This window comes from Streptomyces sp. RPT161, from assembly GCF_027533845.1.
Taxonomy (GTDB): Bacteria; Actinomycetota; Actinomycetes; order Streptomycetales; family Streptomycetaceae; genus Streptantibioticus_A; species Streptantibioticus_A silvisoli_A.
Map to the genome: position 1 here is coordinate 112501 of NZ_JAPZVN010000009.1, position 55924 is coordinate 168424.

Consider the following 55924-nt stretch of genomic DNA (forward strand, 5'->3'; position numbering starts at 1 on the left):
GGTACGGAGCACCGGCCCCGACGCGCCAACCGGTTCCGGGCCGCCCGGCACGGTGGCGATCACTGTGGAGACGCCGAGTCGGTGCGCCGCGCGGATCACCAGGTCGCGTGGGTTGAGCAGTACGGCGGTGCACCGTGCCGGGTCACTGTGCGGGTTCTGGTGAGGTGGTGGGCCTTGGGGTGTTGGCGGGGTGGGTGTTCGCGACATGGTGGGCACGATCTTTCGGTAGGAGGAGGCAGGCTGCCGCGGCGCCGACGGACAGCCCGATGATCACCAGCCAGACCCCGCTGCCGCCGCGCAGCGTCTGCAGGAGGAAGCCGCCCATGCTGGCGCCCAGCAGGCTGCCGAAGGCACCGGCCGCGGCCATGGTGCCGAGCGCACGCCCGGTACCGCGCGTCGAACTCGCCTTGATCGCCTGTTCGTCGAGGCTGGGTCCTACCAGCATCTCGGCGGCCGTGACCGGCAGTACGAAGGCCAGCAGCGAGAACCAGCCGGCCCGCGGAATGAGCACCGCGTAGGCGCAGCCGAACGCGAGGAACCCGATGGCCAGCAGCGTACGGGTGGCGGTGCGGCGGAAGACGTGCCGCAGCAGTGTGTACTGGCACAGCACCACCAGCGCGCCGTTGATGGTGAAAACCACGGAGATCGCGGCGGTGCTGCCGGTCATGGCGTGCGCGGTGATCGGCATGACCACGTTGAGCTGGCTGTAGATCGCCCAGTAGGCGACGCCGACCAGGCACAGCGGTATCCACTGCCAGCGCGCCCAACCCGGCGCGTCCGGTGCGGCATCCCGCGCCGCCGCAGGGCGCGGCCGAGGTCGCGCCGTGAGCGGCCGGAACGCCAGGCGCAGGCCGAGCACCAGGTGCGAGAGCACACAGGCGCCGAGGATGAACGGGAAACCGAACGGGTACACGGCGGCGCCGAGCGCCGGTCCGAGGACCACGCCGATGTTCACGAACGTGGCGCGCAGCGCCAGCATGGTGCGTGGTTCGACGCTGTCCTCGGACACCAGCAGCGTCTTGATCGACAGGCCCAGCATCGACCCGCCGACGCCGAGGGTGACGATGCCCGCCACGATCGGCGTCAGCCGGGTACCGCCGCCGAGGGCGAGCAGCAGATATCCGGCGATCCGCAGCGCGAACCCGGCCATCATCACCCGTCGCGCGCCACACCGGTCCACCAGCATCCCGCACAGCAGCGAGAAGCCCTGGTTGGAGAAGGCGAGCAGGCCCACCAGGAATCCCGTGCGGCTGGCCGAGATGCCCTGCGCGGTGAGCTGGATGGCCAGCAGCGGCAGGAACATGAACGTCGTCAGGCCGGTGAACAGCACGGCGATCAGCAGTGTGCGTCCGGTCGGCGACGTCTGGCGCCACGCCTTCACGGCCTTCGCCCTTCACGTTGCGGCGCCTCGCGCAGGTTCGCCAGCAGCCAGTCCTCCACTTCGAACAGCCGCTGTTCCACCTGAAGGGTGTCGGCGCCCTCCACGATCGCGAAGCACAGGTGGGAGGTGCTGTTCTGCGCTGTGGCGCCGGGTGGGAGTTTGTCGTTCACCTGGTAGTGCCGCACCCACGCGAACGGCGGTTGCGGCGGCGCCCCGACCGGGCGGCCCGGCGGCACGATGGCGACCGAGCCGTGCAGTGTGTTCGGCGGTGTGCTGGGCGCCGGGTCGACGGGCAGCCCGCAGGACAGCCGCAGCCAGGTGGTGAGCAGGTCGAGTCCATAGGTGGCGCGGGTGAGGGCGGGGATACGGGAGCCGCCGACCCGCGAGGCGATCTCGCACAGCAGCAGCTCGTCGTCCAGCGTGTGGAACACCTCAAGGTGGTAGGCACCGGTCGCCGGGGTGTCGAAGACGTCCAGCACGCTGTCCAGGAACTCCTCCAGCCGCTTGGCGAGCTTGTCCTGCGGGTGCAGTTGCAGCGAGCCGTTGTTCTGCCCGGACAGCACGCCGAGGCAGTTGCGCAGATAGCGGGAGGAGGCGACGAACCGGTAGCCGTCGGCCAGGACCGCGTCGACGTGGTAGATGTCGCCCTCGACGTACTCCTCGGCCATGAGGTCGTCGCGCCAGTGCCGACGGCTGAAGGCGACCAGTTCTTCCTCGTCGCGCAGCACCACGATGTCGCGTGAGCCACCCTGCTTCACGGGCTTGACGACGACGGGGTACCCGTTGTCGTCGATGAAGTCGGTGAGATCGGTGATCGTCGCCAGCCGGGCGAAGCGCGGGGTGGCGACGGCGCGTTCGGCGACCTGCTTCATGACCACTTTGTCGCGGAACGACAACGCGCTCACCGGTGACTGGCCCGGGATGTCGAGGTCCGCGCGGATGCGGGCGGCCCGTTCCAGGTCGTACTCGTTGTCGGTGATCAGGTGGCTGAACCGCTCCTCCTTCGCCAACTGACGGATGCGCAGTTCGGCGTAGGGTACGAACTCGCAGTCCGGCACGTACTCGTACCGCGCGAACCGCCCGGTGTCGGCCAGCTCGTGGTGGCTGAAGACATGGAGTCGGTCGGCCAGTTCGGGGAGCATGGCGGCATAGTCGTTCAACGGACCGTAGTTGATGACCGCGACGTTGGCCATTTGGCGTACTTCCTTCACACTATGAGGCCAGTAGTTCCAGTTCCGGCAGGTTGTCCCGCACGCTGAACGACCGTCTGGCCCAGTTCGTGGTGCACCAGGGACCGGCGATGTCGGCCAGATCGGAAATCACGGCCGGGCGGTAGCCCGGGTCCGCGACGAGCGGTCCGTCGAGCGGGTACACCTTGTCGACGTAGCGGTGTCCGGGGTCGGCCGCGATGAACACTATGGGCCCACCGGTGGGTTCCACGGAACGGTGATAACGCGCCACCTGCCAGCCCGCGCCGGCGGACAGCCCGGCGAACACACCTGTGGTGGACAGCAGATGACGGCATCCGGCCGCGGCGACATCGAAGTCCAGCCAGTGGATGTCGTCGTAGGCGCTGTAGTCGATGTTGTCGAAGCGGATTCCGCTGCCGATGCCCGCGATGATGAACCCGTCGAGCGGAACGGATTCCGCGCCGAACGACCGGCTGCCGAACGGCTGGATGCCGGCCACCCGTACATCGCCGCCGGCGGCCCGTAGATAGCGGCTCATCGCGCCGGTCGAGGCACCGGTGCCGACCCCGCCGACCAGGGTGAGATCCGCCGAACCGAGTTCGCCGATCAGCGAGTTGGCCACCTTCTCGTATCCGACGTAGTGCACGTCGTCGTGGTACTGCCGCATCCAGTACGCGTCCGGGTGCTCGTTGAGATAGGCGTGGACGCGCCGGACCCGGGTTTCCTGGTCGTGCTTGAGGCTTTCCGAGGGCGGCACCTGGTCAAAGGTCGCGCCGAGGTACTTCAGCTGTGTCCTGATCGCCGTGTCCACCGCGACGGAGGCGAAGATATGGCATTTCAGGCCGAGTTCCCGGCAGACCAGTGCGAGTGCGTGACCGTAGATTCCGCTGGAGCTGTCCACCAGCGTCTGCCCGGGGCGGATCACCCCGCGGGCCAGCAGGTCCTTTACCGCCGCATAGACCGAGGTGACCTTCATGACCTCGAAACGGAGGACGTAGATTCGGTCGTCCAACTCGATCAGGTCCGGTTCCGCGAGTTTCTCCGCGAACGTTCTGTACACTTCGAAATCCTTTCCGGATAAGTCGCGTTCAGCTGCGCCCGCGGCGATCGGAGGAGGAACTGGGAGGGTGACGGGCAGGCCCGGCAGACGCGTGGTGCCGAGGTACGGCCGAGAACCTAGGAGCGGGTCGGCTGGCACGTCAAGAATCCATGTCAAGTCCGGAGTTGGAACGTTGGACCTGACAGGCTTCCGGGTGCCGCGTGGACAGCGTCGGCGCTCACGCAAAGGATGGTCGGCCATGGTGAGCCTGTCTTCTACCCATTCTCGCCGCCCGGCGCATTCAGCTGCGCCCCGGCTATCCGAATTCCAGCAGCCGGTACATGACACCGTCATGGAACGCGCCCGGCTACATCCGGACCACACCGCCGTGATATGCGGGGACGACACCGTTTCCTATCGGGAACTCGCCGGCATCGCCCTCGACGTTGCCAGTGAGCTGAACTCAGACGAGGCATACGCCGATTGCCGTAGAATCGGGATAGAGGCGTACCGTACGGCCGCGACTGCGGCCATCGCGCTCGGTGTCGCCTTGTCCGGCCGGTCGTTTGTCTTCCTCAATCCGGAATCCCCGGAGAACACTTCGCGGCACATCCGGTCGTCGGCCGGAGTCTCGGTGGTCGCCGATCCCACCAGCGGCGGGTTCCGAAAGCTGCCCGACGCCGGCACCGCCGCCCCCGCCAGGCCTTCCCCGGCGGACGAGGCGTATGTGCTCTACACCTCCGGCAGCAGCGGCAGGCCCAAGGGCGTGTCGGTCTCCCAGCGCAATCTGGCGGACTCCACCGCCGCTCGGCTCGCGGTGTACGAGAGCTTCGGTACCCCGACCTTCCTGCTGCTGTCGCCCTTCTACTTCGACTCGTCGGTGGCGGGCGTCTGGGGCACCCTCGCGGCGGGCGGCACACTGGTGGTCGCCCGTGAGGACGAGCGACGAGATCCGGCGGCACTCGTCGGGCTCATCGCACGGCACGGGGTCACCCACACGCTGACGGTACCGAGCTTCTACGCCGAGCTGCTGCACACCGTCTTCCAGGACGGTCAACTCGCCGCCGGCCTCGCATCGTTGCGGCTGGTGATCTGCGCTGGCGAGTCGCTGCCGCAGGGCGTCATCGAACAGCACTTCTCGCTGCTGCCCAAGGTCACGCTGGGCAACGAGTACGGCCCGACCGAGTGCACCGTCTGGGCCACCTACCGGCTGTACGAGCGTCCCGGCGCCTCCGGCATCGGCTTCCCGATCCCCGGCACGTCGATCCATCTGCTGGACGACCGGCTGCGCGAGGTACCGCCCGGCGAGGTGGGCCAGATCGCCATCTCCGGCCGCGGTGTGACCACTGGCTACGTCGGCGCCGAGCAGGAGACGCGGACGAGGTTCACCGACATCGAGGTGGCACCCGGCAGGACCGTGCGGGCCTATCTGACCGGCGACCTCGGCCGCTGGTCGGCGGCGCACGGGCTGCAGTTCGCGGGCCGGCTGGACAACGAGGTGAAGATCCGCGGCGTACGGGTGAACATCGAAGCCATCGAGGAGACGCTGGCCGCGCACCCCGGCGTACGGGCCGCCGCCGTGGCGCACGACTCCGAGACCTCCACCTGCTACGCGTTCGTCGTCAGGGACGCTGACGCCCCGGTCGACGCCGCCTCCGTACGCCACCGGGTGGCGTCGGAGCTGGACACCGCGGTGGTCCCGGACCGGGTGGTGTTCGTGGAACGACTGCCGCGCACCGCACACGACAAGATCGACCGGTCCGCGCTACTGGCCTCGGTGCGCCGCGCCGGGGCGGAACCCGCCGACCAGGACGCGGACGGACTCACCGCCCAGATCACCCGGGCTTGGGAGGAGGTCCTGGGCGTGTCGGTGAACGAGGCCGAGCCCGGCAACTTCTTCGAGCTCGGCGGCAACTCCCTGTCCGTACTGAGGCTTTCCCGCGCGCTGGGCAGGATCGCCGGTCGCCCGGTCGCGGTCAAGCAGGTGTACCGCTGCGGCACGATCCCCCAGCAGGTGGAACTGCTGTCCAGCCTCTGAACCGCCCGACACGACCCACAACACCACCGCACCGATGGGTACTTGCCATGACCGAACCCACCTCCATCCGAAGGTTCGCTGCCCGATCCGACACCGAGCAATCCGTGTTGTGCTTCCCGCACGCCGGTGGCTGTGCGTCCTTCTTCCGGTCCTGGCAGTCACTGCTGCCTTCGGCGCGGGTGTGCGCGGTGCAGTACCCGGGCCGGGAGGAGCGCATCGCCGAGCCGACGGCGGGCAGTCTGCTGGAACTCGCCCAATCCGTCGCCGAGGAGATACTGGCCGACTCGGCGCGCTACTCGGTGCTGTTCGGGCACAGCATGGGCGCGTACGTCGCCTTCGAGGTCGCCCACCATCTGCTGCTGGCCGGGGCCGCCGTGCCGACCCTGGTGGTCTCCTCGGCCGCCGCACCCGCGCTACGGCCTCCTGTCCCGTTCGAGAGCTCCGACGAGGTGCTGGCGTACCTCGAGCGCTATGAGCCGTTGAGCGACGAGATCCGGCAGGACCCGGAACTGCTCGATCTGATCCTCGACTACATCAAGGACGATCTGCGCCTGGTCGCGGAGTACCGGGAGCACATCGGAAAGCGGATCGACGCGCGGCTGGTGGCCGTGGTCGGCGCGGACGACGTGCCGGAGATCCGGTCCCGGTTCACCGCGTGGCAGCAGCACACCGAAGCCGAGTTCGTCCCGGTGGTGAACCCGGGCGGGCACTTCTACCTGCGTACCGATCCCCCGGTCCGGCTGATTCGCGCCGAGTTGGGTCGGTGCCTCGCCACGGTCGGCACGAGCACCTGATGGGAAACGACATGAGGCACGACATCAGTCGCCTGGTGGACGGCGCGACATACCGGTCCGGCAACCCCTTCGCGTTGTGGCGGTGGATGCGGGAGAACGCACCGGTGGTCTGGCACGAGCCCGGAGCGTTTCCCGGGTTCTGGTCACTGACCCGGTTCGCCGAGGTGAAGGAGGTGCTGCGGGACGCCGAGACGTTCAGCTCGTCATCGGGCATCCTGCTGCGGCCCCTGGCCCAGGGCGTGGACCCCGGCAGCGACCGTACCCTCGCGCTCTCCGACGCGCCCCGGCACACCGTGCTGCGCGGTGCGATCGCGGGCTGGTTCGCGCCGCGGAACCTGCGGCTGCTGACCGACTCCCTCAACTCGGCCGCGCACTCCATCGTGCGCGACGCCGTGCGCGCCTCGCGGATCGACTTCGTCACCGAAGTCGCCGCGAAGCTACCGCTGGAGGTCGTGTGCGCCTTTCTCGGCATCCCCGACGAGGACCGCCCCTCCATCGTGGAGTGGTCGACCGACGCGTTCTGCGCCGGCACCGCCGAGGAACGCAGCATCGCCCATCTGCAAATCCTCGACTACTTCGGCGACTTGGCGGAAAGGCGGCGCTCCCGCCCCGGCGAGGACCTGGTGAGCGTGCTCGCGGGGGTTCGGTTCGAGAACACGTACCTGCCCCTCGAAGAGGTGGTGCTCAACTGCGACAACCTGCTGGTGGGCGGCACCGAGAACGTACGGTTGGCGATGTCCGGCGGCATGCTCGCGCTGCTGGAGCGGCCCGGCCAATGGGCGCTGCTGCGCGAGGACTTCGAGGGGGCGGTGGACACCGCGGTCGAGGAGATACTGCGCTGGACGTCGAGTGCCACACACATCCTGCGGCGCGCACGGCGTGATGTGGTGCTCGGCGGCCAGCGGATCCGCCGCGGGGACCTGGTGGTGTGCTGGCTGACGTCGGCGAACCGCGACCCGGCGCAGTTCGCCGATCCCGATGTCTTCGACGTGCGCCGCACCCCCAACCGCCATCTGGCGCTGGGCGCGGGACCGCACTACTGCGTGGGAACGCGGTTGGCGAAGCTCGAAATAGCGGCAGTTCTGCGGGAGTTCTTGGCGCAGGTGGACCAGGTGCTGCCGGACGGGGAGCCCGAGCACTTGGACTCCATCGTGGTCAACGGCCTGCGCAGGCTACCGCTGCGGCTCACGGCGTCCGCCCTCTCCCGCCCCAGGGGCATGGCAGGTGCGCGGGGGTGACTCCTGGGACGGGAGACGGCAGTTGCTCAGCCGTGAGGCGGCTCAGCGGTCGGCGGCCGAGCGGCGTCGGGCCGCCAGCACCAGGCCCGCGCCCGCGGTGAGAGCTACGGCGCCGCCGCCGAGCGCCCACGGGGTGGCGGGGTTGGCACCGGTGGCGGCGAGCTCGGCGCCGGTGCCGGTGCCGTTGTCGTCGGTGGAGGAAGTCGGGGTGGTGCCCGCGGTGCCGGTGTCCGCCGTGGCGCTGCCCTTGTGTGCGGCGGGCGTCACTTCGGACTTGGTGTCACTCTCGGTCGTCGCCTTCTTGCCGTGGTCCTTCGGCTTCGTGGGCTTGCTGCCATGGCCGGTGGAGGGAAGCGTGCCATCCTCGGTCGACGGCTTCTTGCCGGCGGGCAGTACGGTGAACTCGTAGTGGTTCGACGACTTGTAGCCGCCGGTGTCGTTTTCAGCCACAGGCATCACAGTGGCGAGGAGCGAACCGTGCCCGGCCGCGGTGCCCGGTGCGAAGCGCAGTCGCAGTTCGATGGTCAGTACATCGCCGACGGCGAGCTGGTACAGGTGGTCGGACTTGCCTTCGGCATGGAAGTGGACGTCGAAGTAGTCGCTCTGCGGGAACTTCTCCGCGTCGCGCCACACCCCGTCCGGCTCCCGGAACTGCAGGTGGAAGTCGTCCATCTTGACGCCCTTGGCCATCGGCAGCACCACCAGGCCGTTGAAGCCCCGGCCGTGACGGTTGTCGACGGTGAGCTTCAACTCCGACCATCCACCACCGGCCTTGTACGTCGAGGGGCCGCTGATGGCGACGGTGGTGCCCTGCATGAGCCAGCCGTGGCCGTCGGTGTCCATGCCGTCGCCGGACGGCTTGCCGTCGGCGGCGGCGCCGTCGGTCGGCTTGGCCGGGTCCGGTGCGGTGCTGGTGGAGGGGTTGGCCTCGTGGTCCGCGTTGTCCGCCGGGGTGTTCGTCCGCGCGCCCTGGTCCGGGACGGACACTCCCGGCGCCTTGACGTCGGCGGCAGCGGCCGTGGAGGAGAGGAAAGCGGCCGGGGCTATCGCAGCGGTAACCACAGCCGCCGCGAACCGGTGCAACTTCATCTGGAAGCGACCCCTATTCAGGCAGACATCGAGTTTCACAGCAACTTCACAGGAATCGTATTACGTGCTCAATGTCCCCCTCTGCCCGGGTGGTCGGCTGGGATGGACCGTTGGACGGTGTCGGGTTGAAGCGTGAGGCGGCCGTCGAGGACCCGGGCTACCCGGTCGGCCGCGGCCAGATGGGATTGGTCATGGGTGACCAGGACCGTCGCGGTGGCCCGCTGCCGACTGAGACCGGCTATCAACTCGACAACGGCGGCGCCGCGTTGCTGGTCCAAGGCGCTGGTGGGTTCGTCGACCAGGAGTACGGCAGGGTCGTTCATCAGGGCGCGGGCGATGTTCACCCGCTGGCGCTGACCGCCGGAGAGTTGGTGCGGACGGCGGTCGGCTTCGGCGGCCAGGCCCACGGCATCGAGGAGTTCCAGCGCCCGGGAACGGGCGCGCCGCGCATGTCGCCCACCCAACAGGGCCATCACCTGCAGTTGTTCGGCGGCGGTCAGCGAAGGCAGCAGGTTCGCGTGCTGGAAGACCATGCCGACGGTGCTGCGGCGTAGGGCCGCCAACTGGGACCGCTTCATGCCGGAGGTGTCGGTTCCGGCGATCACGACACGGCCGCTGTCCGGAGTGATCAGGGTCGCGGCGACCGCCAGCAGACTCGACTTGCCGGAACCGGACGGGCCGACGACCGCTGTCAACGTACCTGGCGGCGCGGACAGGCTGACGCGGTCCACGGCGGTCAGTCGGCTGGCGCCGTCCGGGAAGGTCAGTGTGACGTCGGTCAGTTGCAGGCTCATCGGGCGCTCCCCAAAGCGGTCAGCGGATCAACGGAGGTGATGCGACGTATGGCCAGGCCGGCGCCGAGCACGCCCAGGGCGATCGTGCTGAGGGCCGGTATCAGAACCGTTCCGTCCCCAAGGACGAACGGCACACCGCTGCCGGTCACAGCGGTGCCGAGGGCAGCGGCCAGGGCAGAGCCCGCCCCGGCCCCGAGTACGAGCAGGACCAGTGCCTGGCTCAACGCGTCACGCAGCAGATACCCAGTGGATGCGCCGAGCGCCTTGAGCACGGCGATGTCACCACTGCGCTGGATGGTCCAGACGGTGAAGAAGGCGCCGATGACCAGGGCGGAGATAACGAGCAGGAAGCCGCGCATGAGTTGCAGCGAGCCGTTCTCCGCCGTGTAGGAACCGATCGCGGACAGCGCCTCGTCGATGGTGACGGTCCTGGTGCCCGCCGCGGCGTCGGCAGCGGACAGGTGGGCGCCCTTGGTGGTGGACAAGGCGATCACCGTGGCGAACTCGCCGCCGTCACCTGACGCACCGGCCAGCCGCTGCCAGTCCGACAGGCTCGTCCACACCACGGGCGTGTGGCTGTACATCGCGGTGCCCGAGACGGCCGCGACCGACATCCGCCGGCCGGACAGCATGACGGTGTCCCCCGCGCGCACACCCAGTACGTCGGCGGCCTTGGCCGACAGCACCACGCGCCCGTCCCCGACCGCGGCGCGCCCGGGGGCCAGCCGTGAGCCCGGCCGGATGCCGAACGCGGAGAGCGACGTGCTCGTGGTGCCCGCCTCGGCCTTGACCATCGATATGCCCAGCGGGTCAGCGGCCGTGACCCCCGGCTCCTTCGCCCACAGCCGCCAGGTCGGCTCCCGCAGCCGCGAATCGGTGAACGACACACCGCTGCCCTTGGCCGGCGCGGCGAAGGCAAGGTGGTCAGCGGGCAGCGAGGTGATCGCGGAGGTGTTCTCCCTGCCCAGCCCGGTGGTCAGCCCGGACAGCAGCCCGACGAGCAGCGTGATCAGTGTGATGACGGTACCCATGAGGGCGAACCTGCCCTTGGCAAACCTCAGATCGCGCCAGGCGACAAACACCGTGACCCGCCTCCCTCGACATCCCGGACCCGTTGTCCGGCAGCTGTCCCAACGGTCCCGGGAAGCGCGCTCGCGGGCATCGTGCGTCCGGGTCGTTCCCCGAAACCAATGGATTGACCTGCGCTTACACCTTTTGGTTGATGTCCGGCCGGTGCGGGCGTTCTAGCCTTGAGGGATCGTGACCACTCACTCCCTGATCCCTGCCCTGCGGCTGCTGCGCGCCTGCCTGCACCTCATGGTGTTCGGGCTGCTCGTCCTGTCCGCCGCCCGGACGGCGGTGGACCACCGTCCCGATGCCGGTGCCGTCGTCACGACGGCGGTCGTGTTCGGCGTGGTGTACGGCGCGGGTGCCGCGCTGCCCCGTGTCCGTACGTCCAGCGGTGCGGCCCTGGCGTGGCTGGCGGGGGTCGTGGTGGTGTGGGCGGTGCTGCTGGCGCTGACCCCCGACGGGGTGTGGCTCGCCTTCCCGCTGTACTTCCTCCAGCTCCATCTGCTGCCCACCCGCCCTGCGCTGGCCGCCGTGGCCGCCACCACGGCCGCCGCCATCGCCGGTTTCGGATGGCACTCCGGCACTCTCAGCCCGGGCACCGTGGTGGGGCCCGTCCTGGGCGCGGCCGTCGCGGTCGCCACGGTCCTGGGCTACCAGGCGCTCTACCGGGAGAGTGAGCGACGCCGTCGCCTGATCGGGGAACTCATGACGGCCCGCAGCGACCTGGCCGACGCCCAGCACACCGCTGGTGTCCTGGCGGAGCGCGAGCGGCTGGCCCGGGAGATCCACGACACCCTCGCCCAGGGCCTGTCCAGCATCCAGCTGCTGCTGCGCACCGCCGAGCGCGTTTTGCCGGACCAGCCGGAAACGGCGCTCGGGCATGTACGGCACGCCCGCCGCACCGCGACCGACAACCTTGCTGAGGCCCGCCGCTTCGTCCGTGCGCTGACCCCGCCCGATCTGGAGACGGGCTCGCTACCGGGTGCCCTGGAGCGGCTGTGCGCCACCACCGGGGAGTCCTCCGGGCTGGCCGTGACGTTCCATCTGTCCGGAGAGGCGGAGGCACTGCCCACGCCTTTGGAGGTGGCGCTGCTGCGCATCGCCCAGTCCGCGCTGGCCAACACGGTCCAGCACGCCGCCGCCACCCGTGCGGAGGTGACCTTGAGCTACATGGGCAGCGAGATCGCCCTTGACGTCATCGACGACGGCCGCGGATTCACGCCCGGCCCGCAGCCTCCTCCGGGTGCGGATCCGGCCGCCGAAGGCAGTTTCGGCCTCGCCGCGATGCGGTCCCGGGTCCGTGCGCTGCACGGGACCCTCGCCGTGGAGTCGGCGCCCGGCCAGGGCACGGCGGTCGCCGTCACCCTCCCCGTCCGCACAGGGCCCACCGACGTCCATGGACGAGTCACCGCATGACCGCCATCCGACTGCTGCTCGCCGACGACCACCCCGTGGTGCGGGCCGGGCTGCGCGCCCTGCTGGAAACCGAACCGGACTTCAGCGTCGTCGCCGATGTCGCCACCCCCGATGAGGCGGTGGAGTTGGCGGCCAGGCTCGCGGTCGACGTGGTGCTGATGGACCTGCAGTTCGCCGGCCGCATGCTCGGCGCGCGGGCCACCGCCGCGATCACCTCAAGAGACGGCGCCCCACGAGTGCTCGTACTGACCACGTACGACACCGACGCGGACATCCTGGCCGCGATCGAAGCCGGAGCCACCGGCTACCTGCTCAAGGACGCCCCGCCCGAGGAACTGGCGGCAGCCGTGCGCACGGCGGCGGCCGGCAGGTCCGCGTTGGCGCCCGCCGTGGCACTACGGCTGATGGACCGGGTGCGCGAACCATCCACGGCGCTGTCACGACGTGAGACGGAGGTTCTGCAGCTGGTCGCGGAGGGCCTGTCCAACGACCAGATCAGCAAACGGCTGTTCCTCAGCCAAGCCACCGTCAAGTCCCACCTGGCACACATCTACACCAAACTCGGCGTCGACTCGCGCACGGCCGCTGTGGCGACGGCCACCGCGCAGGGCATCATCCGCCGCTGACCCGAAACCGTCGGGATGCAACCGCCGGTGGCCGCCGTGCAGTCTCCGTCCTGGAAGCACACGGAACCGTTGGACTACGGAGTGGGATGGCAGAGCACGATGTTCGGAGCAGGATCGCACACGACGCAAGACGGTTGCGAGCGACCGCCGTCTACGTGACGGCACTTCTGCTGACCGCATGGTGGCTCAAGGGCCAACCAGCGGCGGAACAGGCCCGGTTCATGCGGCACAACAGCAGCAACGTGCATCACATGGAGGTCGGCAAGTGGTGGACCCTGTTCACCAGCGGCCTGGTGGTCGACGGAGTGCCCGTGCTGGTCGGCGTCGCGGCCGTGGCCGCAGTGCTGGGTACCGCGGAGTGGCGGTGGGGTCGGGCGCGGGCGGTCGGGGTCTTCGTCTACGGGCACCTCACCGCGACACTGCTCACCGAGGGCGCGCTGTGGCTGATGCGGCTGGCCCACATGCCCGGAATCACCACCCGCGCGCGTGACGTCGGCATCAGCTACGGGCTGGTCACCACGGGGGCGTGTCTGCTCGCGCTCGCCGGGGGACCGCTGCGCCGGTACGGTCTGCCGCTGCTCGCCGTGGTACTGACCGCCGCGTGGCTGTACGACCAGCAACTCGCCGACGCCGGGCACCTGATATCGCTCGCCCTCGGCTGTCTCGCCGCACACAGCCGGTGGCTGCGCCCGGCCCCCGAGGAAGCCCGGTCTCCCGAATCCGTCGCGCTGCCCGCGCTCAACGCGTGAGCGCGCGAGCCGCTTGTACGGACGACCGCGAGGCTTGGTGACCCGCAGTCCTCTTCCAGTGCCGTCCACCGGTGAGGCGTTGGTGGAGATACGGCACATCGGTCGCAATTTCGGCGAGTTGAGGTACGCGCACCAGTGGTCGGCCGGCGCTGTGCACGGTTACGACGCGGTGGGCGTCGTGGTGCGCGCCGCATCCGACGGTTGGGGGCCGCCCGAAGGCACGCGTCGGGCTGGGAATGGCTCCCTACGCGTGGGCGGAGCTGGTAGCGGTCAGCCCTGCCTGGCTCGGCGCCGTTCCCGAGGGCGTGGATCCGGCCGACGCCGCCACGCTGGGGGCCACCGAAGTCACCGCGCTGCGGGTTCTGCGTAATCGTTCCCTGCTAGCGGGCTACGTCCTGGTCACTAGCCCGATGAGTCCTCAACGTGGTGTCTTGGCGCGGTTTCGGTGGGCCTCTTGCTTCGCGCGGTTGCCGCAGATCGCCATGGTGCACCACCGGCGAGCGCGGCCCCGGGTGCGGTCGGCGAACACCAGTGTGCAGGTCGGCCCCTGGCAGGCTTTGATGTTCGTGAAGTCCTCCTGGCTGACGACTGCCGACAGCGCCTGTCCGATCGGCAGCAGCAGCGACTCCGGTGTCCGCCATCGGCGCTCTGTGCGCAGTTCCAGACCATTCGAGCCTTCAGGCCCGCCGGCCACGACCTGCACGAACTGCTCATCGCGTGCGAGCAGTTGATTGAGCGGCTCCAAGTCGCGTACGGCCTCGGACGGGACCGGCCGCCCCTTCCACTCATTGACGAACCCCCGGAACCATTCCCGAAGGCTTCTCGCCTGGGCAGCGACGTGGTCCATCTCCCCTGGCATGGCCTCTGCTCGCAGCTTCTCGAGCACCTCGGCCGACACCAGCTCCGCCTGTTCCAGCCATACCAAAAGGCCGTCACCGTCGGCGATCCAGTCGACCTGGGTGCCGGCCGGAGTGGCGACCGAGTTCAGGAAGTCCAGGCCGACGGCGTCGGCGATGAACATGGCCGACGGCCGGTGGTCGGACACGGAACACGCTCCATAGGTCGGCGTCAGCTTCGTCTCGACGAGAGTAACCAGTCTGGCGACTCTTGACAAGTTACGAACCACCTGCATAACGTTCAAAACGTCGCTAAGGCGGTTAGGTATCAAGCATCGAAGCGGCCTTTCCGGAGGACCGCATGATCACCCCCGAGACCCAGCGATTCACGGCCGAGAGGATGTCGGCCCGCCAGTTGTCGAAGCCCGTCGACCACACTCCGATGGTCACCGCCCCCGATGCCGCCGTGGGCACCGTCCTGAACGCTGCCCGCAGCGTGTCGACGACCTAGAAGCCCGAGTGATCACGCCAGGCAAGTAACCGTCCAAGAGGTACAAATCTAGTTACGCAGTCAAGGGAGAATCACCATGACGTCCATCGCCTACCGCTCGGCAGACGTCGACGGCCTGAGCATCTTCTACCGCGAGGCCGGCCCGGCCGATGCCCCCACCCTGCTGCTCCTGCACGGCTTCCCGAGCGCGAGCCACATGTTTCGCGACCTCATCCCCCGCTTGGCCGGACGGTTCCACCTCGTGGCCCCCGACCTGCCCGGTTTCGGCCAGTCCGACATGCCGCCGCGCGACGACTTCGACTACACCTTCGAGCACATCGCGGGCGTCATTGATCGCTTCACCGAGGTGATCGGCCTGGAGCGCTTTGCGCTCTACGTCTTCGACTACGGCGCGCCGACGGGTTTCCGGATCACGGCCAAGCACCCGGAGCGGATCACCGCGATCATCTCGCAGAACGGCAACGCCTACGAGGAAGGCCTGAGCAAGGGCTGGAACCCGATCCGGGCCTACTGGCGGGACCGGTCGCAGGCCAACCGCGACGCGCTGCGCGGCTTCCTGTCGCCTGACACCACCCGCTGGCAGTACACGTACGGCACAGCCGATCCGACTGCGGTCTCTCCGGACGGCATGACGCTTGACGACGCGTACCTGGCGCGGCCCGGGGCCGACGAGATTCAACTGGATCTCTTCGGCGACTACCACACCAACATCGCCCTCTACCCGGCCTTCCACGAGTACTTCCGGCAGCACCAACCACCGTTCCTGGCCGTATGGGGCCGCAACGACCCCTATTTCCTGCCCGCCGGCGCCGAGGCGTTCAAGCGCGACCTCCCCGACGCCGTCGTCCGCCTCCTCGACACCGGCCACTTCGCCCTGGAGACCCACGCCGAGGAGATCGCGACAGCCATCGACGAGTTCCTGGCCTGAGGACTCGTGCCACTGGGCGACCGCTGCCGCTCTTCACGGCGCGGCTGTCCCTGCCAGGCCATGCCACCGTCAACGCTGCAACCTCGCCAGCGCCTCAGTAAGGCGCTGGCGACAGCGGCGTGGTCCCCGACCCGCCTGAGGCAACTGCGACGTCGCCGCGGCCGACGGCCATCCACAGGACGGCCGACTCGATGGTGCGTCGCACGATGAGGTCGGCCAGCAAGTCCGGCAATCTCCTGTGCTTGGCCTGGCGGGTGAGCGCTTCAGTTGGCGGACGCGAGCACCTGAGTTGGTGGCCACAGCCAGCGTGAGGCGAGGACGGAGACGACGGCTCCGACCAGTACCAGGCCCGCCCGTACCGCGGCCGTGTACCAGGGAGTAGGCCGGTCGAAGTCGGTGAGAAGGAGCAGCAGAAGGGGGAAAGCCAGGCACCAGTAGAGGTAGTTGGCGGGTCTGAGGGCGTAGGCGAGTGTGCTTGTGGCGGCGACGATGGCCGTGACTGGCCAGGGGCCGGGGTGGGTCAACAGAACCAGTGCGGCGGCGATGCCGCCGAGGGTGTTGCCGACGATGCGCTGGCGCGCCTTGGCCTGGGTGGCTTCGGGCGTGGGGCGCAGGGAGAGCAGGATTCCGGTGATGAGCCAGTGGCCTTGGCCGGAGAGTCGGTGCACGGCTGCCATGGTCGCCGATGCTGTTGCCAGGAGCAGCGCGAGGCGGGCGGCGTGGAGCCAGTCCTGCCGGGTGCGTGCCGGTGCCCGCGGCGGGGGTGCGGGACGGGTGGTCGAATCCCGTCGGGGTAGGAGGGGCAGAAGGAGTACGGCGCCCCACAGACTTCCGGCGAGCTGGGGCAGGGCGGGGATGCCAAAGCCTTCCAGCGGGCCGGAGATGCCGACCAGCACCGTGGCCAGGCCGAGTGTGTTGCCCACGCGTGGCAGCACCGCACCCGCCGCGGCGGCCACGGCGATCGCTGGCACCAAGGCCCAGACGCGGGCGTCGACCAGGAAGGAGTACAGCCCTGCCAGGGTGATCGCCACCGTCCGCGCACCGAGTCGGCGAGCACGTTCTCCGAGGTTCGCCTTCTGCGGCAGGGGCATGACCACCAGCAGCGCCGGAAGGGTCAGCGAAGCGCCCGCCTTGGGGTGTCCGATCACCGTGCCGACCACCAAAGGGGCCGCAAGCGCGATCCCCGCCGCGACTCCCGCGGGCCAGTCCGCCGACGCCTGCGCCCGCCAGTCCACACCGACCAGAGCCTTCAGCCGCGCCCGGCAGGACGGCGGATCACCACGGTCGGCACACACTCGCTGCCGCTCGCGGCCCCCATCCGACCCGAATCCGCTCCGACTCCGGTTCACGCCAGCAGCCTGACGTGAGCACCCGAGCGGTGAGGCCGAACTGCGCTGTCTACGGCGTGTCACCGACGCACTCCGACACGGCACCGTCCGTCCGGGCCGCGAGCCAGGCCGGAATCCGCCGCTTGGGCCGAACAGCGTGCGTCCCACGCCTACCGCGAGACCCTCGTACGGTGTCTCCACCAGGTGACCGTCGATGGCTCGCTCGCGTACGTGGAGGACTTGACGCCGAGCAGGGTGCACGGCCGCTTCAGGTGGTCTACGTCCCAGGTTGGCCCCTCCCTTCGCGATCGGGTCGGGCAAGCTACTCGGCGACGTACGGCCATGCTGTCAGCGGGACGGCGGGGCTGATGCCGTCGGCATGGCTTCGGGGGCGGGAGGGCCGCCGAGGCCGGTCTCCCTCATATGCGGTCGACCGTCTCGTCGAGCGTGCTGTCAGCGCCGATCACGGTCTCCATGCCGCCGGGCAGTAGATCGCGCGACCGGTACCAGGCGCGCATCTCCGCCTCGCCGTACTCGTCTCGCTGCGGCTTGGTGGTATGGCGGCGCAGCGTCTCGGCGAACGGGATGTCGAGGTAGTAGTGGTGGGTGTGGCCGCGGTGGTCCTGGGCGAGTTGCCCGAGCATCTCGCCGTAGTGGGCCGCGTAGAGGATGCCTTCGAGGAGGACGTGGTAGCCGGCGTCGAGTGCGTAGCGGGCCACCGTGTCGATGAGGCCGATGTTGGCGCCGCCCGGGCGATCACGTTCGCGTAGGACCACTCGGCGCAGGTTGTCCTGGCCGACCAAGGCGAGTCCGCGGCCGAAGCGGTTGCGGATCTCGGCGGCGACGGTCGACTTCCCCGATGCGGAGTTGCCACGTACGACAACCAGTCGGGTGTCCCGGGTACCCACCATCATTCGGACCACGCTAACGGTGCCACGGCTGAGCCTCCACGAGGGAGCGCGCGTCTTCGAACCGCACAAGAGGGCCTACTGGGCAACGAAAAATCCTGCAAGCGGCTTGCGTAAGGTGCGGTAATCTTGCGGGCATGACGCGTCGACTTGCTGATGTCGCGAAGAAGGTCGGGGTCAGTGAGGCAACCGTGAGTCGGGTGCTCAATGGCAAGCCCGGGGTTTCGGAGGCCACACGGGCCGCGGTGCTGACCGCACTGGACGTGCTGGGGTACGAGCGGCCCACACAACTGCGCGGCGAGCGGGCGCGGTTGGTGGGCCTTGTGCTGCCCGAGCTGCAGAACCCGATCTTCCCCGCGTTCGCCGAGGTGATGGGTGGCGCGCTCGCACAGCAGGGCCTGACGCCGGTGCTGTGCACGCAGACCGCCGGCGGCGTGTCCGAGGCGGACTACGTTGAGCTGCTGCTGCAACACCACGTGTCGGGCGTGGTGTTCGCGGGCGGTCTCTACGCGCAGGCCGACGCCCGGCACGACCACTACCGGCTGCTCGCTGACCGCAACCTGCCGGTTGTACTGATCAACGCGACCATAGGCGGCCTCGGTTTCCCGCAGGTCTGCTGTGACGACGCGGTCGCCGTGCAGCAGGCGTGGCGTCATCTGGTGTCGCTCGGGCACGAGCGGATCGGTCTGGTACTCGGCCCGCACGACCACGTCCCGTCGAGCCGCAAGCTCGCCGCCGCGTGGGAGGCGGCCGGCCGCAGTGGACCCGAACTGCGCGACGAGTATGTGGAGCACACCATGTTCTCGCAGGCGGGCGGCCAGGCGGCGGTCGGGCGGCTGCTGGACCGCGGGGTGACCGGGGTGATCTGCGCCAGTGACGTCCTGGCGCTGGGCGTGATACGGGGGGTGCGCCGACGCGGGCTCGACGTGCCGGGTGACGTCTCCGTCGTGGGGTACGACGACTCGGCGTTCATGAACTGCGCCGACCCGCCGCTGGCCACCGTGCGCCAGCCGATCGAGGCGATGGGCCGGGCCGCCGTACAGCTGCTCACCTCGCAGATCGCGGGAAAGGTGGTCACCGGCGACGAGTTGCTGTTCGAACCGGAGCTGGTGGTACGCGGTTCGACCGCCCCGGCCCGATAGGCGAGGGGCCACCACCTGGCGGCCGGATGGCGGTGGGCGGCCGCGTGCCGTCCGCGGTCGCCCACCGTCCCTCCATGACGCCGCGCGGCGTCAGCTGTTCATGAGGCGTATGCCTCCAGCTCCGACAACTGACCCGCTGGCCAGGCCGTGTTGGCGGTGAAGGTCAGCCGCAGGTACCGGATGCTCGTACCGGACGGCAGTGTGACGGACGCCGTGTTGCCCGAGGCGGGATCGAAGCGGTAGCCCGTGGAGCCCAGGATCGGGCGATAGGTGGAGCCGTCGGTGCTGCCGAGGACCGACAGCGTCTGGGTGCGGGCGCCCCACGCGGGGTTGGGCGGCAACTTCGCCACCAGCCGTCCCACAGTCTGGGCGGAGCCGAGATCGACGGTGAAGGACTGCGGGAAGGCGTTGTTGGTGCTCTCCCAGTAGGTGTCGGCGTCGCCGTCCACTGCGTTGGAGGCCACGTAGTTCTGCTGGTGGCCGGTGTCGAAGGCCGCCTTGTGCAGTGCGAGGTTGCCGTTGCCACCCGGGTTGCCGCCGCCCGGGGTCGGCCAGGTCGAGCAGTCGTTCCAGGTGCTGCTCCAGCCGGAGTTGCCGCCGCCGTCGACCACGGTGAAGGTACCGCTGCCGCTCGGGTAGGGGCAGTTGTAGACACCGGCCGCACCCACGTTGGCGGCGGTGACGTTGCTGAAGGTCACCGAGCCCTGGGTCTCGTCCTGCACGACGACCGTGCCGGTGTTCCGCACCGATGCGCCGTTGATCGCGGTGTTGGTGACCGGATAGCCATGGCCGCCGCCGGAGACGATCTCGAAGGCACTGTAGGGGCTGTCCTTGATCACGGTGTTGGTGATGTTGACCGGGCTGGAGATGGCGTAGTCGTAGGAGTCGACGCGCAGGGCGCCCATCGGATGGTTCCAGTTGGGGTTGAGCGCACCGCCGCGCTCGATGGTGTTGTCGGCGACCGTGATGGTCCCGGAGAGCGGGAAGAACGGGTTGCCGTAGTCGAACCGCTGGTTGGAGATGGCGATGCCGCTGCCCAGTGCGTTGGTGTCGGAGACGTAGTTGCCCTGCACGGTGAGGTTGTCGCCGCCGTACAGGGCGATGCCGTTGGCGAGGTTGGGTTGGATGACGGTGTTGTCGAGGAAGCTGTCACCGGTGTCTGCGGCGTGCAGGGACCACATCGCCAGTCCGTCGTCGCCGGTGTTGCGGATGTAGTTGTTCTTGACGGTGGAGTTCGCGGCGGTGCCGTTGAGGTTGATGCCGTCCGCCGTGGTGTCGAGGATGCGGTTGTCGGCGATGGTCAGGTCGCTGTTGGTGCCCATCAGCCACAGCCCGACCTTCTCGTGTTGGATCCACAGCCCGGAGACCACGGAGCCGGTGCCGAGACTGCCGTTGACGAAGTTGTCCGGTGAACCGTCGTTGCGGGTGGTCACCTCACCGAAGACGGCGAAGTCCTCCAGCTTGATGTTCCCCTGTGCGTTGGCGTTGTCGATGATGTGGGTGCCGTGGAGTACGGAGTACCAGTCGCCCGCGCCCTGGATGGTGAGGTTGTCGACCGGCAGCGGCGAGGTGATGGTGAAGATGCCCTGCGGGATCCAGACCGACTTGCCCTGTGCCTTGGCGTCCGAGATGGCCTTGGTGACCGCGCTGGTCGAGTCGGCCTGACCGGACGGGTCGGCGCCCTCGTCGGTGATCGACACGGAGTTGCCCGGCCGCGCGGCGGGGGCGGCCACCTGCTCGAAGTCGGCCAGGTCGACGGTGTACGGGCCGCCGGTGGAGTCGGAGTCCACCTGTAGCCGCACCTTCGCGCCGACCTGGAGGTCCTGGCCGAGCAGCATGCGGGAGTCGTCGAAGAAGTGGTGTGTCTTCGAGCCTTGGATGTTGCCCGTGTTGACGTACGAGTACTTCGACGTCACCGGGAGTGGATGGGACAGCCGGGTGCCGTTGACGTAGACCGCCAGCGAACCCGCGTTGCCCTGCGGCAGGTTGTAGGAGACGTCGACCGCGTTGGCCGGCGCGGTCAGGGTGAACTCCACGTACTGGCCCTGGCCGGAGAGTCGGACCGCCTTGCGGCCGGAGGCCTCCGAGGCCACGGTGCCCTGGGTGTAGTCCGGGCCGACGACGGTGCCGTTGGTCGCGGCGTTCTCGGCCTCGTAGGTGGTGAACGGGACGGTGGCGCCCCGTCCGCCGGTGGCGTCGGCGGGAGTTGTCCGGGCGGGTGCCGCCCAACCGGGGGCGGCCAGCGCGAACACGGCGGCGCAGACGGCCGCCACGGCGGCCAGTTGTCGTCTGACGGTGTGCGGGTGGGTGTCCATGCCAGGTGCTGCACCTCTTCATTTCCTGGCGGGATTCGCGCGGCGGACCCCGCTTCCGGCTTCACAGCGTGCAGTTGACGAGCGGGGCCACCATAGGAGCGCCATCGCAAGCCAGCAATAGCCCTGTCAAAAGTTTGCGATGCCCGCGCAACATATTGCGGTCACGTGCTCGGCTCTGTACGTTGAGCCACCCCAGGCGCCGACGTTCGGGGAGGACGGGCAGATGTCGGTCCGCAGGAAGACGATCCGCTACCGGAAGCTGTTGGCCGCGACCCTGGTCGCCGGTATCGGCCTGACCGGTGCGGCATGTTCGGACAACGGCACGGGCGGCACGGGAGGCGGCGGCGACGCCAACGCCTCGGCCCCGCTCGACCCGAAGACAAAGGTGACCATCACCATCGACTGCATGCCGCCGGCCACCAAGAAACCGGAGTTGAAGGAGTGGAACGAGGACGTCGCCGCGTTCCACAGGAGCTATCCGAACGTCACGGTGGAAGGTAGGTCCACCACCGGTCAGTGCGAGGACCCGGCCGCCTTCGCCGCCCAACTCAAGGGCGGCACCGAACCCGACGTTTTCTACACGTACTTCACGGACCTCCCGCAGGTCCTCGACGCGGGCCAGGCCGCCGACGTCACGCCGTACGTGACCGCCAGGACCGTGCCCACACTCGGTGATATCGACCCCACGGTGCTGAACGCCCTCAAGGACGGCGGCAAGCTCTACGCCCTGCCGACCAGCGACTACACGATGGGCGTCCTGATCAATCGCAGACTGTTCCAACAGGCCGGACTCAACCCCGACCAGCCGCCGACCACTTGGGCCGAGGTGCGCGCCGACGCCAGGGCGATCGCCAAGCTGGGAAACGGCATCGCCGGGTACGGCGAGTACAGCGCGGGCAACAACGGCGGCTGGCACTTCACGGCCGAGATGTACGGACTCGGCGGCAACGTCGTCAACTCCACAGGTACCAAAGCCGACGTCGACAACGCCGCGGGGCGACAGATCCTGCAGACCCTGCACGAGATGCGCTGGACCGACGACAGCATGGGCCAGACGCAGCTGCTCAAGTGGGGTGATCTGCAAAAGGAGATGGTGGCCGGCAAGCTCGGCATGTTCCTCGCCGCACCGGACGACATCACCTACATGGTCGAGACCCTCGGCGGTCACTACGAGGACTACGGCATGGGCCCCATGCCCGGTGGCCACGCCACGCTGTTCGGCGGCAACGACTACATGTTCAAGAAGACGGACAGCCCCGACCAGATCAAGGCCGGGATCGCCTGGCTGAACTTCAAGACGCTCACCATGGGCAAGGGCCAGTTCGACTACGCCCGCACCAAGGCGGACGGTCTGCCGGTCGGATTGCCGCAGCCGGAGTTCTACACCGGAGCGACCAAGCGGCAGGACGACAGGCTCAAGGCGGCGAGCGCGACCATGCCGGTGGACAACTTCAGGCCGTTCGTGGACCATCCGGTCCCCGGAAGGGCGGAGCCGCCGAACGCACAGCAGATCTACAAGGTGCTGGACAACGCGATGTCCGGGGTGCTGACCGACCGCAACGCCAACGCCGACTCGCTGCTGTCCACCGCCCAGTCGCAGATCGACCAGATCCTGGCGAACGGTCAATGAACCGCGCGCCGTTCACCACCATCTCCCGTGACCCCTCGCCGGACGGGCCCGCCAGCACCGCTGCCAGGGCCCGACGCAAGTGCGACGCCCCGGACGGCATGGGCGGCCAGCGGGACCGCGCCGGGCTCGCCCGGTGGGTGCGCCGCAACCTGACGGCGCACGGCTTCCTCATCGGCTCGGTGCTCTGCTTCGCCTTCTTCTCGTGGTATCCGATGGTCCGCGAGGTCATCCTTGCCTTCCAGAAGACCAGGCGGGGCCGCACCACCTGGACCGGCTGGCGCAACCTCCAGCAGATCGTCCACGACCCGGCGTTCTGGCAGGCATGGCGCCACACCTTGGAGTTCACCGCACTCGCGCTACTGCTTGGATTCCTGGCCCCGTTCCTGGTCGCGATCGTCCTCAACGAGTTCCGCCACGGCCAGGGCTATCTGCGGGCGCTGGTCTACCTGCCGGTGATGCTGCCGCCGGTCGCCTCCGTGCTGCTGTTCAAGTACTTCTACGATCCGGGGTACGGCCTGTTCAACAACGTCCTGCACACGCTGCACCTGCCGACCTCGCAGTGGCTGCAGTCGACACACACCGCACTGCTGTCCGTGGTGATCGCATCGACCTGGATGAACATGGGCAGCGCCACCCTGATCTATCTGGCAGCACTCCAGGGCATTCCGGGTGAGCTGTACGAGGCCGCGGAGCTGGACGGCGCGGGGCTACTGCGCAGGATCTGGCACGTGACCATCCCGCAGACCCGGCTGGTGCTGTCACTGATGCTGCTGATGCAGGTCATCGCGACCATGCAGGTGTTCACCGAGCCGTACCTGCTCACCGGCGGCGCGGGACCGCAGGGGTCCACCACCACCGTCGTCTACCTGATCTACCAGTACGCCTTCAACTTCAACAACTACGGCGCCGCCGCCGCACTCGGCCTGGTCCTGCTCGTGGTCCTCGCCGCCTTCTCCGGTGTGTACGTACGCATCACCCGCCGCGGCGACGACTAGGTGACGAAACAGGGAACAGGAGAGTGGGCATGGCAGCCCCCGGCACCCGCTCCAGAACGCTGATCTCACCCGCCCAACTGAACCGGCCGCGTGGCAAAGCGCTCTACTGGACCGTATTCGTTGTAGTCGTCGTTGCCTTCACCCTGGTCTTCCTCGGCCCGCTGTACTGGATGGTCACCGGCGGGCTGAAGACCACTCACGAGGTGGTGCAGAGCCCGCCGACGCTCTTTCCGCGACAGCCGCGACCGGGCAACTACGCCAAGGCCTGGGGCGATCTCGGTCTGGCCCGGCTGCTGCTCAACACCGTCGTCTACGCGTTCGGGGCGCTCGCCTTCCAACTGGTCCTCGACGTGGCCGCCGCGTACTCGCTCTCCAAACTACGGCCGGTGCTCGGCAACCTGGTGCTCGGCATGATGCTGGCCACGTTGATGGTTCCGGCGACCGTACTCGTCGTACCGCAGTACCTGACGGTGCTCGACCTGCCGATCATCCACCAGAACCTGCTCAACACACCGTGGGCCATCTGGCTGCCCTCGGTCACCAACGCCTTCACCATCTTCCTGCTCAAGCGGTTCTTCGACTCGATCCCCGGCGAACTGCTGGACGCCGCCGCCATCGACGGCGCGGGTCCGCTGCGCACACTGCGGTCGGTCGTGCTGCCGATGTCCCGACCGATCCTCGCCGTGGTGTCGATCTTCGCGGTGGTCAACGTCTGGAAGGACTTCCTCTGGCCGCTGCTCACCGAGCCCGACCCCGGCCGACGCACCGTCAACGTCGGCATCTACGCGCTGTCCACCGGCGTGACGGAGAACGAGGTGATCGCCGCACTGACCATAGCCTCAGTCCCGACCCTCGTGCTCTTCCTGCTCTTCCAGCGCAACATCATGTCCGGTCTGACCGCCGGCAGCCTCAAGGGCTGACCGCGCCCCCCGCCCGCCCGAAAGGACGCCTCCGTGGCAGCCAACCCCCGGACCGACGCCGACTCCAGCTGGTGGCGCGGTGCCGTGATCTACCAGGTCTACCCGCGCAGCTTCGCCGACGGCGACGGAGACGGGACCGGAGACCTCGCGGGTTTCCGTGCCAAGCTGTCCTACCTCGGCGAACTCGGTGTCGACGCCCTGTGGTTCACTCCCTGGTACCCCTCCCCCATGGCCGACGGCGGCTACGACGTGGCCGACTACCGGGACATCGACCCCCGCTTCGGCACCCTGGCCGAAGCCGAGAAGCTCATCGGCGAGGCGCTCGATCTGGGTATCCGCACCATCGTCGACATCGTCCCCAACCACGTCTCGGCCGCCCATCCGTGGTTCCGCGAGGCGCTGGCGGCCGACCCCGGCAGCCCGGCCAGGGAGCGCTTCTGGTTCCGACCGGGCCGCGGCGAACGCGGCGAACTGCCGCCGAACAACTGGCGGTCCCAGTTCGGCGGACCGGCCTGGACCCGCGTCACCGAAGCGGACGGCAGGCAGGGCGAGTGGTTCCTCCACCTCTTCGACTCCCGCCAGCCGGACCTCAACTGGGACCATCCGCAGGTACGGCGGGAGCACGAGGACGTACTGCGCTTCTGGTTCAACCGCGGTGTGGCCGGCGTGCGCATCGACTCGGCCGCGTTGGTCAGCAAGGATCCCGCACTGCCCGACCTGCCGGAATCCGGCGAACCGCTTCCGCACCCGTACGTGGACCGCGACGAGCTGCACCAGATCTACCGCTCCTGGCGCGCGATCGCCGACTCCTACCCGGGCGGCCGGATCCTGGTCGGTGAGGTATGGATGCCGGACTTCGAGCGGTTCGCCCGCTACCTGCGACCTGACGAGCTGCACACCGCCTTCAACTTCGACTTCCTGTCCTGTCCTTGGGACGCCGACCGGCTCAGGGCCTCGATCGACACCACCCTGCACGCACACCGGCCGGTGGCCGCGCCGCCCACCTGGGTGCTCAGCAACCACGACGTGACCCGTACGGTGACCCGCTACGGCCGGGTCGACACAGGGTTCGACTTCGCCACCAAGGCGCACGGGACGCCCACCGACCTTGCTCTGGGCACCCGGCGAGCCCGAGCGGCGGCGCTGCTCACCCTCGCCCTGCCCGGCTCGGTCTACCTCTACCAGGGCGAGGAGCTCGGCCTGCCGGAGGTGGAGGACATCCCGGCTGACCGCCGCCAGGACCCCATGTACCTGCGCACCGGCGGCGCCGACCCCGGCCGGGACGGTTGCCGCGTTCCGCTTCCGTGGAGCGGCACGGTGCCGCCCTACGGGTTCAGCCCCCCGGGCAGTGCCGCCGAGCCATGGCTGCCGCAGCCCACCGACTGGGCGGCCCGCACGGTGACGGCGCAGCAGGGTGACCCGGCCTCCATGCTGGAGTTGTACCGCGTGGCTCTCCGGCTGCGCCGCGCCGAACCCGGGCTCGGCGACGGGCCGATGCGCTGGCTGCCGGGCCCGGGTGAGGTGTTGGCGTTCCAGCGCGGTCCGGACTTCACCTGTCTGGTCAACCTCTCCGGCGAGCCCGTACCACTGCCCGACCACACCGAAGTACTGCTCGCCAGCAGCCCGCTCAGCGACGGCATGCTGCCGACCGACACCGCGATCTGGCTTCGCGCCACCAGTCGTTGACGCTACGTCAGGTTGTTGGGTTGTCCTGCTGAGCTGGAGCGTTGGCCGGCAGGGGGCGTCAGGTGGGTCGGGCGGCGCAGAGTCAGCACTGCCAGTAGTCGCGCTGCGGCAGTTGGACCCATGTGTCGGGTGGCCCGACGACAGCGCGCGCGTCGGTCAGGCGCAATCCCGCCCAGGCGCACGAGTAGGCCACCGCGTTGCACTGGTAGAGGTAGGAGGCGAGCACTTCCTCAGGTGTGTCGTCCAGGTACGGACCGCCGCCCGGGTGGAGGTCATAGCCTTCGATGACCCCGTCGCGGGCGATGGCGCCCTGGTTGCCGCTCTTGGGGTTGGCGTACAGGCCGTAGCAGGCGGTGCCGACGGACAGCCGGGTCAGCACGCCCGGCATCTGCGGCGCGTACCCCCACGGCTGGGTGACGACGCAGCCGCCCGGCACGGTCGTCACGCCGACGATCCGCAGGCCCTGGTCCTCGTCGTACTCGTACGGGTTCTCCAGCAGTGCGTCCAGTTCCGAGCCTCCCGCCCGCGTCGCCTCCAAGCGGCGTATCGCCTCCTCGGCGTCGATACCGGCCACGCACGCCAGGCCCGTGCCCTCGTAGTAGATGCTTCCCAGCGCCGCGACGAGCCGTCTGCCCTCCTGTGCCACCGCGCGCTCCGTCTCCGTCAGCCCGCGCTCCCCCTCCGGCACGGTGAACAGGTCGGGGGTCGGTCCGGCAAGGCTGAGCCGCCCCGTCGACCAGCCACCGATCAGGGGCCGCCAGGGGTCCGCTCCGGCGGCGACGAGGGCCCGCGCGTTGTCCGGTCGGTTGGCCAGAACCGCTTCCCATAACGCGGTCGCGCCGTTCTCGAGCGCGTCCACGTCCGCAACGCGGCGAGCCAGTTCCGCGACGACCTCCGGTGAGCCGAACGCTGCTGCCCGATGCAGGGGCCGCCCCCCGCTCCACGCCTCCGGATCGGCGCCCTGACCGAGTCGCCGCCGGATGCCGTCGTGATCCTGCCAGTCCTCCCAACTCACGCCTGCCCAGCCGTCGTTCGGACGTGTCATCGTGCCCCTCCAGCGCCGATCCGGGCGGCCACCGCACCGCCCTACACGCACACCATCGCAGATGGGTCTGACAACGCCCCGCTCTCGATACCTCAACCTCATTTGCCTAAGGGCTTTAGGTAGATGCATAATCGGTTACGGCGAATGGGAGATAGGTATGGCACGCGTAGGGCTCACTACGGAACGTCTCGTCCGGGCGGGAGCGGACTTGGCCGACGAGGTCGGTTTCGACCAGGTGACCGTCTCAGCGCTGGCCAGGCGGTTCGACGTCAAGGTCGCGAGCCTGTACTCGCACGTGAAGAACTCCCAGGATCTCAAGACCAAGATCGCCCTGCTCGCCCTGGAGGAACTCGCCGACCGGGCCGCTGACGCCCTGGCCGGCCGGGCCGGCAAGGACGCGCTGACCGCCTTCGCGAACGTCTACCGCGACTACGCCCGGGAACATCCCGGGCGGTACGCCGCAGCCCAGTTCAGGCTCGACCCGGAGGCGGCGGCCGCCAGCGCCGGGGGCAGGCACGCACAGATGACGCGGGCGATCCTGCGCGGTTACGACCTGACGGAGCCGGACCAGACGCACGCGGTCCGGTTGCTGGGCAGCGTCTTCCACGGCTACGTCAGCCTGGAGCTGGGGGGAAGCTTCAGTCACAGCGCTCCCGGCACGCAGGAAACCTGGTCACGGATCCTGGACGCCCTCGACGCCACGCTTCGCAACTGGCCCGCGCCCTGACCCGGCGCCCCGGCACCAGCCGACGGCCGTCGCCCGGCCTGCCGGCGCGAGTCCGGACCATCCGGCCTACCGGCCGACTCGAACCATCACAGAATCTCGACCGACAGGCTGAGGCAATGAGCATCAAGCACGACTGGATCACCACGCCCATCACCACGGACCTCCTGCGCGGCGCCCTCGACCTGGAGCGCACCGCCCACGGTGTGCTGCCGCACCGGCTGCCCGCCTGGGCCCGCGCCCAGTGCGCCGACGGACAACTCGCCCTGGTGGAAACCCAGCCCTCCGGCGTACGGCTGGTCTTCCGCACCCGGGCCACCGCCATCGAGCTGGACACGCTGCCGACCAAGCGGGTCTACGTGGGTGTCCCGCCGCGCCCGGACGGCGTGTACGACCTGCTCGTCGACGGCCGCCTGGCCGGCCAGGCCAGCGTGACCGGTGGCAACACCCTGACCATCGACATGGCCACCGGGACCGCCGAGCACCAGCCCGGCCCGCCCGGCAACCTGCGCTTCACCGGCCTTCCCGACGGCGTCAAGGACATCGAGATCTGGCTGCCGCACAACGAGACCACCGAACTCCTCGCCCTGCGCACCGACGCCCCCGTCGAGCCCGCACCGGACCGGGGCCGCAAGGTGTGGCTGCACCACGGCAGTTCGATCAGCCACGGATCCGACGCGGCCAGCCCCACCACCACCTGGCCCGCACTCGCCGCCGCCATCAGCGGCGTGGAACTGATCAATCTCGGTCTGGGCGGCAGCGCCCTGCTCGACCCGTTCACCGCCCGCACGATGCGGGACACCCCCGCCGACGTGATCAGCCTCAAGATCGGCATCAACCTGGTCAACGCCGACCTGATGCGCCTGCGTGCCTTCACCCCCGCCGTCCACGGATTCCTCGACACCATCCGCGAAGGCCACCCCACCACGCCGCTACTGGTCGTCTCCCCCATCCTGTGCCCCATCCACGAGGACACACCGGGCCCCAGCGCCCCGGACTTCACCACTCTCAGCACCGGGCAACTGCGGTTCCGGGCCACGGGCGATCCTGCGGAGCGCGCCAGCGGGAAGTTGACGCTCACCGTCATCCGGGACGAGCTGGCCCGCATCGTGGCGCAGCGGGCGGCCGAGGACCCGAACCTTCACCACCTTGACGGCCGCGAACTCTACGGTGCGGCCGACTCCGCCGAGCTTCCCCTACCCGACGGGCTCCACCCGGACGCCGCCACCCACCGCCGCATCGGCGAACGCTTCGCCAAGCTGGTCTTCACAGGCGACGGCCCGTTCACGAACCGCAGCGCCTGACTCCGGGTTCTGGTTCATGAGCGCGCTTCCTTGAACGCCGTGACGAGTTCTGCCGTGGCGACGATGGCATGGGCGAAGGTGGGGCCGTTCAGCTCATGCGCCGCGTGCATCATCTCGGGGAGGAAGGCCGCGGTGGCGTCGCGGACCAACGTCACGTGGTAGCCGAGCTCCATCGCGAAACGGCCGGTGGACTCGACGCAGGTGTTCGCCAACACGCCGACGATCACCACATGGCTGATGCCGTGCTGCTTGAGCTGGAAGTCCAGGTCCGTGTTGGCGAACCCACTCTGCGCCCAGTGCTCGTGGACGACGACGTCGCCCGCCCGCGGCTGGAAGTCGGGGTGGAACTCCCCGCCCCAGGTGCCCCGGGCGAAGGAGTGCCGCTCCTGGATGTTCCGCTGGGTCGGGTTCGGGTGGGACCAGGTCTCGTAGTCGCCCGGCTCCCAGCGGCGGTGCGGGACGAACACCACTTGTACGCCGGTTTCGCGGGCGGCGGCGACCACGGATCGCAGGTTGTCCAGCAGGCCGACGTCCTTCGCTACGGATTCCAGGCGCGGCCAGAGCTTGCCGCCCTCGGCGACGAAGTCGTTGTAGGGATCGACCAGCAGAACCGCCGTGCGGCGGGAGTCGTAGGTCTCGGTCACGTTTTCTCCTCAGATCCGGGCGGTGGGCCGGTGGCGCCACAGCCGTTCGGAGCTCGATCCCCACGCTAGGAGAGCGTCGACAAAAACGCAGCTCAGGCCGCAGTTGGACGGCAGCCACCAGCGACGTCGGGGGCTACTGGTTGCCCGGTGACTCCCGACGCCAGGTGGCGCTCAGCATGCCGAGCAGTGCCAGACTCCCGGCGCTGGTACTTCCTGGTGCCACGTGGCAGGTCAATTCCGGGGTGGCTGCGGTGAGTTCGCGTGCAAGAACGTGCAAGTACGGTCTCGTGCGGGTCGAGACCGTACGCCTGACGCAGGACCGCGACGGTGACTTCGGCCGCCGCGTCCCAACTCCCGCAGAAGTGGCGGCCGCGGCCCGACCACAGCTGGTGCCGCCGGGCCTGACTCCTAGCGGACGCGGTCCGCGGGGAGTACGGCAGCTGTCCGCTCGTTGAGACGGTTCTGGGCGTTGCGGTCGTGGGGGCAGCGTGGGCGCAGGTTGATGCGTTCGCTCAGCAGACTGCGGGCCAGGTCGTGGTGTCCGGCGTGCAGGGCTGCCTCGAACAGGGTCCTTTGCAGGGCGTCCCGTTGGGCGTGGCTGCCGCCGAAGCTGTGGAAGCGGTACCGCAGGGGCAGCAGCAGGTCGACCGCGTCGCGGTACCGTCCCTGCCCGTAGGCCACGAGCGCGCGGCTCACCGGCAGTCCGATCTCCGAGGTCATCAGGACGTTGGAAACGCCCGCACTGCCGCCGGCGTCGCGCAGCCAGGCTTCGCGGTCGCGGATGAGCCGCTCGGCCTCGGCGATGCGGTCGGCACCGACGTAGGCCATGACGGCGTGGACGTCGTTGAAGGCGTAGTAGGCGCCGTCATGTCGGCGTGCCCAGCCGTCGGCCAGCGTGGACCAGCGGTGACCGGTGTCGACGCCCGCCAGGTACAGCCGCCACAGCAGCGACGCCGCGTCCAGGAGTTCCATCGCCAGCCCGGCCGAACCCTCGTTGTGCACGGCGGCGTCGTAGACGGCCAGCACCTTGTCCGTACGGCCGGTCTCCATAACGTACAGGGCGTAGTGCCACCAGTTGTGCACCTTGAGGGAGTTGCCGTCGGCCCAGTCGTCGGTTCGGGCATCGAAGTAGCGGATGCCGTCCTCGTAGCGGCCCTGCATCTCGTAGGCGTGCACCACGGCGTGGATGCCCCACACGTCACGTGCGTTGCGTTCCACCGCCTCGATGCCCGTGCGTTCGGCCAGGTCGTAGTGGCCCGCCTCCTCCAAGCCGAACGCGTATCTGCCCTGGATCAGGCCGTACTGCGGATCGTCCGCGTCCCAGGCGGACAGCGCGCCGCCGATGCGGTCGCGCAGCAGCATGGCGTTGCCGGTGAGGAAATCGATGTGGTGTCCCACCGCGAGGGCGAGGGCGTCCCGCGGGTACGCCACGGTCAGCTCAGCGAGAACGTCGCCGGCCCGGTGCAGATCGCCAGCCAGCCAGGCGGAGACCGCCGCGACGTGCATGCGTTCCCGCGCGGTCACATCGGCGACGTGCACGTCCCGCTGGTACGCGCGGAACGCCTTGGCCGCCTCCGCCGCGTCCTTCTCCTCCGTGCCCAGCAGGCCGAGATACGCCCTGAAGACGTTCCCCATGGCGGACCGCGGCGAGGCGTCGAGCACGTCGGCGACCCCCGAGGCCACCTCCTCCCGGAAGAAGAGCAGACTGTCCAGCGCCTTCTCGTAGTGCCGCACCGCATCGGCGTCTGTGTACGTCATCGTGTGAGCGTGCCGGTCCGTTGCCACTCCGCCCTCCAGTCGGGGTCGCCGTGTGTCGGAGGAATCCCTGCCCCGTTGGACGGCAACGGACACAACGGTGCAGATCGGTCCAGCCCGTCGCCGTGCACAGCCGTCCACGTGGTGGCACCGGGCGAGCTTGCACGCCGGTCACGCGCTCCTAACATTCAGCACGTGAACGCAACGAACGAGCTTTACCGGATCTGTGCCGAAACGCCTTCCGTCGAGACGTACCTGCGGCTGCGGCTCGAAGCGGGGATGTCTGCCAAGTCTCCCGAAGCGGCCCGCATCGGGCTGCCCAACTCATGGCATGCGGTGACCGTGTTCCGCGGGGACGAACCGGTCGGAATGGGGCGGATCATCGGTGACGGTGGATGCGTGTTCCAGATCGTCGACATCGCTGTGGCGCGCGGCCATCAAGGGCGCGGGCTGGGCAAGCAGATCATGACGGAACTGGTCCGGGCGTTGGAGCAACACGCCCCGGACAAGGCCTATGTCTCGCTGATCGCGGACGGCGACGCGCGCTTCCTGTACGAGAAGTTCGGATTCCGGCCGACGGCTCCCGCGTCGATCGGCATGTACCGCGTCATGACGTGATGCGGCGCGGGGCTGACGCGCCTTGTATCCCTGTGGTGGCGGTCACGCCGCCGGGCCGCTGCGCACGGGGCGGTGCGTGGCAACGCGGCGTGTACGACGTCGACTTGTCGATGGGCCCCGCCAGCTCACAACCGGAGCCCGCGCTTTGCCTGGCACCGCACAAGGCGTTCACGAGCGTTGCACCTCACCGCCTGTCCGCGTCCTCCGCTTTCCGCGTTGCGGTCGTCGGCGGCGTGTCGGCGAGACGGTTCATCAACCGGCCAGCCAGAAGCAGGACCTGCTGCTCGGTCTCGGTCAGCGGGCCCATCGCCTCGGTCAGCCACGCCTCGCGCTGCGCGAGGTCCTGCGCCAACGCCTGCCGCCCGGCCTCCGTGATCGACAGGACGGAAACGCGCCGGTCCTCCTCAGATGGGGCGCGGGTGATCAGCCCGTCGGTCTCCAACTCGGCGAAGCTCCGGGTCAGGGACTGCGGCTGCTGATGTTCCGATGCGGCGATGGAGCCGGGGGTGGATGGTCCTCGGCGGCGCAGATGGCCCAGGACGCTCATCTTGTTCGGGCTGAGCGCACCCGGTGGCCGCTCATGGCGCAGACGCGAGCCGAGTCGCAGGAGCCCCTGAAGCAACACATGGGTGGGGAAGGCGTTGTCCATGGGCCCATATTAAGCGTGCCCTTACTAATTTCAGGGCCGGACAGACCGCTGTAGCGTCGTCATCGCGGGTGAATGGTTTGAGAAGTACTACGCAACCTCTGTGATCCCCTGCCGACGATGTCGGCGGTTCAGCGTCCTCCTCGCGGGCTCGGCGGGGGCGCTGGCTCGCCCGGCCGGGCTGCCAGCGCCCACCGGCCCAGCGGTCATTGATGTGCCGTCGCGGCAGAGCGCCGCATGCTGGGCAACTTCGCCCGGGACTCACCTGGGGTCCGGCGTCCGCGCAGCGACTCCCCCGCGGTCTCCGGCATCAGCAAGATCGGCACCAGGGCGATCAGACCGGCAGCGGTCATGTACCAGCCCGGCATCAGGGTGTTGTGCGTGGCCGAGATCAGCGCGGTCACGACCAACGGCGTGGTGCCGCCGAAGGCGGAGGTGGAGACGTTGTAGCCGATCGCGAACGCGCCGTACCGCACCTGGGTCGGGAAGAGCGCCGGCAGGGTGGACGCGATGCAGGCGAGCAGCGACACCAACAGCAGACCGAGGACGGCGAAACCGACGGTGGTGGCCACGAGGTTCTTCGTGCCCATCAGCATGAGCATCGGCACCGAGAGGACGATGAAGCCGATGCAGGAGGTCAGCAGGACGGGTTTGCGGCCGATTCGGTCGGTGAGCGCACCGATCGGCGTGATGACCGCCAGCATGCCGACCATGACGAGCACCGGTAGCAGGTCGCTGGTGAGGGTGCTCAGCTTGAGGACGCTGTTGAGATAGGTCGGCATGTACGTGAGTACGCCGTAGTCCGCGATGTTGAGCAGCAGCACGAATCCGATCAGCAGCAGGATGTGCCGCCAGTACTGCATGGTCTCCCGGAACGGGACCTTGGAGGTTTCGCCGCGCTTGGCCAGTTCGTCGAAGACCGGGCTGTCCTCCAGACGAGCGCGCAGGTAGAGGCCGATCGCACCGAGCGGCAAGGCCACCAGGAAGGGCACTCGCCAGGCCCAGGCGTTGAGCGTGTCCTGGCTGACCGACGCGGACATGATGGTGGCGAGCAGTCCGCCGGAGATCAGGCCGATCAGGGTGCCGAACTCCAGGAAGGAGCCGTAGAAACCGCGCTTCTTGTCCGGTGCGTACTCGGCCATGTACGTGGCCGCTCCGCCGTACTCGCCGCCGGTGGAGAATCCCTGGACGAGCCGACACAGTACGAGCAGTACCGGCGCCCAGACCCCGATGGTGGCGTGGGTGGGCAGGACACCTATCGCCGCGGTGGACAGGGACATGAGGGTGATGGTGAGCACCAACACCCGCTGGCGGCCCAGTCTGTCTCCGAGGGGGCCGAAAACCATGCCGCCGAACGGCCTGATCGCGAATGAGACCGCCAGCACACCGAAGGTGGACAGGAGTTTGGTGGTCGAGTCGCTTCCGGGAAAGAAGGCGTTGCCGACCGACGTGGCGAGGTAGCCGTAGACGCCGTAGTCGAACCACTCGATCGCGTTGCCCATTGCCGATGCAGCGGTGACACGGTGCAGGCTGCCGCGGTCCACCTCGCGAAAACCGGCAGAAGGTTCGTGTGCGGGCGACTGATCGCCGCCTTCCACGGGGGTCTTGCTGGTCGAATCGTGGTCCGTCGGGCCGCTATGAGGTGGACACATACGTCTAGCGCCTCCATGAACAGGTTGTCGATCCGTCGAGAATCGAATAGTCCGGCATCCGCTACCCGGGCTCACGACTTCCATGCGTGCACAGTTCTCCGGCACGGTTTCGGCGCCGCCGAAGGATGGTCGGTCACTCGCGGGGCCGCCGACGACCACGTGAACGCGGTGGGATCGTCGGCGGTGCGGTCGTCCTACGCGCCGGACTTCGTCATTCATGGGCAGTGCGTGACGCGGTTGCGCCAGTGCCGGAGACCCCGCGCCGACCCCGGGGATGACCAGCCCGAGGATCGGTACGGGCCAGGAGAGCCGGATCCCACCAGGCGCAGGACCATGTTTGCGAGGCCGACGTTCACAAAGCCGCGACCGGCCGCGCACCAGACGGGAAGCCGGTGCGGGGCGCCGCCGACCCGGCGGAGGTGGCGAAACACCCGCCAGGTGCGCGACGTGGCCGCGCCCGCGACGCCTTGTACGGCGCCTGCCGCGATGAGCACTTGGACGTTCCCGGCCGTCCCGCGCGGCAAGGTGACGGCGGTGAGGCCGGTGAGGCCGAGGACGTACAAACGCTTGCGGCCCGGGGTTTCACCGAGGGAACCCAGCCGAGCAGCAGGGCCGCCCGCGCCAGGGGTAGATGTCGGCGATTCACTGCAACGAGCCAAAGCTCGCGTGCAGTTCGTCCGCGATGCGCGGCAGCGCAACCATCACGATGGTCGCGCGCCCTCTCCGAATGCGGCAACGTCTACGCCGACTTCAGCCGAGCCGGACGGCAACGGTACTGCTCACAGATCTGCGTCAACCGCGACTCGGTGCGCCGCCATCACGCCAGGCGAGCCATCTGAAGGCGTGACGGGGCGCACCTGGGGCCGGGCGGCGTCACCCCCGCAGTGCGTTTCGTACCGTCAGGGCTTCAGCACGATCTTGCCGCGGGTGTGCTGCTGCTCCAGTTCGCGGTAGGCGTCACGCACGTCGTCCAGCGGAAAGACCTTGGCGATCGGGATCTCCAACTTGCCCTGGTCGATCAGTGCGGCGAGTTCCTTGAGCACCTCGGCACTGGCGGCTGCCGCACTGCCCTCCGCCTTGACTCCGTGCTTCTCCGCACCGGCGAAATCGATGATCGTGTCGATTCGGTCGGGCCGCACTCCGAGTTCGAGCGCGAGCTCGATGTACCCGTCGCCGAAGGTGTCGATGAACGCGTCGACCCGGCCGCCCGAAGCCGCACGGATCCGGTCGGCCACGCCCTCGCCGTAGCTGACCGGGATCGCTCCGCGGTCGGTCAGCCACGCGTGGTTCCGCTCGCTGGCCAGGCCGATCACCGTGGCACCCGCCTGGCGCGCCAGTTGCACGACCAACGAGCCGACGCCACCGGCGGCTCCGGAGACCACCACGGTGTCGCCCGGCGCCAGGTCAACGGCCCGCACCGCCGCGTACGCGGTGGTCCCGGCCACGAACAGGGCGCCGCCCTGCTCCCATGTGACGCCCGCCGGGCGGTGGATCAGGTCCGTGGCGTCGGCGAGGACGTACTCGGCATGGCTGGCCCGGCGGTTGGTGAAGCCGATCACCTCGTCTCCCGGCGCGAGGTCCTCGACGCCCTCACCGACCTCCTCGACGGTCCCGGCGAAGTCGCTGCCCTGGCCGGAGGGGAAGGTGGCGGGCCACCGGTCGTGCAGCAGGCCCTCGCGGATCTTGGCCTCCCCCGGATTGATCCCGGCGGCCACCACCTTGACCAGCACCTGCCCGCGGCCGGGCGAGGGACGTTCTACGTCGACGACCTCCAGCACGTCGATGCCGCCGTACTCGGTGAAACGGACTGCCTTGGGCATCGCGCTCCCCTTTCGAACTTGTGGTGAAGACGGCAACAGACCGAAGACGCCAAGGATTCCCGTCGGCGGATCCTCAGATCGTGCGTCGGCCGCAGGTTGCGGACCGGGTGCCCCCACCGCGCCGCATACCCATACATGGATAACGGGGGGTGGTCGGGCTTAGCCTGAGATGGATCGGTTCTGCCGAGGGAGTTCCTGGGCGTAAGCCAGGCCGGGCCAGCTTCCTCGCGTCCGCGCTTCGACCCTCACGCAGGCCAGCCGCGGGATCACGGCCCCGCCGCCCGGGCTTCCATGCCCCGTCCCTGAGGGAGCTGCTGATGGCCACCACCAAATGGTTCTTCGAACCCGGCCACACAGCCGCCGAGTTCAGCGCCCGGCACATGATGGTCACTTACGTGCGCGGTCAGTTCAAGAACGTCCAGGGCCGGCTGGAGGCCGACCCGGAACATCCTGAGCAAGCCAGGGCCGAGGCGATCATCGACGCCGCCCAGGTCTACACCGGCCAACCCGAACGCGACGCCCATCTGCGCAGCGCGGACTTCTTCGACGTCGAAAACCATCCCACCTGGACCTTCTCCACCTCCCACATCCACCAGCTCAGTCCGAACGAGTTCGAGGTCACCGGCGACCTCACCATCCGCGGCACCACGCGCCCGGTCACGTTCGACGTCACTTACCTCGGCCAGTGGGACACCCCCTGGTGGGAGGGCGAGCAGAACCTGGGCTCCCGGCGCCGGGCCGGCTTCGTCGCCCGCACCCGGCTCAACCGCCATGACTTCGGCGTGAGTTGGAACGACACTCTGGACCGCGGCGGTGTCGTCGTCAGCGACCTGATCGATGTCACCGTCGACATCGAGGCCGTCCTGGAGCCGTAGCACCATCACCACGAGCGGCCGAGGCCCTGCCCTGCTGGAGCGTTAGTCGCTGAGGACGCGGGCCGCGCCGGGTGGGCGGGTAGTGGGGGTCGGAAACCCGTCGTGGCTCTGCTCCTCGATCCACTGCGCCCGCCGCGCCCGGCACTGGCGTCATGCGGTGTGCGGCCGGTGCGCCGGTTCCGAAGGGGCGTCGAGTGCGCGGATGACGTGGTCGACCAGCCGCTCGAAGTAGCCGGGCTCCAGGGTCGCGTGCCGGACGTGCAAGCGCCAGTAGACCGGGGCGGCGAGCAGGTCCAGGGCGAGTTCGAGGTCCAGGTCGGCGGGAAGCTCACCGCGCTCGACGGCGCGCCGCAATGTGACCGTGCCCAGCGCGCGCCGTGGTTCGCCGATGGCGGTCCGGATCGCCTCGGCCAGCGCGGGGTTCCGCCCGGCTTCCGCGGTCAGGTCCGGCAGGATGGTCGCCAGCCGGGGATGGGTCAACCAGTCGTGCACCGCGCGCAGCGTGGCCAGCAGGTCCTCGCGCAGTGACCCGGCGTCGGGGACGTCGGCGAGCGGAACGCTGAACTCCGACAGCACGGCGATCACCATGTCCTGTTTCGACGGCCACCGTCGGTACAGGGCGCTCTTGCCGACCTTCGCGCGTTTGGCCACCGCCTCCATCGACAGCCGCACATAGCCGTGCGCGGCCAGTTCGTCGAGAACGGCCTCGGTGATGGCGGAGGTGATGCGCGGCTGGAAGACGGCGGCGCCGGTCGGCGTGCGGCGGGGGCTCTCGGTCATGTGCCCAGGATACGTGTGGACGGGACGGTACCGTCCCGTCTAGGCTCCCCCAGGACAGGACGGTACCGTCCCGTCCATTCTGGAGTGACTGGAGTCCCCATGCCCGGAACACCACGGACCCCCCGCGACCTCGTCGAAGAGGCGCTCCGCCTGCTGCTGGCCAAGGACATGGCCGGTTTCGCGGGCCTGTGGGCCGAAGACGGGATCCTGGAGTTCCCGTTCGCGTCGGCCGGCTATCCACAGCGCCTGGAGGGCCGCGACGCCGTACGGGAGTACCTGCGCGACTACAACGACCATGTGATCCCCACGGCGGTCGTCTCGCGCACCGTGCACGAGACGGCCGACCCCGAGGTGGTCGTCGTCGAGTTCGAGGTGGACGGCACCGTGGTGGCCACCCAACGCCCCTACCGCATGAGCTACATCGCGGTGCTCACCGCCCGCGGCGGTGAGATCGCGCACTACCGGGACTACTGGAGCCCACTGGCCGCCGCCGAAGCGATGGGCGGCAGCGTCGATGAACTCACCGCCGCCTTCGCCGGTGAGGAGGCGCACGCGTGAGCCCGCGTCCCACCACGCTGGTCATCGGCGGAACCGGCACCACCGGCAGCCGGGTCGCCACCCTGCTGCGCGACCGGTCGGCCGCCGTGCGCATAGCCACCAGGCGGCCGGTGGAAGGCAACGCCGAGCACATCCGGTTCGACTGGGCCGATCCGGCCACCCACAGCGCGGCGTGGGCCGGGGTGGACCGGATCTACCTGGTCGCCCCCATCGGCGCGGCCGACCCGGCGCCCATCGTCGAGCCGTTCCTGGACGGCGCGCTGGCGGCCGGAGTACGGCGCGTCGTACTACTGAGCTCGTCCGCCATCCCCGAGGGCGCCACGGGGGTCGGCGCCCTGCACCGCATGGTGCGCACGGTGGTGCCGGAGTGGACCGTACTGCGGCCTTCGTGGTTCATGCAGAACTTCGTCGGTGACCACCCGGTCGCCCACGGCATCCGGGCCGACCGGGAGATCGTCACCGCCACCGGCGCCGGCCGGGTGGCCTTCGTGGACGCCGACGACATCGCGGCGGTCGCCGTGCGGGCCCTGCTGGACGCCGTACCGCACAACACCGAGCACCTGATCACCGGCCCCGAAGCCATCGGCTACGCCGATGCCGCCGACATCATCACCAGGACGACCGGGCTGACGATCCGCCACCGTTCAGTCAGCACGCGGGATCTCGCCACCCGCATCGCCGCCGCTGGCGTCCCGGCAGAGTTCGCCGCGGTCCTCGCCGCTCTCGACGAGGACATCCGGCACGGCGCGGAGGACCGCGTCTCCCCGGCTGTCCAGGCGGTCATCGGGCGCCCCCCGCGGTCGTTCAGCGAGTTCGTCACGTCCCACCGGAACGCCTTCACCGCGTGACACCGCTTCCCACCGGAAGGAGGTGGCCCGCCGCTCCCGCGCACCGCACGACGAGGAGTTCGACAAGATCCTGCAACAGGCCATCGACACCGACCCGACGATGCGCTGGGCCTGCGGCCACGGCCGCTACGTCATGGCAGCCGGGACCGCCCGGCAGTGCACCGCCGAGCAGGGCGCGGACGCCCATGGCCACTCAGGAGCACAGCGACTGGCACTGGCCCTGATCTACGACTGGCTCGACGACACCCTGACGTAGTGGCGCTCCGGCGTACGGCTGGGCCGAGTTGGGTGTTCAACAGCGTTTCCCACACAGCGTGTCCGTTCCGGTGACAGGCGCTGTCCCCGGAACGGCAGCGGCCCCGACGAGCGCATACCTGCGATGATCGACGGGCGGCCGTCTCCGGGGAGATGGCCGCCTGACTCGTCTGGCGGGGAGTGTTGATGGATCTGCGGCAGATGGAGGTCGTCGTCGCGGTCGCTGAAGAAGGCGGATTCACCGCGGCCGCACGGCGGTTGCACGTGGTGCAGTCTGCGGTGTCCGGTACGGTGCGCGCGCTGGAGAAGGAGCTCGGTATCCAGCTGTTTGACCGCACCACGCACCGGGTCGCCCTGACCGCGGCTGGTGAGGCGTTCGTTCCGGCTGCCCGCGCGACGCTGCGGGCGGCGGAGCAGGCCCGGGCGGCGGCCGACGCCGCCAGGGGCGAGCTGCGAGGACAGGTCACCGTCGGCACGATGCAGGGCGTCTGGGTCGGCCTGCACCGTGCACTGGCTGCTCTGCGGGCGGAACACCCCCGTGTGGTGGTCCGGCTCCGGCAGGCGGCGGTGTCCGACATCCGGCAGTCGCTGCGCGACGGATCGGTGGACCTCGCCGTGGTCGCTTTCGACCGCCAGCAGCAGCGGGGGCTGGTGACCCGGCTGCTGGTACGCGAGGAGATGGTGCTCGCGGCATCACCGGCTCGTGCCTTCGCCCAGGCGGACCGGGTCGCGTACGCCGAGATCGCCCCGGTGCCGTTCGTTGACTTCGCGCCCGGCTGGGCGATCCGCTCCGCGGTGGACCGGGCCTTTCGCACCGCCGGGGTCGAGCGCGGCGCGGCCTTCGAGGTCAATGACATCGTCGCGGCGTCCGAACTGGTCCGGCACGACCTCGGGGTCTGTGTCATGCCGGAGTCGGTCGCCGCCCGTTTCCCCGACCTGTCCCTGCGCAGGTTCGTCCGGCAACCGCCGCGCTGGAACGTCATGGCGGTGCGGCCCGCCGGCGAGGCACCCCCGGCGGTCGCCGCGTTGCTGCGGCACATTGTCTGACCGCTGGGCACATCACGTGACAGCTGGCTCCGGCACCCGATCGGGTGCCGGAGCACGTGTGCCGGGCGGCCTGTGCCCCGTCAGCTCGTGCCGCGGCCGACCGCGCGGCGTTCGGTGGTCCAGTAGGCAAGGGCCAGCGCGGGTAGGGCGGCACCGAGAACGGTCACCGCGGTCCAGCCTCCGGAGCGGTAGGCGATGGAGCCGAGCTGGGACCCGAGCGCACCGCCGACGAAGAAGGTGGCGATGAAGGCGCTGTTCAGGCGGGCGCGGGCAGTTGGGTCCAGCCGGTAGATGGTGTGCTGACCGAGAATGAGGGAGGTCTGTACGGCCATGTCGAGCAGGACCGCGGCCAGTGCGATCGGCACGATGCCGTGCTGCCCGAAGCCGGCGAGCGCGAAGGCGAGTGCCCCCACGGCGAACGCCGCGCCGGACATCGGCCGTACCAGCTCGCGGTCGGCCCAGCGGCCGGCCAACGGTGCCACGGCCGCCCCGGCCGCGCCGACCAGGGCGAAGACTCCGACGCCGATCGGCGAGTAGTGGAACCGCGGGCCGGTGAGCATGAACGAGACCGTGGTCCAAAAGGCGCTGAAAGCGCCGAACATCGCCGCCTGGTACAGCGCTCGGCGCACCAACACCGGGTGGCCGCGCACCAGTTGGACGGTCGAGCGCAGAACGTGGTGGTAGGGGACGTCGGTGGTCGGGGCCTGCTGAGGTAGGGCCAGGTGCAGGGCCAGCGCGAGGAGGGCCATGAGGACCGCGGAGCCCAGGTAGACCACGCGCCAACCGGCGGCGTCGGAGACCAGGCTGCTGAGCGTGCGGGAGAGCAGGATGCCGGTGAGCAGACCGCTCATCACCCGGCCGACGATCCGGCCCCGGGTGTGGTCGGGGGCCAGGCTCGCGGCGAACGGGACCAGTATCTGGGCCACAACCGAGGTGGCTCCGCTGATCAGGGAGGCGATCAGGAGCATCGGGAAGCTGGTCGCCGCACCCGCTGCGGCCAACGCGAGGGTGGTGACCGCCAGCAGGATGGTCACCAGGCGGCGCTTCTCCATCCGGTCACCGAGCGGGACCAGGAAGAGCATGCCCACCACATAGCCGATCTGGGTGATCGTGATCAGTGCGCCGGCGGTGGCGGTGTCGACCCGGAAGAACGCGCTCAGTGAGGACAGCAGGGGCTGGGCGTAGTAGAGGTTGGCGACCGTCATGCCGGAGGCGGCGGCCAGGAGTGCCACCAGCCAGCCGGGTACGGCGGACGCGGCCTTCGATGTCGGGGTGTCGTGCCCGATGGCACGGGTCGTACGAACGGGGCCGGGAGTCGGGGGCATCGGCTGGGGCTCTCTCGGGCAGGGGCTTCGCGGTGTTGAGCGGCTGCTTCGGCGCTCGCACGGGTACAGCGCGCATGGGCACCGGAGGCTTCCCCTGTCGTGGCGATGATCCGGGACAACGGTTATCTGAGTCTGAGATGACTGCCGTGGGCTGTCTCTCACAGCCCTCGCTGGAACGGGCCCGGCGTGTGACGGCTCGCCTCGGGGAGTTCGCCGAACCAAAGAGCGGGGGCGGGCCGCCGAAGCGCATGCCGTGACTCTGCGGGGCGTACGGTAACCGCGGTTACGGCGGTCATCTCCGTTGCCGCGGGCCGCGGTAACGGGGAGCCGTCAGACATCTGCCAGGACCGCCCGGATGACGTGCCGGGCGTTGTGCGTCATCGCCTGGTTCGTCTTCCGGTAGTACGGGAGGGCGATCAGCGCCTGCGAGAGGGTCCGGCCCCGGCCGCGCCTCCAGGTCGCGTCGTCCACACCGAGCGTCTCGCGGAAGACCTCCCGCGCTTCGGCCGGCAGCAGGTTCCACGCCGGAAACAGATCGCAGGCCGGGTCGCCCGCCCCCATGCAGCCGAAGTCGATCACCGAGGTCAGCCTGCCACCGCCCACCAGCAGGTTGCCCGGCATCAGATCGGCATGCAGCCACACCGGCGGCCCGTCCCAGGCCGGGGCGCGCAGCGCGTCTTCCCAAACCGCGGTCGCGGCATCGCAGTCGACGCCCTCCTGAGGGATCCCGCGCAGTTCCTCGATCGCCGCCCGGGTCGACGCGTCGAGCGCGGCGAGCGGCCCGCCGCGGTGGGCCCGCGGCGCTCCCGGCAGGGTGATGCTCCGCATCGCCGCCACGAACTCGGCCAGATCCTTGGCCAGCAGCACGGGCTCGCTCAGCGCCCCCACCTCGGGGTTCTCCCCCGCCAGCCACCCGTACACCGACCAGGGCCACGGATACCCCTCGCCGGGCTCCCCTGCCCCGCGTACCTCGGGGATGGCCGTGGGCAGCCGGGATGCGAGGAGAGGCAGCCACTCCCGCTCCATCGACACGTCCTTGGCTCCGCCCTCCACCAGCGGTAGCCGTACGACCATGCCGTCGCCCAGCCGGTACATGGCGTTGACCGTGCCGCCGGACGGAAAGCGCTCCACCGCCAGCCCCGCCCACTGCGGGAACTGAGCGGCGATCAGCCGCCGTACGAGCTCGTCGTCGATGGGGTGCATGCCGGGATGCGGCTGACCTGTGCTCATGGGACGCCATCCGACCGGTGGTGCCCTGCGGGCGTCAAACCCTTTTGGTGTTGGTCAGTCCAGCCGTGCCCGCGCCGACGACAGCCCGCTGGCCTGCCATTGAGAAGCACGTCAACTCGGCGTACGCCAGGCTCGATTCGGCCGAGGAGCCACAACTCCACTGCCGGTCAGCGCCGTTCTGGCGTACCTGCGCCACGCACCGGACCGCTCGGCATAGGGCGTGGTGTGGCCGGCCCACCGGGTGCGGGGTGGGAGCCACTCACTTGCCGGGGGCCGCGTTCGCGGGGGCAGGACGGCCGCGGCGCGCGCGGCCCGGCGTGTCTGAGCCCCGGGCCGGGAAACCCGGTCGCCCGCCGTCGGCAGGCTGCGTACGCTCGACGCATGAACACGCGTGCGCCGCTTGTCGTCGTCCTCAGCGGGGCCGGGATCTCCACGGACTCGGGCATCCCCGACTACCGGGGGCCGAACGGGCTGTGGCGGCGCGATCCGGGGGCGGAGAAGCTGGTCACCTACCAGCACTACATGGCGGATCCCGAGATCCGCCGCCGGTCGTGGCGCATGCGGTGCGACGGCCCGACGCTGCGGGCGCGGCCGAACGAGGCGCATCGGGCGGTGGTCCGGCTGGAGCGTTCCGGGGTGCCGGTACGGGTGATCACGCAGAACGTGGACGGTCTGCACCAGCTCGCGGGCATGCCTGCCAGAAAGGTGCTTGAACTGCACGGCACCGCCCGCGAGGTGGTCTGCACGGAATGTGCGGAGCGTTCCGCGATGGAGGAGGCGCTGGAGCGGGTGCGGGCGGGCGACCCGGATCCGGCGTGCGCGCGGTGCGGTGGAATCCTGAAGTCCGCGACGGTGATGTTCGGTCAGGCGCTGGATCCCGAGGTGTTGGGCCAGGCGATGGCCATCGCGAAGGCCGCCGAGATCTTCATCGCGGTCGGCACCAGTCTCCGGGTCCAGCCCGCCGCGTCCCTCGCCGGACTGGCGGCCCAGCACGGCGCCCGCCTGGTCATCGTCAACGCCGAGCCGACCCCGTACGACCCGCTCGCCGACGAGATCGTCCGCGAGCCCATCGGCACGGCGCTGCCCGCGCTACTGGATGGCATCACGGCGAGGACGGCGTGAGCACGTGTCAGCCGAACGGCGCGCCGACGTCGGCGCGTTGAGGTGAGCGCCCGCCCCACGTGAGCCGTGTCGTCCGGTCGTGGCGAATGTGGGCGCGTCGAAGCGAGAGTGGACCGCACGCTCGATCGCGTGCGGCCCACTCGGGCTGGGTTGACTCGGGTCAGTGGACCGGCAGCACCTGGGTGTGGTCCTTCTGGACAGCCTCCAGGTTCCGCGGGTCCAGGCCCAGGAGCGCCAGGATCGTCGGCGCGATCTGGGCGGTCTCGACCTGCCCGGACTTGGTGACGCCCGCCGGGGTACCGGCGCCGGAGACGACGAGCGGGACGTTCAGGTCGTCGGCGTGGGCGCCGCCGTGCTCCGCGATCTTGCTCTTGCCGCCGGTGTAGACCACGCCGTACTTGGCGATGCCGAACAGGTCCGGCACACGCGGGTCACCAGGCTTGACGCCGAAGTACTGGGCGGCTTCCCTGCCCGCGTAGACCTTGCTGAGGCCGCTGTTGGTGAACGCCTTGGCGTTGCCGTTGATGTCGTTGCCCTGGCCGCTCTGGGCGAGCAGGTACTGCTTGGCGAACGACGTGGCCTCAGCCGAGCGGTCGCCCAGCCACAGCAGCATGCCGTCGTCGTCAACGGAGTGCGCGACGAGATCACCGGCGCCCGGGTGCTTCTTCTTCCACGCGGCGTTGAGCCCGTCGAGCAGCGGACCGTCGTCGATGCGGGTGAGGGCCTTGGGGTCGGTCGGCGACTGACCGTGCTTGGCGGACAGGATGATGTCCGTGCTGGAGCCGAGCCCCTGGGCCTGGATCTCCTTGACCAGCGCGCCGACCTCGGTGTTGACGAAGTCAAGGTTCTTCTGCAGCAGCGGCCCGGGCACGCCCTTGGCCGCGTAACCGCCCTTGAGGCCCTCGGAGATGGGGAGCTTCTGGGCGGTGGAGACCGACTGGAAGTTCATGCCGAAGATCGCCGGTGTGCCGACCTTGTGGCTGCGGGAGTGGTCGTAGCCGTCGATCTCGTTGAGGACGGCCTTGACCTTGTAGTTGTCGTACTGCTCGGTGGCCTTGTTGTCGGTGGTCCAGTCGCCACCGGCCGGGTAGCCCGGGGCGTTGCTGTTGATCTCCGGGGAGAACTGGTCCTGGATGCCGGTGCCGGAGGGGCCGTTGAGGATGTCGTAGGCGGCGTGCTTGTCCGACCAGGCGGTGCGCAGACCGGCGTTGCGGGCCACGTTGAAGACGGTGTTCACCTGCAGGTACGAGTGCGGGTACACCGGCTTGCAGGTCTTGGGGTCGACCGGCAGCTTGCTCGGGTCCAGCAGGCTCTGCGGCTGGCCGGTCATCTGCAGGATGCCGCTGGGCAGGTTCTTCAGGCCCTGACCGGCGTCGAGGGCGGCCTTGTTCCTGTCCATGTCCTCGGTCATGTCCACCTCGGCGCCGGGCTTGACGCCCTTGCAGTTGGTGGTGCCGGCCGGAAGCAGGGCGTGGTTGTACACGTCGTCGTAGTAGATGCCGGTGGTGCCCGGACCGCCGCCGGTGGCCTGGGCGGCCATGCCCGGGAAGGAGTCCGAGGGCGTGGTGGTGTGCGCGTTGGTGTACTGCACGCCGCCGTTCACCAGCCGGGCCAGCGCCGAGGCGGGGTGATGGGCGACGTACCAGGCCAGGTCCGACTGGTGCAGGCCGTCGACGGAGAGCAGCAGGACGTGCTTGGCCGAGGCCTTCTGCTGCGGGGCCGGGGAGCCGGTGAGTTCCGACGCCGCGGCGAGCGAGCCCCCGGCGAGGGTGGTGGCGACGCCGAGGATGGCGGCCAGTCGAATGGATCGGCGGGTCACGGAGTACTCCAGTTGCTGCTGGGGAAGCGGGCGGCGGTGCTCGCGTTCATCAGTAGCTTCCGGTTGTGTACTGGCCGCGGACGGAAGTTGAACGGCTAAGAAACCGGCTGCGCGGCTCCCGCACACGGCACCGCGCCCATCGCGCGGAAGACGTGGGCGGAAACCGCGGCCGTCACGACCACACGTCGGGGCCGCCGCCCTGCCACTCAATCAGCGCCGGGTCGTCCAGCGCCACATCGTCCGGGTCGAGGCCGGCGCGGCGGAGGAACTCCTCGACGTCCGCCAGTCCGTAGGCCTGCCCCACCACTTCGCCCTGGACCGTCACCCGTCGGGCGCCGTCCTCCACCGGGTGCACAACAACAGGTGGATGCTCCATGTCCTCAAGGCTCCGGCATCCCCGGCCCGGCCGCACCCGGGGCTACTCCGCGGGCGGTACGGTCCCAGGGCGGCCACGGGTGGCCGGGCCGGTCGACAGTTGGACGCGGATGCTGCCGCCGCGCGCCATACGGGTGCCGGAGGCCGGGACCTGGCCGCAGATATGGCGTTTCGGGGGGTGCGCCGTGCAGGCGCCGAACGCGGACCGCACGACGTGCAGCCCGACACTCTGCGCGCCCGTCCGCGCCTGGGCGATGGTCTTCCCGACCAGATCGGGGACCGGCACGGTGGTGGGCGCCTGGGCCTGCCCGGCTCCGTCGCCACCGGGCCCCGACGCGGCATACGCCCCGCCCGCGACCAGCAGCGCCGCGGCCCCGGCCACCGCCGACCACAGCAGCCGGGACGGGCGCCGACGGCGATCGTCCGGTTGCCGCCGCGGGGCGGGCGCGGGCGCCGGGGTGTCCGCCTCGTCGTGGTGCGCGGCCTGGGTGGTGAGCGTGGGCGCGATCGCCGCGGACGCGCCCTCGATCCGGGCCAGCGCGTCGTCGATGGCAGCACGCATCTCCTCGGCGTTCCGGTAGCGCTGCTCCCGGTTCTTGGCGAGCGCGGTGAGGACGACGGTGTCGTACAGCGGTGGCAGCCCCGGCACCCGGGCCGAGGGCCGCTCGGGCGTGTCCCGCACCTGGGCGTAGGCCACGGCCAGCGGGTTGTCGCCGGTGAACGGTGGGCGGCCGGTCAGCAGCTCGTACAGCAGGCAGCCGGTGGAGTACAGGTCGGTGCGGGTGTCCACCTCCTCACCGCGCGCCTGCTCCGGCGACAGGTACTCGGCCGTGCCGACCACCATGGCGGTCTGGGTCAGCGTCGCGCCCTGTGCGCCGAGCGGTCGGGCGATGCCGAAGTCCATGACCTTCACGGTGCCGTCGGCGCTGAGCATGACGTTGGCGGGCTTGATGTCGCGGTGCACGATGGCGCAGTGGTGTGCGTGCGCCAGTGCGTCCAGTACGCCCGCGGTCAGCCGCAGCGCCTGTTCGGGAGGCGGCGGCTGGTCTCCGCGCGCCAGTTCGGCCAGGGTGCGGCCCTCGACGTACTCCATCACGATGTACGGCAGGCTGACGCCGTGCGCCATGTGCTCGCCGGTGTCGTAGACGGCCACGATTCCGGGATGGTTGAGCAGGGCGGCCGACCTCGCTTCCCGTAGGAAGCGCTCCCGGTAGGACGGATCGCCCGCGCACTCGGGGCGCAGGGTCTTCACCGCGACCGGGCGGTGCAGTTTGAGGTCGTCGGCGAGGTAGACCTGCGCCATGCCTCCCCGGCCCAGCAGCCTGCGCACCGCATACCGCTCACCGAGCGGACGTTCCTGGTCCATTCCGCGTGCCCTTCTCCGGCGGAAGCCGCACGGGTCCACGGCTTCGGCTCCGGGCGGCACGGTAGCGGGCAATCATGTGGATTCCATGTGGAGCGGGGTGTCAGCTCACCGCCCGTACGATGCCGAGCAGTCCGGCCTTCTCGTCGTTGATCCCGGCGGCGAACCAGACGGCGTCCTGCCGTGCCTTGTGGGTGCCGCGCAGCAGGCCCCACAGCCCGGGGATGGTGATCGGCTTCCCCTTGGAGTCCCGGAGGGTGCCGACCAGCCGCCCGGTGCGCGGGTCGAAGGCGTGGATGTGGCCGTCACCGAAGTTGCCCACGAGCAGATCGCCGGAGAACCTGCCGAAGTCGCGGGGTGCCAGTTCCATTCCCCAGGGCGAGTTGAGCACGCCGCGGCGGGCGAAGCGCCGCAGCAGACGGCCGTGTGTGTCGAAAACGTCGATGAATCCCTTGCCGGGCCCGGCGATGTCGTCGTGCTTGGCCTGGTCCTGCTGGGCGTAGGTCACGAACACCCGCGAGCCGAACGCCTTGACGTTGAACGGCGCGTAGCCGCGGGGGATGCGGGGATCGCGAAAGCCGCGGTAGAACGGCAGGCGGTGGAAGCTCGTGTCGAACACGTCGACGCGGGCGGCGCGGAAGTTGGCGGCCAGCAGCCGGGGCGTACGGCCGCGCACCAGGGTCAAACCCTTGTAGACGGCGTTGACGCCGTGCCTCTCGACGTGGGCGACCCGCACGGCCTTCCGCTGCGACACCTTCGGGCTCCAGGCGAACAGGTCCCCTTCCTCTCCGGAGAAGATGAGCCGGGCGGAAGCGGACTTCCCGAAGGCGTGGAACCGGAAGTATCCCGTGTCGTTGGGCACGCTGCCGGTTGGAGCCCCGGAGCCGGGGATGGACTCCACACGGCGCAGTACTGTGGCAGGCTTACCCGGCCGGGCGCCGGTGTAGGTCGTCGCTTTGTCGCTGCCGTTGTCCGAAACCCAGATCACACCATCGAGTTGGGCCAGTCCCCAGGGATTGACCAGGTTGGGGTCTGTGGCCGTCGCCTTGCCCGGCACGTTGGATACGAAGTCGAACTCCCGGTAGCCGCGGTCCCGTTGGCGCGATGGCTGCGCGGAGGCGGCCGGTGTCGCGAGGGAGGCGGCTCCCAGGGCGCTGAGGGCCACAGTGGCAGCCACCAGCCGCCTGGTCATTGAGTGCCGGTGGCGCGCGGAAACCTGCTGGGCCATGGGGTTCTTCCTCGCTGCTGGGCTGGGCGTGAGCTGCTGGAGGAATCCTTAACCGGCCAGGTGGCTGAATTCTTAACCAAAAAGGATAATTAACGCGTTCGGCCTACAGTCCGGTCCGCCCATGGCGCTCACGGGCGGACCGGAGGCGGTTCAGTCGGAGAAGTCCTGCGTCAGCCAGACGGTGCCCTGGGCGTCCCGGTGCACGGCTATGCCGATGTGGGTGAAGCCGCTGCTCAGGATGTTCCGCCGGTGGCCGTCGTTCGGCGGCTGCTCGTTCAGCATGCCCTGGGTCAACTGCACGGCCATGGCGGCGACGTCCTGCGGCGAGGAGCTGACCGGGCCGCCCTCGCCTATGTTCTCCCCGGCCGAACTCCACTGCACACCCGCCGCCGTCTCCCGGTCACCCAGCGCGGCCTCGCCCGGGCACTGGTGGGACAGTCCGCAGCCGTTCGCCATGACCTGGTTGTGGCCTTCGGCGCTGCGGGTCAGTCCGGCGGTGATGGTGTAGGCGGGCAGCCCCTGCGCGGCGCGCGCCTTGTTGATCAGGGCCAGCACCTGCTGGACCGCGTCGGATGTGTCGCCGGCCTGCGGAGCCGGAGTGGCGCTGGCGGTGGGGGTGGCCGACGCCGCGGCGGACGCGGAGTGCGACGGCGCGACCGAAGGCTGGGCGGAGGCGGCCTGGACCGGGGCGGCCTGGACGGGGGTGGCCGAGGGCTGCGGGGCGGCCGGGTGGGGGTGGGCGGCGTGCTGCGTGTGGTGGGCGACGTGGTGCTGCTGGCGCGCGTGCTCGTGATGCGCGCGCCCCTCGTGGTGCCGCGACTGCCACTGGTCGGCGGTAGCGGACTGGTGTCCGGCGGGTGCGGCGATGGCTCCGCTGGCGCCCACCAGCGGAAGCATCAGACCGGCACCGGCGATCCCGGTGGCGGCGAGACGGCGGGTGGAGCTCTGGTGCGGGCGGCGGTGCCGCCCGGAACCGGGTATCAGCATGCAGGCTTCCTCCACGACGCCTGCGAGGTGAGCTGTCGGGTTCGGGCGGTGAGGTGGCCCGGCCGCGCATGCGGCTTCACCCCGAGCCGTCCGAGCGTGTACCCGGGCACCGGGCAGGGCATGGGACGGCGACTTACCTGGTTCCCCCGCTCCTGCCCGTTGCGTTGATCGGCTGCCCGTCGGTCGGTGGACAGGACTCGGCGTCCCGGCCGCGGGGTACGCGTGTGCGAACACCCCGCACGCTAGGCAGCCAGGATCAAGACTCACAAGCATGTGTCGTGCACATCACATGGGAACACCACAAACTGACACCCCATCAGGAAAGATGGGGCGATATGCCCTGATAAACCTGGGCACTTCAGGACACTGCGGTGTACCGGCGACGTAGGGGTATGCGCCCGAACGTACCGAAATCCACAAACCGGTCAGTCCGGATACGCCGGATCCCACTGCGTCGCCGCGACCGCCGCCCGCACTCCTGCTCGGTCCGCCGTCGGGCGACGCCGCCTCGACGGCGGCCAGTGCGGCGGCGACAGCGATCTCATGGGCCGCCTCCCTCATGCACCGCAGCGGCGGAAGCAACGGCGCCGGGCCGTCGACGGATGCGGGATCGCACCAGCAGCCCGTTGATGTCCACGAACCAGAACCGGTCGGCCGCATCGACCGGACAGCCCCTCGTCCACCACCGCGGTGCGGATCATGTCGGCCACCCCGACGGCCGCCGAGCCCGCGCCCAGGACGACGAGCCGCGGGTCGCCCAGCTGTGCGCCGGTGACCGACACCGCCGTGGTCATCGCACCCAGAGCGACGGCGACGGTAGCCTGGGTCCCGTCGTTGAACGTCAGGAGCCGGTCACGGTACGGGTCAGGATCGGGCGCGCGTGGACGGTCACGAAGTCCCGGCCACTATCGCCGCCGCGTCGGCCGAACGACCTTGGCACGACCAGGAGTTCACCGTTCCGGTTCGGCGCGCTCGTCACCGCGAGCCGGGCGTTCGGCGGGCGTGGCCACGTCGATGGCGCCTGAGCGCTCGGCTCGTCGGCAGCAGCCCTCAGGGGCTGGCACCGACGAGCGGCGCCATGCTCCGCGCTTCAGTCGGACTGCGCCGCTCGGGGGCGCGCGGGGACGGGTAGGCCGTACATCTGGGCGCAGCCGGCGCTCATTCCCATGACGAGATCGGCGCGCGGGACCGGCCAAGCCTGCCGCACCGCGGCATGGTTGGCGGGTCCTACGGGCACCAGCGGAAGACCGGATCCCAGAGCCGCGACGGCTTCCGCTACGACCTCGGTCGGGTCCATCAAAGCGACGGGCAGACCGTCGAGGTGCGGTTCGGTAGCGCGCAGGGCCGGTGTGTCGGTAGGTCCGACCATCGCTACCAGCACATCGACATCGTGCTGACCGAGTTCAACCCACAACGCTTCGCCGAGCATATGGACGAAGGACTTCGACGCGGTGTAGGCACCGACGTACGCACAGCCCGCCATCGACCCGGTGGACGTCGTCAAGATGATTCCACCACGGGACCGTCCGGCCATCGCCGCACCGAAATGATGCGCCATCAGCAGCGGTCCGCGGCAGTTGAGGTCGACGAGGTACATGGCCTCGTCTATCGGGCGGTCGATGAACTTGCCGATGTTCGGCGAAGCCCCGGCGTTGTAGACGAGCAGACCGATCTCGATGCCGTCGGTGTGCGGTTCGAGGTCGTCCAGCAGTGAGCCACTGGTCAGGTCCACGCTCGCGGTTCTCACCTCGACCCCGAACGTTTCGACCAGTTCCGCGGCCAAGCCGGTCAGCGGCTCCTCGCGACGGGCCAGGAGCAGCAGGTTCAATCCCCGCTCGGCGAGATGCCGGGCATAGGCGGCACCCGTTCCCTCGGATGCCCCCGCGACCAGCGCCCAGGGCCCGTAGCGCGTGACGAAGTCACCATCATTACTCATGAACAGCTCACTTCCGCTCGTCGGCGCCAACTCCGTGTTCAGCACGGGCAGTTGGAGGAAGTGCCTTTGTAGCAGCAGAGGTCCGTGGCGCCTGCCCACGGCGGGCTCACTCGTCTGCCGGGTGCCGAGCGTCCAGTGGGTGAAGGCCCCGTACGCTGCGCGTACTCCCGGGCGGTGGCGGCCTGTGCGACCGCCAAGGGCGAGGCGGCGGACCTCCGCGCAACGCGGGCGGCGGGCCGTCTCGTGCGACGTCAGGGCGAGCGGATGTCGCCAGGTGATGCACGTGCACGGCATCACCCCGGCGCACAGGAGGGCGGGGTTCAGCTCAGTCGGCCGCGGGGCCTGGGACACCGGCCCCGGCGAGCGCTTCCCTGACCCTCGCGCGCAGCCAGGCGTGCGCGGGGTCGCCCTCGTAGCGGTGGTGCCAACTCATGACCAGCGGGACCGGCGGCAGGTCGAGGGGCAGCGGGAGGGTACGCAGTCCGGCCGCCGCCAGACCGGCATCCGCCAGCACCATCGGCACGGCCGACATCAGGTCGCCGGCCGCCACCATGCGCAGTGCCGCCGCCGTCGTGGGCGCCGAGGCCACCACGCGGCGGGCCAGGCCCAGCGCCTCCAGGGCGTCGTCGACCGGATCGCGCAGTCGACCTCGGCGCGAGACGGTGACGTGGTCGGCGGACGCGTACGACGTCGGCGTCAGCGCTACGGCGGGGTGGTCGGCGCGCACCACCGCGACCAGCGTGCCGCTCCCGACCACCTCACTGCGCAGGTCCTGCTGCCGTGGTTCGCTGGCCGACAGCTCCAGGTCCACCCGCCCCAGCCGCAGATCCTCGGTGTCGGCCGCGGACTCCGCCAGGAAGCGCAGCCGTACCGCCGGGGCGTCCTCACGCACGGCCGCCAGCAGTGCCGGGCCCGTGCTGTCGGTGAGGGCGTCGTGGCACCGGAGGGTGAACGTGCGGTCGAGCGTGGCCAGTTCCACGGCTCGGGGCGGCCGCAGCAGCGCCTGTGCCTCCTCCACCAGCGTGTGCACCTGGTCGCGGACCGATTCCGCGTACGGCGTCGGCAGCATGTCGCGTCCCGCGCGCACCAGGATCTGGTCGCCGGTGGCGCGGCGGATACGGCTCAGGGTCCGGCTCATCGCCGGCTGGGACAGGCCGAGGCGGTCCGCCGCGGCGCCCACGCCACGCTCCTCCAGAAGTGCGTCGAGTGCGATCAGCAGATTCAGATCCGGGTGCACCGAGGCATGCTAGCCGTATTGACCGCGAGCGTTGTTGACAGTGGGCGTCGGAGACGTGGTCGAGGTGGCGGCGCGTTATGGGCAAGAGGAAGCCAGTCGGAGCCGTGTGGTCGCCGACTGTCTTGTCTCGTGGACGCCGCTTCATCGCACAACCTCTCCTCGGGAGGTTCAACCTCCGAGAGGGCGCCTGACGCGCGATCAGGCGTGCGGCGCGCCACCGTCCGCCGCCAGGCGCGTGAGCCACTCACGCAGCAGGCGCTGCTCGGCGTCGCTCAGGACATCGGCGTCGTCGGGGAGGGCGGCGCGCAGCGCGCGGGCCGCCGCGGCGGGACCGGACTCCGCGGCGGGAACCGTCGGTTCGGCGCGGGTGACGGCCGCGACCATGGACTCGCGCAGGACGGTCAACAGCGCCGGATTGCGGCGGTCTGCGGGGGTGGAGTGCCAGGTGGTGACGGCGCCCTGGCCGGTTGCCTGGATGATCTGGGCGGCCAGTTCCTCGTCGACCCGCAGCCACCCCCCGGCCGCCAGCCGACGTACCCGCCCATGGAGGATCTCCAGGCCCGCGCGGTGTGCTGCGTCCGATTCCCGGCCGATGGCCCGGTTCATCACCGCGAACAACTCGGGGCGCGAGACCCCGAACTCGACCACCATGTCCCAGCCGCGGCGCAGCTCCTCCACCGGGTCCTGCGGGGCGGGGTCGAGCTGCGCGCGCTTTCTCTCCAGGAACTGCGCGTAGCCGTGCTCGGCGACGGCTTCAAGGAGCCCTTCCTTGTCGCCGAAGAGGCGGTAGATCGCTGGCGGCTGCATTCCGGCTGCGGCGGCGACCGCGCGGGTGCTCACCGCGTCAGGGCCGCCGTTCTCCAGCAGCTCGACGGCCGCCTCGACGATGCGGCGCCGAGGGCTGTCGGTTGAGTCGCGCGTAGCCATGAACCAATGATACCGAGAATCTGCTTCCACTGGAATTTCCAGTGATACCATCATCTCGATTCCACCGGAAACAGTGTCGGGAGAACCCAATGATCATCGTTACCGGAGCCACCGGAAAGCTCGGCCGCCGCACCGTCGAGCGTCTCCTGGAACGCGTCCCCGCCGACCGCGTCGGTGTCAGCGTCCGCGACCCCCGCAAGGCCCAGGACCTCGCCGACCGCGGCGTCCGTGTCCGGCAGGGCAGCTTCGACGACCCCGCCTCGCTCGTGCACTCCTTCGAGGGCGCCGAGCAACTGCTCCTCGTCTCCCTCGACCGCACAGGCCCGGAATGCGTCAGCGGCCACCGCGCCGCCATCGACGCCGCCGTGCAGGCCGGCGTCGGCCGCATCCTCTACACCAGCCAGATGGGCGCCGCCCATGACGCCCGCTTCCAGGCATGCCGCGACCACGCCGAGACCGAGGATCTGCTGCGCGCCACCGGCCTGCCCTGGACCGCGCTGCGCAACGGCTTCTACGCCTCCAGCGCCCTGCAGTTCCTTGAGCCCACCCGCCACACCGGCGACATCGCCCTCCCCGCCGACGGCCCTGTCGCCTGGACCGGCCACGACGACCTCGCCGAGGCCACCGCGGTGATCCTCGCCGAGGGGGCTCGCTTCGAGGGACCCACCCCACCGCTCACCGGACCGGTGGCGCTCGACTTCGACACCATCGCCGAGATCGCGTCCCAGACCACCGGACGGCCCTTCACCCGCACCGTCGTCCCCGACGACGTCTTCCGCGAACAGGTCCTGGCGCATGGCGCCCCGGCCCCGATCGCCGACCTGATACTGAGCATCTTCGCCGCGGCGCGGAACGGCGAGTTCACCGCTGTCGACTCGACACTGGCCGAGCTGATCGGGCGGAAGCCCGCCACCTTCCACACCCAGCTGGAGCGTGCCTGGGCCGAATAGATCCAGTGGGGCGCGCAGACGGCACCGTCCTGGCTCGCCGCCCACGAAGGCTCGTCCTCTGTCGCCCGAGGACGTCGATCACCAGATCGGCGGCCTCGGGCACAACCCCAGACTGTGCATCAGATTCCGCACCATCCCAGACGTTTCACCGTGCTCCACCCCCATGCCCGGCTGATCGTCCACGGCAGACGGCTTCTCGCCGACCGGGTCCGCGCTGGCAGGTCCATCGC

Annotated in this window: 52 protein-coding genes, 2 pseudogenes and 1 riboswitch (2 of these 55 running past the window's edge); of the genes and pseudogenes, 25 read left to right on the forward strand and 29 right to left on the reverse strand. The window is 69.7% G+C overall.

Annotated features, from left to right (window positions below; translation table 11 throughout):
- The 4 genes in view from O5O46_RS19485 to O5O46_RS19500 are tightly spaced (at most 19 nt apart) and all read right to left on the reverse strand, a layout consistent with a single transcriptional unit that may run on beyond the window.
- On the reverse strand, positions 1–207 hold the beginning of the coding sequence (locus tag O5O46_RS19485; protein ID WP_269856774.1) for an ATP-grasp domain-containing protein. It extends 1050 nt beyond the left edge of the window; 207 of the gene's 1257 nt are visible here — the first part of the coding sequence; it begins with the start codon at positions 205–207; its stop codon lies off the left edge, out of view.
- The gene (locus tag O5O46_RS19490) at positions 143–1381 is read right to left on the reverse strand and encodes an MFS transporter (protein WP_269856775.1); all 1239 of its coding nucleotides are present in this window, start codon (positions 1379–1381) and stop codon (positions 143–145) included. Before O5O46_RS19490 ends, O5O46_RS19485 begins: the two co-directional genes overlap by 65 nt.
- Positions 1378–2574 carry an ATP-grasp domain-containing protein gene (locus O5O46_RS19495; RefSeq protein WP_269856776.1) on the reverse strand — a complete coding sequence of 399 codons (1197 nt, stop codon included), beginning with the start codon at positions 2572–2574 and terminating at the stop codon, positions 1378–1380. Before O5O46_RS19495 ends, O5O46_RS19490 begins: the two co-directional genes overlap by 4 nt.
- A gap of 19 nt (positions 2575–2593) precedes the next feature.
- Positions 2594–3631: a pyridoxal-phosphate dependent enzyme gene (locus O5O46_RS19500; protein ID WP_269856777.1), complete on the reverse strand. Its 1038-nt coding sequence runs from the start codon at positions 3629–3631 to the stop codon at positions 2594–2596.
- Between the two features lie 331 nt (positions 3632–3962).
- Here O5O46_RS19500 and O5O46_RS19505 point away from each other — a divergent pair, with 331 nt between their 5' ends.
- The 3 genes from O5O46_RS19505 to O5O46_RS19515 are packed head-to-tail and all read left to right on the forward strand — an operon-like array spanning position 3963 to position 7680.
- Entirely contained in the window at positions 3963–5648 is a 1686-nt protein-coding gene (locus tag O5O46_RS19505; protein ID WP_269856778.1) for a non-ribosomal peptide synthetase, read from the forward strand.
- Between the two features lie 47 nt (positions 5649–5695).
- On the forward strand, positions 5696–6442 hold the full coding sequence (locus O5O46_RS19510) for a thioesterase II family protein (protein WP_269856779.1): 747 nt from the start codon (positions 5696–5698) through the stop codon (positions 6440–6442).
- A gap of 11 nt (positions 6443–6453) precedes the next feature.
- Positions 6454–7680 carry a cytochrome P450 gene (locus O5O46_RS19515; protein ID WP_269856780.1) on the forward strand — a complete coding sequence of 409 codons (1227 nt, stop codon included), beginning with the start codon at positions 6454–6456 and terminating at the stop codon, positions 7678–7680.
- Between the two features lie 42 nt (positions 7681–7722).
- Here O5O46_RS19515 and O5O46_RS19520 read toward each other — a convergent pair whose 3' ends face one another.
- The 3 genes from O5O46_RS19520 to O5O46_RS19530 all read right to left on the reverse strand — a co-directional run bounded on the left by O5O46_RS19520 (position 7723) and on the right by O5O46_RS19530 (position 10645).
- Positions 7723–8769 (reverse strand): LAETG motif-containing sortase-dependent surface protein, encoded by a 1047-nt coding sequence (locus O5O46_RS19520; RefSeq protein ID WP_269856781.1) that lies wholly within the window; start codon positions 8767–8769, stop codon positions 7723–7725.
- 68 nt (positions 8770–8837) lie between these two features.
- A complete protein-coding gene (locus O5O46_RS19525; RefSeq protein ID WP_269856782.1) occupies positions 8838–9563 on the reverse strand; it encodes an ABC transporter ATP-binding protein in 726 nt (241 codons plus the stop codon).
- Positions 9560–10645: an ABC transporter permease gene (locus O5O46_RS19530; protein WP_269856783.1), complete on the reverse strand. Its 1086-nt coding sequence runs from the start codon at positions 10643–10645 to the stop codon at positions 9560–9562. The genes O5O46_RS19525 and O5O46_RS19530 overlap by 4 nt, the downstream gene beginning before the upstream one ends.
- 235 nt (positions 10646–10880) lie before the next feature.
- Here O5O46_RS19530 and O5O46_RS19535 point away from each other — a divergent pair, with 235 nt between their 5' ends.
- From O5O46_RS19535 to O5O46_RS19545, 3 genes are all read left to right on the forward strand, one after another.
- Complete coding sequence (locus O5O46_RS19535) at positions 10881–12050, forward strand: sensor histidine kinase (RefSeq protein ID WP_269856930.1); 1170 nt, start codon at positions 10881–10883, stop codon at positions 12048–12050.
- Positions 12047–12676 carry a response regulator gene (locus tag O5O46_RS19540; protein ID WP_269856784.1) on the forward strand — a complete coding sequence of 210 codons (630 nt, stop codon included), beginning with the start codon at positions 12047–12049 and terminating at the stop codon, positions 12674–12676. Before O5O46_RS19535 ends, O5O46_RS19540 begins: the two co-directional genes overlap by 4 nt.
- 134 nt (positions 12677–12810) lie before the next feature.
- Positions 12811–13425 (forward strand): rhomboid-like protein, encoded by a 615-nt coding sequence (locus O5O46_RS19545; protein WP_269856785.1) that lies wholly within the window; start codon positions 12811–12813, stop codon positions 13423–13425.
- 418 nt (positions 13426–13843) lie between these two features.
- Here O5O46_RS19545 and O5O46_RS19550 read toward each other — a convergent pair whose 3' ends face one another.
- The gene (locus tag O5O46_RS19550; RefSeq protein WP_269856786.1) at positions 13844–14470 is read right to left on the reverse strand and encodes a CGNR zinc finger domain-containing protein; all 627 of its coding nucleotides are present in this window, start codon (positions 14468–14470) and stop codon (positions 13844–13846) included.
- A 152-nt stretch (positions 14471–14622) separates the two neighbouring features.
- On the opposite strand from O5O46_RS19550, the gene O5O46_RS19555 reads away from it, so the two are divergent.
- Entirely contained in the window at positions 14623–14772 is a 150-nt protein-coding gene (locus O5O46_RS19555) for a hypothetical protein (RefSeq protein ID WP_269856787.1), read from the forward strand.
- Positions 14773–14848: 76 nt separating this feature from the next.
- Positions 14849–15700: an alpha/beta fold hydrolase gene (locus O5O46_RS19560; protein ID WP_269856788.1), complete on the forward strand. Its 852-nt coding sequence runs from the start codon at positions 14849–14851 to the stop codon at positions 15698–15700.
- Positions 15701–15963: 263 nt separating this feature from the next.
- Here the strand turns inward: O5O46_RS19560 and O5O46_RS19565 are convergent, their stop codons facing one another.
- Together O5O46_RS19565 and O5O46_RS19570 are read right to left on the reverse strand one after the other, a co-directional pair.
- A complete protein-coding gene (locus O5O46_RS19565) occupies positions 15964–17049 on the reverse strand; it encodes an FUSC family protein (protein ID WP_269856789.1) in 1086 nt (361 codons plus the stop codon).
- A gap of 327 nt (positions 17050–17376) precedes the next feature.
- Positions 17377–17939: pseudogene (locus O5O46_RS19570) on the reverse strand (AAA family ATPase).
- A 134-nt stretch (positions 17940–18073) separates the two neighbouring features.
- Between O5O46_RS19570 and O5O46_RS19575 the strand changes: the two are divergent.
- Positions 18074–19078, forward strand: a complete 1005-nt coding sequence (locus tag O5O46_RS19575) for a LacI family DNA-binding transcriptional regulator (protein WP_333482403.1) — start codon at positions 18074–18076, stop codon at positions 19076–19078.
- Positions 19079–19176: 98 nt separating this feature from the next.
- Here the strand turns inward: O5O46_RS19575 and O5O46_RS19580 are convergent, their stop codons facing one another.
- Positions 19177–21393 (reverse strand): discoidin domain-containing protein, encoded by a 2217-nt coding sequence (locus tag O5O46_RS19580; protein WP_269856790.1) that lies wholly within the window; start codon positions 21391–21393, stop codon positions 19177–19179.
- Between the two features lie 223 nt (positions 21394–21616).
- On the opposite strand from O5O46_RS19580, the gene O5O46_RS19585 reads away from it, so the two are divergent.
- From O5O46_RS19585 to O5O46_RS19600, 4 genes are all read left to right on the forward strand, one after another.
- Entirely contained in the window at positions 21617–23023 is a 1407-nt protein-coding gene (locus tag O5O46_RS19585; protein WP_269856791.1) for an ABC transporter substrate-binding protein, read from the forward strand.
- A gap of 98 nt (positions 23024–23121) precedes the next feature.
- Positions 23122–24018 (forward strand): carbohydrate ABC transporter permease, encoded by an 897-nt coding sequence (locus O5O46_RS19590; RefSeq protein ID WP_269856933.1) that lies wholly within the window; start codon positions 23122–23124, stop codon positions 24016–24018.
- A 29-nt stretch (positions 24019–24047) separates the two neighbouring features.
- Entirely contained in the window at positions 24048–24938 is an 891-nt protein-coding gene (locus O5O46_RS19595) for a carbohydrate ABC transporter permease (protein WP_269856792.1), read from the forward strand.
- A 33-nt stretch (positions 24939–24971) separates the two neighbouring features.
- On the forward strand, positions 24972–26624 hold the full coding sequence (locus O5O46_RS19600) for a glycoside hydrolase family 13 protein (RefSeq protein ID WP_269856793.1): 1653 nt from the start codon (positions 24972–24974) through the stop codon (positions 26622–26624).
- 82 nt (positions 26625–26706) lie between these two features.
- Here the strand turns inward: O5O46_RS19600 and O5O46_RS19605 are convergent, their stop codons facing one another.
- Complete coding sequence (locus O5O46_RS19605; protein WP_269856794.1) at positions 26707–27669, reverse strand: ankyrin repeat domain-containing protein; 963 nt, start codon at positions 27667–27669, stop codon at positions 26707–26709.
- Between the two features lie 157 nt (positions 27670–27826).
- Here O5O46_RS19605 and O5O46_RS19610 point away from each other — a divergent pair, with 157 nt between their 5' ends.
- Positions 27827–28396: a TetR/AcrR family transcriptional regulator gene (locus O5O46_RS19610; protein ID WP_269856795.1), complete on the forward strand. Its 570-nt coding sequence runs from the start codon at positions 27827–27829 to the stop codon at positions 28394–28396.
- A 116-nt stretch (positions 28397–28512) separates the two neighbouring features.
- Positions 28513–29697 (forward strand): GDSL-type esterase/lipase family protein, encoded by a 1185-nt coding sequence (locus O5O46_RS19615; RefSeq protein WP_269856796.1) that lies wholly within the window; start codon positions 28513–28515, stop codon positions 29695–29697.
- A 14-nt stretch (positions 29698–29711) separates the two neighbouring features.
- Here the strand turns inward: O5O46_RS19615 and O5O46_RS19620 are convergent, their stop codons facing one another.
- Together O5O46_RS19620 and O5O46_RS19625 are read right to left on the reverse strand one after the other, a co-directional pair.
- On the reverse strand, positions 29712–30341 hold the full coding sequence (locus tag O5O46_RS19620; RefSeq protein ID WP_269856797.1) for an isochorismatase family cysteine hydrolase: 630 nt from the start codon (positions 30339–30341) through the stop codon (positions 29712–29714).
- A 408-nt stretch (positions 30342–30749) separates the two neighbouring features.
- Positions 30750–32099 (reverse strand): tetratricopeptide repeat protein, encoded by a 1350-nt coding sequence (locus O5O46_RS19625; protein WP_269856798.1) that lies wholly within the window; start codon positions 32097–32099, stop codon positions 30750–30752.
- A gap of 192 nt (positions 32100–32291) precedes the next feature.
- On the opposite strand from O5O46_RS19625, the gene O5O46_RS19630 reads away from it, so the two are divergent.
- A complete protein-coding gene (locus tag O5O46_RS19630) occupies positions 32292–32714 on the forward strand; it encodes a GNAT family N-acetyltransferase (RefSeq protein ID WP_269856799.1) in 423 nt (140 codons plus the stop codon).
- A gap of 184 nt (positions 32715–32898) precedes the next feature.
- On the opposite strand, the gene O5O46_RS19635 is transcribed toward O5O46_RS19630, so the two are convergent.
- Together O5O46_RS19635 and O5O46_RS19640 are read right to left on the reverse strand one after the other, a co-directional pair.
- Positions 32899–33363 carry a MarR family winged helix-turn-helix transcriptional regulator gene (locus tag O5O46_RS19635; protein ID WP_269856800.1) on the reverse strand — a complete coding sequence of 155 codons (465 nt, stop codon included), beginning with the start codon at positions 33361–33363 and terminating at the stop codon, positions 32899–32901.
- A gap of 203 nt (positions 33364–33566) precedes the next feature.
- A complete protein-coding gene (locus O5O46_RS19640) occupies positions 33567–34862 on the reverse strand; it encodes an MFS transporter (RefSeq protein WP_269856801.1) in 1296 nt (431 codons plus the stop codon).
- Positions 34863–35431: 569 nt separating this feature from the next.
- On the opposite strand from O5O46_RS19640, the gene O5O46_RS35580 reads away from it, so the two are divergent.
- On the forward strand, positions 35432–35851 hold the full coding sequence (locus tag O5O46_RS35580; RefSeq protein ID WP_443072576.1) for a CGNR zinc finger domain-containing protein: 420 nt from the start codon (positions 35432–35434) through the stop codon (positions 35849–35851).
- A 60-nt stretch (positions 35852–35911) separates the two neighbouring features.
- On the opposite strand, the gene O5O46_RS19650 is transcribed toward O5O46_RS35580, so the two are convergent.
- Positions 35912–36832 carry an NADP-dependent oxidoreductase gene (locus tag O5O46_RS19650; RefSeq protein WP_269856802.1) on the reverse strand — a complete coding sequence of 307 codons (921 nt, stop codon included), beginning with the start codon at positions 36830–36832 and terminating at the stop codon, positions 35912–35914.
- A gap of 317 nt (positions 36833–37149) precedes the next feature.
- On the opposite strand from O5O46_RS19650, the gene O5O46_RS19655 reads away from it, so the two are divergent.
- Complete coding sequence (locus tag O5O46_RS19655; protein WP_269856803.1) at positions 37150–37707, forward strand: YceI family protein; 558 nt, start codon at positions 37150–37152, stop codon at positions 37705–37707.
- A gap of 150 nt (positions 37708–37857) precedes the next feature.
- Here the strand turns inward: O5O46_RS19655 and O5O46_RS19660 are convergent, their stop codons facing one another.
- Positions 37858–38487, reverse strand: a complete 630-nt coding sequence (locus tag O5O46_RS19660; protein WP_269856804.1) for a TetR/AcrR family transcriptional regulator — start codon at positions 38485–38487, stop codon at positions 37858–37860.
- Positions 38488–38586: 99 nt separating this feature from the next.
- Here O5O46_RS19660 and O5O46_RS19665 point away from each other — a divergent pair, with 99 nt between their 5' ends.
- From O5O46_RS19665 to O5O46_RS19680, 4 genes are all read left to right on the forward strand, one after another.
- The gene (locus tag O5O46_RS19665) at positions 38587–39045 is read left to right on the forward strand and encodes a nuclear transport factor 2 family protein (protein WP_269856805.1); all 459 of its coding nucleotides are present in this window, start codon (positions 38587–38589) and stop codon (positions 39043–39045) included.
- Complete coding sequence (locus O5O46_RS19670) at positions 39042–39893, forward strand: NmrA family NAD(P)-binding protein (RefSeq protein WP_269856806.1); 852 nt, start codon at positions 39042–39044, stop codon at positions 39891–39893. The genes O5O46_RS19665 and O5O46_RS19670 overlap by 4 nt, the downstream gene beginning before the upstream one ends.
- 22 nt (positions 39894–39915) lie before the next feature.
- The gene (locus O5O46_RS19675; protein ID WP_269856807.1) at positions 39916–40149 is read left to right on the forward strand and encodes a hypothetical protein; all 234 of its coding nucleotides are present in this window, start codon (positions 39916–39918) and stop codon (positions 40147–40149) included.
- A 185-nt stretch (positions 40150–40334) separates the two neighbouring features.
- Positions 40335–41195 carry a LysR family transcriptional regulator gene (locus O5O46_RS19680; protein ID WP_269856808.1) on the forward strand — a complete coding sequence of 287 codons (861 nt, stop codon included), beginning with the start codon at positions 40335–40337 and terminating at the stop codon, positions 41193–41195.
- An 80-nt stretch (positions 41196–41275) separates the two neighbouring features.
- Here O5O46_RS19680 and O5O46_RS19685 read toward each other — a convergent pair whose 3' ends face one another.
- Positions 41276–42400 carry an MFS transporter gene (locus O5O46_RS19685; RefSeq protein WP_443072577.1) on the reverse strand — a complete coding sequence of 375 codons (1125 nt, stop codon included), beginning with the start codon at positions 42398–42400 and terminating at the stop codon, positions 41276–41278.
- 450 nt (positions 42401–42850) lie between these two features.
- The gene (locus tag O5O46_RS19690; RefSeq protein ID WP_269856810.1) at positions 42851–43750 is read right to left on the reverse strand and encodes an aminoglycoside phosphotransferase family protein; all 900 of its coding nucleotides are present in this window, start codon (positions 43748–43750) and stop codon (positions 42851–42853) included.
- Between the two features lie 381 nt (positions 43751–44131).
- On the opposite strand from O5O46_RS19690, the gene O5O46_RS19695 reads away from it, so the two are divergent.
- Positions 44132–44872 (forward strand): SIR2 family NAD-dependent protein deacylase, encoded by a 741-nt coding sequence (locus O5O46_RS19695; protein ID WP_269856811.1) that lies wholly within the window; start codon positions 44132–44134, stop codon positions 44870–44872.
- Positions 44873–45032: 160 nt separating this feature from the next.
- Here O5O46_RS19695 and O5O46_RS19700 read toward each other — a convergent pair whose 3' ends face one another.
- From O5O46_RS19700 to O5O46_RS19740, 9 genes are all read right to left on the reverse strand, one after another.
- Positions 45033–46691, reverse strand: a complete 1659-nt coding sequence (locus O5O46_RS19700) for an alkaline phosphatase family protein (RefSeq protein WP_269856812.1) — start codon at positions 46689–46691, stop codon at positions 45033–45035.
- Between the two features lie 172 nt (positions 46692–46863).
- Positions 46864–47067 carry a hypothetical protein gene (locus O5O46_RS19705; protein WP_269856813.1) on the reverse strand — a complete coding sequence of 68 codons (204 nt, stop codon included), beginning with the start codon at positions 47065–47067 and terminating at the stop codon, positions 46864–46866.
- A gap of 42 nt (positions 47068–47109) precedes the next feature.
- The gene (locus O5O46_RS19710; protein WP_269856814.1) at positions 47110–48432 is read right to left on the reverse strand and encodes a protein kinase domain-containing protein; all 1323 of its coding nucleotides are present in this window, start codon (positions 48430–48432) and stop codon (positions 47110–47112) included.
- A 100-nt stretch (positions 48433–48532) separates the two neighbouring features.
- Positions 48533–49657, reverse strand: a complete 1125-nt coding sequence (locus tag O5O46_RS19715) for a TIGR03118 family protein (protein WP_269856815.1) — start codon at positions 49655–49657, stop codon at positions 48533–48535.
- Between the two features lie 150 nt (positions 49658–49807).
- Entirely contained in the window at positions 49808–50644 is an 837-nt protein-coding gene (locus tag O5O46_RS19720) for a CAP domain-containing protein (RefSeq protein WP_269856816.1), read from the reverse strand.
- Positions 50645–50646: 2 nt separating this feature from the next.
- A riboswitch (cyclic di-AMP (ydaO/yuaA leader) is annotated at positions 50647–50818 on the reverse strand.
- Between the two features lie 383 nt (positions 50819–51201).
- On the reverse strand, positions 51202–51438 hold the full coding sequence (locus tag O5O46_RS19725; protein WP_269856817.1) for a malic enzyme-like NAD(P)-binding protein: 237 nt from the start codon (positions 51436–51438) through the stop codon (positions 51202–51204).
- A 296-nt stretch (positions 51439–51734) separates the two neighbouring features.
- Positions 51735–52580: an SDR family NAD(P)-dependent oxidoreductase gene (locus O5O46_RS19730; protein WP_269856818.1), complete on the reverse strand. Its 846-nt coding sequence runs from the start codon at positions 52578–52580 to the stop codon at positions 51735–51737.
- Between the two features lie 325 nt (positions 52581–52905).
- Positions 52906–53817: a LysR family transcriptional regulator gene (locus tag O5O46_RS19735; RefSeq protein WP_269856819.1), complete on the reverse strand. Its 912-nt coding sequence runs from the start codon at positions 53815–53817 to the stop codon at positions 52906–52908.
- Positions 53818–54015: 198 nt separating this feature from the next.
- Positions 54016–54744 carry a TetR/AcrR family transcriptional regulator gene (locus O5O46_RS19740; RefSeq protein ID WP_269856820.1) on the reverse strand — a complete coding sequence of 243 codons (729 nt, stop codon included), beginning with the start codon at positions 54742–54744 and terminating at the stop codon, positions 54016–54018.
- Between the two features lie 89 nt (positions 54745–54833).
- On the opposite strand from O5O46_RS19740, the gene O5O46_RS19745 reads away from it, so the two are divergent.
- Positions 54834–55694 (forward strand): SDR family oxidoreductase, encoded by an 861-nt coding sequence (locus tag O5O46_RS19745; RefSeq protein ID WP_269856821.1) that lies wholly within the window; start codon positions 54834–54836, stop codon positions 55692–55694.
- Between the two features lie 150 nt (positions 55695–55844).
- Positions 55845–55924 (forward strand): annotated as a pseudogene (locus O5O46_RS19750) (leucine zipper domain-containing protein); its annotated part runs 136 nt beyond the window's last position; the annotation flags it as partial.

Excerpts from the sequence above, each read along its gene's own strand:
- O5O46_RS19650 (WP_269856802.1), bottom strand. The coding sequence starts at position 36,832 with ATGCCCAAGGCAGTCCGTTTCACCGAGTACGGCGGCATCGACGTGCTG.
- O5O46_RS19560 (WP_269856788.1), top strand. The coding sequence starts at position 14,849 with ATGACGTCCATCGCCTACCGCTCGGCAGACGTCGACGGCCTGAGCATC.
- O5O46_RS19590 (WP_269856933.1), top strand. The coding sequence starts at position 23,122 with ATGGGCGGCCAGCGGGACCGCGCCGGGCTCGCCCGGTGGGTGCGCCGC.
- O5O46_RS19725 (WP_269856817.1), bottom strand. The coding sequence starts at position 51,438 with ATGACCACGGCGGTGTCGGTCACCGGCGCACAGCTGGGCGACCCGCGG.
- O5O46_RS19740 (WP_269856820.1), bottom strand. The coding sequence starts at position 54,744 with ATGGCTACGCGCGACTCAACCGACAGCCCTCGGCGCCGCATCGTCGAG.
- O5O46_RS19730 (WP_269856818.1), bottom strand. The coding sequence starts at position 52,580 with ATGAGTAATGATGGTGACTTCGTCACGCGCTACGGGCCCTGGGCGCTG.
- O5O46_RS19680 (WP_269856808.1), top strand. The coding sequence starts at position 40,335 with ATGGATCTGCGGCAGATGGAGGTCGTCGTCGCGGTCGCTGAAGAAGGC.
- O5O46_RS19660 (WP_269856804.1), bottom strand. The coding sequence starts at position 38,487 with ATGACCGAGAGCCCCCGCCGCACGCCGACCGGCGCCGCCGTCTTCCAG.
- O5O46_RS19625 (WP_269856798.1), bottom strand. The coding sequence starts at position 32,099 with ATGACGTACACAGACGCCGATGCGGTGCGGCACTACGAGAAGGCGCTG.
- O5O46_RS19520 (WP_269856781.1), bottom strand. The coding sequence starts at position 8,769 with ATGAAGTTGCACCGGTTCGCGGCGGCTGTGGTTACCGCTGCGATAGCC.
- O5O46_RS19505 (WP_269856778.1), top strand. The coding sequence starts at position 3,963 with ATGGAACGCGCCCGGCTACATCCGGACCACACCGCCGTGATATGCGGG.
- O5O46_RS19715 (WP_269856815.1), bottom strand. The coding sequence starts at position 49,657 with ATGGCCCAGCAGGTTTCCGCGCGCCACCGGCACTCAATGACCAGGCGG.
- O5O46_RS19535 (WP_269856930.1), top strand. The coding sequence starts at position 10,881 with ATGGTGTTCGGGCTGCTCGTCCTGTCCGCCGCCCGGACGGCGGTGGAC.
- O5O46_RS19655 (WP_269856803.1), top strand. The coding sequence starts at position 37,150 with ATGGCCACCACCAAATGGTTCTTCGAACCCGGCCACACAGCCGCCGAG.
- O5O46_RS19615 (WP_269856796.1), top strand. The coding sequence starts at position 28,513 with ATGAGCATCAAGCACGACTGGATCACCACGCCCATCACCACGGACCTC.
- O5O46_RS19575 (WP_333482403.1), top strand. The coding sequence starts at position 18,074 with ATGACGCGTCGACTTGCTGATGTCGCGAAGAAGGTCGGGGTCAGTGAG.
- O5O46_RS19510 (WP_269856779.1), top strand. The coding sequence starts at position 5,696 with ATGACCGAACCCACCTCCATCCGAAGGTTCGCTGCCCGATCCGACACC.
- O5O46_RS19595 (WP_269856792.1), top strand. The coding sequence starts at position 24,048 with ATGGCAGCCCCCGGCACCCGCTCCAGAACGCTGATCTCACCCGCCCAA.
- O5O46_RS19525 (WP_269856782.1), bottom strand. The coding sequence starts at position 9,563 with ATGAGCCTGCAACTGACCGACGTCACACTGACCTTCCCGGACGGCGCC.
- O5O46_RS19495 (WP_269856776.1), bottom strand. The coding sequence starts at position 2,574 with ATGGCCAACGTCGCGGTCATCAACTACGGTCCGTTGAACGACTATGCC.
- O5O46_RS19705 (WP_269856813.1), bottom strand. The coding sequence starts at position 47,067 with ATGGAGCATCCACCTGTTGTTGTGCACCCGGTGGAGGACGGCGCCCGA.
- O5O46_RS19665 (WP_269856805.1), top strand. The coding sequence starts at position 38,587 with ATGCCCGGAACACCACGGACCCCCCGCGACCTCGTCGAAGAGGCGCTC.
- O5O46_RS19710 (WP_269856814.1), bottom strand. The coding sequence starts at position 48,432 with ATGGACCAGGAACGTCCGCTCGGTGAGCGGTATGCGGTGCGCAGGCTG.
- O5O46_RS19635 (WP_269856800.1), bottom strand. The coding sequence starts at position 33,363 with ATGGACAACGCCTTCCCCACCCATGTGTTGCTTCAGGGGCTCCTGCGA.
- O5O46_RS19605 (WP_269856794.1), bottom strand. The coding sequence starts at position 27,669 with ATGACACGTCCGAACGACGGCTGGGCAGGCGTGAGTTGGGAGGACTGG.
- O5O46_RS19690 (WP_269856810.1), bottom strand. The coding sequence starts at position 43,750 with ATGAGCACAGGTCAGCCGCATCCCGGCATGCACCCCATCGACGACGAG.
- O5O46_RS19640 (WP_269856801.1), bottom strand. The coding sequence starts at position 34,862 with ATGGGCAACGCGATCGAGTGGTTCGACTACGGCGTCTACGGCTACCTC.
- O5O46_RS19610 (WP_269856795.1), top strand. The coding sequence starts at position 27,827 with ATGGCACGCGTAGGGCTCACTACGGAACGTCTCGTCCGGGCGGGAGCG.
- O5O46_RS19585 (WP_269856791.1), top strand. The coding sequence starts at position 21,617 with ATGTCGGTCCGCAGGAAGACGATCCGCTACCGGAAGCTGTTGGCCGCG.
- O5O46_RS19540 (WP_269856784.1), top strand. The coding sequence starts at position 12,047 with ATGACCGCCATCCGACTGCTGCTCGCCGACGACCACCCCGTGGTGCGG.
- O5O46_RS19580 (WP_269856790.1), bottom strand. The coding sequence starts at position 21,393 with ATGGACACCCACCCGCACACCGTCAGACGACAACTGGCCGCCGTGGCG.
- O5O46_RS19720 (WP_269856816.1), bottom strand. The coding sequence starts at position 50,644 with ATGCTGATACCCGGTTCCGGGCGGCACCGCCGCCCGCACCAGAGCTCC.
- O5O46_RS19695 (WP_269856811.1), top strand. The coding sequence starts at position 44,132 with ATGAACACGCGTGCGCCGCTTGTCGTCGTCCTCAGCGGGGCCGGGATC.
- O5O46_RS19685 (WP_443072577.1), bottom strand. The coding sequence starts at position 42,400 with ATGACGGTCGCCAACCTCTACTACGCCCAGCCCCTGCTGTCCTCACTG.
- O5O46_RS19555 (WP_269856787.1), top strand. The coding sequence starts at position 14,623 with ATGATCACCCCCGAGACCCAGCGATTCACGGCCGAGAGGATGTCGGCC.
- O5O46_RS19515 (WP_269856780.1), top strand. The coding sequence starts at position 6,454 with ATGAGGCACGACATCAGTCGCCTGGTGGACGGCGCGACATACCGGTCC.
- O5O46_RS19745 (WP_269856821.1), top strand. The coding sequence starts at position 54,834 with ATGATCATCGTTACCGGAGCCACCGGAAAGCTCGGCCGCCGCACCGTC.